This is a genomic window from Acidisphaera sp. S103 (genome assembly GCF_009765975.1).
Classification (GTDB): Bacteria; Pseudomonadota; Alphaproteobacteria; order Acetobacterales; family Acetobacteraceae; genus Rhodopila.
The window spans coordinates 66924-122232 of record NZ_LMUJ01000051.1; the positions used below are offsets into that span (position 1 = coordinate 66924).

At 63.2% G+C, this 55309-nt stretch carries 58 protein-coding genes, 1 tRNA gene and 1 pseudogene (1 of these 60 running past the window's edge); 33 read left to right on the forward strand and 27 right to left on the reverse strand.

The genetic code is table 11. The features are described 5' to 3' along the window. Nucleotides 1-1070: transglycosylase domain-containing protein (locus GSQ89_RS14770; protein WP_254073213.1), on the reverse strand; the 1070-nt coding region annotated here is incomplete at its 3' end. 102 nt (nt 1071-1172) lie between these two features. On the opposite strand from GSQ89_RS14770, the gene GSQ89_RS14775 reads away from it, so the two are divergent. Together GSQ89_RS14775 and GSQ89_RS14780 are read left to right on the forward strand one after the other, a co-directional pair. After that, nucleotides 1173-2075: an NAD(P)-dependent oxidoreductase gene (locus GSQ89_RS14775; protein ID WP_158926426.1), complete on the forward strand. Its 903-nt coding sequence runs from the start codon at nt 1173-1175 to the stop codon at nt 2073-2075. A 262-nt stretch (nt 2076-2337) separates the two neighbouring features. Beyond that, a complete protein-coding gene (locus GSQ89_RS14780; protein WP_158926428.1) occupies nt 2338-2496 on the forward strand; it encodes a hypothetical protein in 159 nt (52 codons plus the stop codon). A gap of 144 nt (nt 2497-2640) precedes the next feature. On the opposite strand, the gene GSQ89_RS14785 is transcribed toward GSQ89_RS14780, so the two are convergent. Genes GSQ89_RS14785 through GSQ89_RS39210 form a run of 3 tightly spaced genes read right to left on the reverse strand, consistent with a single transcriptional unit; the run spans nt 2641 to nt 3299 of the window. Beyond that, nucleotides 2641-2976, reverse strand: a complete 336-nt coding sequence (locus tag GSQ89_RS14785) for a DNA-binding transcriptional regulator (protein ID WP_254073214.1) — start codon at nt 2974-2976, stop codon at nt 2641-2643. Then, the gene (locus GSQ89_RS39205) at nt 2969-3097 is read right to left on the reverse strand and encodes a hypothetical protein (protein ID WP_254073215.1); all 129 of its coding nucleotides are present in this window, start codon (nt 3095-3097) and stop codon (nt 2969-2971) included. Before GSQ89_RS39205 ends, GSQ89_RS14785 begins: the two co-directional genes overlap by 8 nt. Nucleotide 3098: 1 nt before the next feature. Further along, nucleotides 3099-3299, reverse strand: coding sequence for a type II toxin-antitoxin system RelE/ParE family toxin (locus tag GSQ89_RS39210; protein WP_254073216.1), 201 nt, complete (start codon nt 3297-3299; stop codon nt 3099-3101). A 188-nt stretch (nt 3300-3487) separates the two neighbouring features. Here GSQ89_RS39210 and GSQ89_RS14795 point away from each other — a divergent pair, with 188 nt between their 5' ends. Continuing rightward, a complete protein-coding gene (locus GSQ89_RS14795) occupies nt 3488-4150 on the forward strand; it encodes a hypothetical protein (RefSeq protein WP_158926430.1) in 663 nt (220 codons plus the stop codon). Between the two features lie 66 nt (nt 4151-4216). Then, nucleotides 4217-4299: transfer RNA gene (locus GSQ89_RS14800), tRNA-Leu, on the forward strand. 1 nt (nt 4300) lies between these two features. Here the strand turns inward: GSQ89_RS14800 and GSQ89_RS14805 are convergent. Both GSQ89_RS14805 and GSQ89_RS14810 read right to left on the reverse strand, forming a co-directional pair. Beyond that, the gene (locus tag GSQ89_RS14805; RefSeq protein WP_158926432.1) at nt 4301-5191 is read right to left on the reverse strand and encodes a CoA ester lyase; all 891 of its coding nucleotides are present in this window, start codon (nt 5189-5191) and stop codon (nt 4301-4303) included. A gap of 2 nt (nt 5192-5193) precedes the next feature. Beyond that, nucleotides 5194-6414 (reverse strand): CaiB/BaiF CoA-transferase family protein, encoded by a 1221-nt coding sequence (locus GSQ89_RS14810; protein ID WP_158926434.1) that lies wholly within the window; start codon nt 6412-6414, stop codon nt 5194-5196. A 114-nt stretch (nt 6415-6528) separates the two neighbouring features. Between GSQ89_RS14810 and GSQ89_RS14815 the strand changes: the two genes are divergently transcribed. Further along, nucleotides 6529-7191 (forward strand): DUF2459 domain-containing protein, encoded by a 663-nt coding sequence (locus GSQ89_RS14815; RefSeq protein ID WP_158926436.1) that lies wholly within the window; start codon nt 6529-6531, stop codon nt 7189-7191. A gap of 354 nt (nt 7192-7545) precedes the next feature. On the opposite strand, the gene GSQ89_RS14820 is transcribed toward GSQ89_RS14815, so the two are convergent. Beyond that, the gene (locus GSQ89_RS14820; RefSeq protein WP_158926438.1) at nt 7546-8346 is read right to left on the reverse strand and encodes an SDR family NAD(P)-dependent oxidoreductase; all 801 of its coding nucleotides are present in this window, start codon (nt 8344-8346) and stop codon (nt 7546-7548) included. A gap of 424 nt (nt 8347-8770) precedes the next feature. Further along, nucleotides 8771-8941: a hypothetical protein gene (locus tag GSQ89_RS38490; RefSeq protein WP_216856176.1), complete on the reverse strand. Its 171-nt coding sequence runs from the start codon at nt 8939-8941 to the stop codon at nt 8771-8773. 494 nt (nt 8942-9435) lie between these two features. Between GSQ89_RS38490 and hslV the strand changes: the two genes are divergently transcribed. From hslV to GSQ89_RS14885, 13 genes are all read left to right on the forward strand, one after another. Next, nucleotides 9436-10002, forward strand: a complete 567-nt coding sequence (hslV, locus tag GSQ89_RS14825) for an ATP-dependent protease subunit HslV (RefSeq protein WP_158926440.1) — start codon at nt 9436-9438, stop codon at nt 10000-10002. Continuing rightward, nucleotides 10003-11325 (forward strand): ATP-dependent protease ATPase subunit HslU, encoded by a 1323-nt coding sequence (hslU, locus tag GSQ89_RS14830; RefSeq protein ID WP_158926442.1) that lies wholly within the window; start codon nt 10003-10005, stop codon nt 11323-11325. It abuts the gene before it with no gap. A gap of 53 nt (nt 11326-11378) precedes the next feature. Then, on the forward strand, nt 11379-11603 hold the full coding sequence (locus GSQ89_RS14835) for an AbrB/MazE/SpoVT family DNA-binding domain-containing protein (protein ID WP_158926444.1): 225 nt from the start codon (nt 11379-11381) through the stop codon (nt 11601-11603). Then, entirely contained in the window at nt 11600-11983 is a 384-nt protein-coding gene (locus GSQ89_RS14840) for a type II toxin-antitoxin system death-on-curing family toxin (protein WP_158926446.1), read from the forward strand. The genes GSQ89_RS14835 and GSQ89_RS14840 overlap by 4 nt, the downstream gene beginning before the upstream one ends. Nucleotides 11984-12200: 217 nt before the next feature. Beyond that, nucleotides 12201-13244 carry an OmpA family protein gene (locus tag GSQ89_RS14845; RefSeq protein WP_158926448.1) on the forward strand — a complete coding sequence of 348 codons (1044 nt, stop codon included), beginning with the start codon at nt 12201-12203 and terminating at the stop codon, nt 13242-13244. Between the two features lie 469 nt (nt 13245-13713). After that, nucleotides 13714-14160, forward strand: a complete 447-nt coding sequence (locus tag GSQ89_RS14850; protein ID WP_158926450.1) for a SufE family protein — start codon at nt 13714-13716, stop codon at nt 14158-14160. Nucleotides 14161-14167: 7 nt separating this feature from the next. Beyond that, entirely contained in the window at nt 14168-15331 is a 1164-nt protein-coding gene (locus GSQ89_RS14855) for an MFS transporter (protein WP_158926451.1), read from the forward strand. Between the two features lie 94 nt (nt 15332-15425). Further along, the gene (locus tag GSQ89_RS14860; RefSeq protein ID WP_158926453.1) at nt 15426-16577 is read left to right on the forward strand and encodes a mandelate racemase/muconate lactonizing enzyme family protein; all 1152 of its coding nucleotides are present in this window, start codon (nt 15426-15428) and stop codon (nt 16575-16577) included. A gap of 89 nt (nt 16578-16666) precedes the next feature. Then, the gene (locus GSQ89_RS14865) at nt 16667-18037 is read left to right on the forward strand and encodes an alkaline phosphatase family protein (RefSeq protein ID WP_158926455.1); all 1371 of its coding nucleotides are present in this window, start codon (nt 16667-16669) and stop codon (nt 18035-18037) included. 59 nt (nt 18038-18096) lie between these two features. Then, nucleotides 18097-18489 carry a cupin domain-containing protein gene (locus tag GSQ89_RS14870; protein ID WP_158926457.1) on the forward strand — a complete coding sequence of 131 codons (393 nt, stop codon included), beginning with the start codon at nt 18097-18099 and terminating at the stop codon, nt 18487-18489. Nucleotides 18490-18740: 251 nt separating this feature from the next. Beyond that, complete coding sequence (locus GSQ89_RS40115) at nt 18741-18932, forward strand: SH3-like domain-containing protein (protein ID WP_371734256.1); 192 nt, start codon at nt 18741-18743, stop codon at nt 18930-18932. Nucleotides 18933-19601: 669 nt separating this feature from the next. After that, a complete protein-coding gene (locus GSQ89_RS14880) occupies nt 19602-20369 on the forward strand; it encodes a hypothetical protein (RefSeq protein ID WP_158926461.1) in 768 nt (255 codons plus the stop codon). Between the two features lie 166 nt (nt 20370-20535). Beyond that, on the forward strand, nt 20536-20904 hold the full coding sequence (locus GSQ89_RS14885) for a hypothetical protein (protein WP_158926463.1): 369 nt from the start codon (nt 20536-20538) through the stop codon (nt 20902-20904). 52 nt (nt 20905-20956) lie between these two features. Here GSQ89_RS14885 and GSQ89_RS14890 read toward each other — a convergent pair whose 3' ends face one another. Continuing rightward, nucleotides 20957-21829, reverse strand: a complete 873-nt coding sequence (locus tag GSQ89_RS14890) for an NmrA family NAD(P)-binding protein (RefSeq protein ID WP_158926465.1) — start codon at nt 21827-21829, stop codon at nt 20957-20959. A 45-nt stretch (nt 21830-21874) separates the two neighbouring features. Further along, nucleotides 21875-22258: a DoxX family protein gene (locus GSQ89_RS14895; RefSeq protein WP_216856177.1), complete on the reverse strand. Its 384-nt coding sequence runs from the start codon at nt 22256-22258 to the stop codon at nt 21875-21877. A 157-nt stretch (nt 22259-22415) separates the two neighbouring features. Here GSQ89_RS14895 and GSQ89_RS14900 point away from each other — a divergent pair, with 157 nt between their 5' ends. Then, nucleotides 22416-23321: a LysR substrate-binding domain-containing protein gene (locus tag GSQ89_RS14900; RefSeq protein WP_158926469.1), complete on the forward strand. Its 906-nt coding sequence runs from the start codon at nt 22416-22418 to the stop codon at nt 23319-23321. A gap of 225 nt (nt 23322-23546) precedes the next feature. After that, the gene (locus GSQ89_RS14905) at nt 23547-23798 is read left to right on the forward strand and encodes a type II toxin-antitoxin system VapB family antitoxin (RefSeq protein WP_158926471.1); all 252 of its coding nucleotides are present in this window, start codon (nt 23547-23549) and stop codon (nt 23796-23798) included. A gap of 64 nt (nt 23799-23862) precedes the next feature. Here the strand turns inward: GSQ89_RS14905 and GSQ89_RS14910 are convergent, their stop codons facing one another. Both GSQ89_RS14910 and GSQ89_RS14915 read right to left on the reverse strand, forming a co-directional pair. Continuing rightward, on the reverse strand, nt 23863-24297 hold the full coding sequence (locus tag GSQ89_RS14910; protein WP_158926473.1) for a putative toxin-antitoxin system toxin component, PIN family: 435 nt from the start codon (nt 24295-24297) through the stop codon (nt 23863-23865). Further along, a complete protein-coding gene (locus GSQ89_RS14915; RefSeq protein ID WP_158926475.1) occupies nt 24263-24511 on the reverse strand; it encodes a hypothetical protein in 249 nt (82 codons plus the stop codon). The genes GSQ89_RS14910 and GSQ89_RS14915 overlap by 35 nt, the downstream gene beginning before the upstream one ends. A gap of 212 nt (nt 24512-24723) precedes the next feature. Here GSQ89_RS14915 and GSQ89_RS14920 point away from each other — a divergent pair, with 212 nt between their 5' ends. Beyond that, the gene (locus tag GSQ89_RS14920; RefSeq protein WP_158926477.1) at nt 24724-25605 is read left to right on the forward strand and encodes a TauD/TfdA family dioxygenase; all 882 of its coding nucleotides are present in this window, start codon (nt 24724-24726) and stop codon (nt 25603-25605) included. A 4-nt stretch (nt 25606-25609) separates the two neighbouring features. After that, nucleotides 25610-26341 (forward strand): SDR family NAD(P)-dependent oxidoreductase, encoded by a 732-nt coding sequence (locus GSQ89_RS14925; RefSeq protein WP_158926479.1) that lies wholly within the window; start codon nt 25610-25612, stop codon nt 26339-26341. Nucleotides 26342-26344: 3 nt separating this feature from the next. On the opposite strand, the gene GSQ89_RS14930 is transcribed toward GSQ89_RS14925, so the two are convergent. From GSQ89_RS14930 to GSQ89_RS14940, 3 genes are all read right to left on the reverse strand, one after another. Continuing rightward, nucleotides 26345-26662, reverse strand: a complete 318-nt coding sequence (locus GSQ89_RS14930; RefSeq protein ID WP_254073217.1) for a HigA family addiction module antitoxin — start codon at nt 26660-26662, stop codon at nt 26345-26347. Nucleotides 26663-26665: 3 nt separating this feature from the next. Next, the gene (locus tag GSQ89_RS14935) at nt 26666-27448 is read right to left on the reverse strand and encodes an enoyl-CoA hydratase/isomerase family protein (protein WP_158926481.1); all 783 of its coding nucleotides are present in this window, start codon (nt 27446-27448) and stop codon (nt 26666-26668) included. A 101-nt stretch (nt 27449-27549) separates the two neighbouring features. Beyond that, the gene (locus GSQ89_RS14940; RefSeq protein ID WP_158926483.1) at nt 27550-27981 is read right to left on the reverse strand and encodes a hypothetical protein; all 432 of its coding nucleotides are present in this window, start codon (nt 27979-27981) and stop codon (nt 27550-27552) included. 136 nt (nt 27982-28117) lie between these two features. On the opposite strand from GSQ89_RS14940, the gene GSQ89_RS14945 reads away from it, so the two are divergent. Continuing rightward, entirely contained in the window at nt 28118-28837 is a 720-nt protein-coding gene (locus GSQ89_RS14945; protein WP_158926485.1) for a response regulator, read from the forward strand. Nucleotides 28838-28978: 141 nt separating this feature from the next. Continuing rightward, nucleotides 28979-30319 (forward strand): ATP-binding protein, encoded by a 1341-nt coding sequence (locus GSQ89_RS14950; protein ID WP_158926487.1) that lies wholly within the window; start codon nt 28979-28981, stop codon nt 30317-30319. 16 nt (nt 30320-30335) lie between these two features. Here GSQ89_RS14950 and GSQ89_RS14955 read toward each other — a convergent pair whose 3' ends face one another. From GSQ89_RS14955 to GSQ89_RS14965, 3 genes are all read right to left on the reverse strand, one after another. After that, nucleotides 30336-32405, reverse strand: coding sequence for a sulfatase-like hydrolase/transferase (locus GSQ89_RS14955; RefSeq protein ID WP_158926489.1), 2070 nt, complete (start codon nt 32403-32405; stop codon nt 30336-30338). 86 nt (nt 32406-32491) lie between these two features. Beyond that, on the reverse strand, nt 32492-32992 hold the full coding sequence (locus GSQ89_RS14960) for a hypothetical protein (RefSeq protein WP_158926491.1): 501 nt from the start codon (nt 32990-32992) through the stop codon (nt 32492-32494). An 88-nt stretch (nt 32993-33080) separates the two neighbouring features. Next, complete coding sequence (locus tag GSQ89_RS14965) at nt 33081-33563, reverse strand: hypothetical protein (protein ID WP_158926493.1); 483 nt, start codon at nt 33561-33563, stop codon at nt 33081-33083. 144 nt (nt 33564-33707) lie between these two features. Between GSQ89_RS14965 and GSQ89_RS14970 the strand changes: the two are divergent. Together GSQ89_RS14970 and GSQ89_RS14975 are read left to right on the forward strand one after the other, a co-directional pair. Next, nucleotides 33708-34052 (forward strand): annotated as a pseudogene (locus GSQ89_RS14970) (type II toxin-antitoxin system RelE/ParE family toxin). Further along, complete coding sequence (locus GSQ89_RS14975; protein ID WP_158926495.1) at nt 34049-34399, forward strand: helix-turn-helix domain-containing protein; 351 nt, start codon at nt 34049-34051, stop codon at nt 34397-34399. The pseudogene GSQ89_RS14970 and the gene GSQ89_RS14975 overlap by 4 nt, the downstream one beginning before the upstream one ends. A gap of 94 nt (nt 34400-34493) precedes the next feature. Here the strand turns inward: GSQ89_RS14975 and GSQ89_RS14980 are convergent, their stop codons facing one another. Then, on the reverse strand, nt 34494-35723 hold the full coding sequence (locus GSQ89_RS14980; RefSeq protein ID WP_158926497.1) for a hypothetical protein: 1230 nt from the start codon (nt 35721-35723) through the stop codon (nt 34494-34496). Nucleotides 35724-35982: 259 nt separating this feature from the next. Then, the gene (locus GSQ89_RS14985) at nt 35983-37365 is read right to left on the reverse strand and encodes an MFS transporter (RefSeq protein ID WP_158926499.1); all 1383 of its coding nucleotides are present in this window, start codon (nt 37363-37365) and stop codon (nt 35983-35985) included. Nucleotides 37366-37576: 211 nt separating this feature from the next. On the opposite strand from GSQ89_RS14985, the gene GSQ89_RS14990 reads away from it, so the two are divergent. Continuing rightward, entirely contained in the window at nt 37577-38485 is a 909-nt protein-coding gene (locus GSQ89_RS14990) for a TIM44-like domain-containing protein (protein WP_158926501.1), read from the forward strand. A gap of 4 nt (nt 38486-38489) precedes the next feature. Here GSQ89_RS14990 and GSQ89_RS14995 read toward each other — a convergent pair whose 3' ends face one another. The 3 genes from GSQ89_RS14995 to GSQ89_RS15005 form a co-directional block, all read right to left on the reverse strand. Next, nucleotides 38490-39305, reverse strand: a complete 816-nt coding sequence (locus GSQ89_RS14995; RefSeq protein WP_158926503.1) for a hypothetical protein — start codon at nt 39303-39305, stop codon at nt 38490-38492. A 99-nt stretch (nt 39306-39404) separates the two neighbouring features. Next, complete coding sequence (locus tag GSQ89_RS15000; protein ID WP_158926505.1) at nt 39405-40706, reverse strand: CHAT domain-containing protein; 1302 nt, start codon at nt 40704-40706, stop codon at nt 39405-39407. Next, nucleotides 40703-42436, reverse strand: coding sequence for a hypothetical protein (locus GSQ89_RS15005; RefSeq protein WP_158926507.1), 1734 nt, complete (start codon nt 42434-42436; stop codon nt 40703-40705). The genes GSQ89_RS15000 and GSQ89_RS15005 overlap by 4 nt, the downstream gene beginning before the upstream one ends. Before the next feature lie 156 nt (nt 42437-42592). Between GSQ89_RS15005 and GSQ89_RS15010 the strand changes: the two genes are divergently transcribed. Genes GSQ89_RS15010 through GSQ89_RS15020 form a run of 3 tightly spaced genes read left to right on the forward strand, consistent with a single transcriptional unit; the run spans nt 42593 to nt 45726 of the window. After that, nucleotides 42593-44392 carry an O-acetylhomoserine aminocarboxypropyltransferase gene (locus GSQ89_RS15010; RefSeq protein ID WP_158926509.1) on the forward strand — a complete coding sequence of 600 codons (1800 nt, stop codon included), beginning with the start codon at nt 42593-42595 and terminating at the stop codon, nt 44390-44392. A gap of 57 nt (nt 44393-44449) precedes the next feature. Beyond that, complete coding sequence (locus GSQ89_RS15015) at nt 44450-45292, forward strand: amidohydrolase (RefSeq protein ID WP_158926525.1); 843 nt, start codon at nt 44450-44452, stop codon at nt 45290-45292. After that, nucleotides 45292-45726, forward strand: coding sequence for an RbsD/FucU family protein (locus tag GSQ89_RS15020; protein WP_158926527.1), 435 nt, complete (start codon nt 45292-45294; stop codon nt 45724-45726). Before GSQ89_RS15015 ends, GSQ89_RS15020 begins: the two co-directional genes overlap by 1 nt. 70 nt (nt 45727-45796) lie before the next feature. On the opposite strand, the gene GSQ89_RS15025 is transcribed toward GSQ89_RS15020, so the two are convergent. From GSQ89_RS15025 to GSQ89_RS15035, 3 genes are all read right to left on the reverse strand, one after another. Beyond that, a complete protein-coding gene (locus GSQ89_RS15025; RefSeq protein WP_216856178.1) occupies nt 45797-47146 on the reverse strand; it encodes an MFS transporter in 1350 nt (449 codons plus the stop codon). Then, the gene (locus GSQ89_RS15030; protein ID WP_158926529.1) at nt 47143-48288 is read right to left on the reverse strand and encodes an FAD-dependent monooxygenase; all 1146 of its coding nucleotides are present in this window, start codon (nt 48286-48288) and stop codon (nt 47143-47145) included. The genes GSQ89_RS15025 and GSQ89_RS15030 overlap by 4 nt, the downstream gene beginning before the upstream one ends. Before the next feature lie 174 nt (nt 48289-48462). Continuing rightward, nucleotides 48463-49074, reverse strand: a complete 612-nt coding sequence (locus GSQ89_RS15035) for a helix-turn-helix domain-containing protein (protein WP_158926531.1) — start codon at nt 49072-49074, stop codon at nt 48463-48465. Nucleotides 49075-49386: 312 nt separating this feature from the next. On the opposite strand from GSQ89_RS15035, the gene GSQ89_RS15040 reads away from it, so the two are divergent. After that, nucleotides 49387-50217: an aldolase gene (locus tag GSQ89_RS15040; RefSeq protein WP_158926533.1), complete on the forward strand. Its 831-nt coding sequence runs from the start codon at nt 49387-49389 to the stop codon at nt 50215-50217. A 409-nt stretch (nt 50218-50626) separates the two neighbouring features. Here the strand turns inward: GSQ89_RS15040 and rfaE1 are convergent, their stop codons facing one another. Beyond that, nucleotides 50627-52138, reverse strand: a complete 1512-nt coding sequence (gene rfaE1, locus GSQ89_RS15045) for a D-glycero-beta-D-manno-heptose-7-phosphate kinase (protein ID WP_158926535.1) — start codon at nt 52136-52138, stop codon at nt 50627-50629. 201 nt (nt 52139-52339) lie between these two features. Between rfaE1 and GSQ89_RS15050 the strand changes: the two genes are divergently transcribed. Together GSQ89_RS15050 and GSQ89_RS15055 are read left to right on the forward strand one after the other, a co-directional pair. Continuing rightward, the gene (locus tag GSQ89_RS15050) at nt 52340-52735 is read left to right on the forward strand and encodes a hypothetical protein (RefSeq protein ID WP_158926537.1); all 396 of its coding nucleotides are present in this window, start codon (nt 52340-52342) and stop codon (nt 52733-52735) included. Between the two features lie 92 nt (nt 52736-52827). Then, nucleotides 52828-55309: the 5' portion of a glycosyltransferase family 9 protein gene (locus tag GSQ89_RS15055; RefSeq protein ID WP_158926539.1), read on the forward strand. 2207 nt of this gene lie beyond the right edge of the window; only the first 2482 of its 4689 coding nucleotides appear in the window; its start codon is at nt 52828-52830; its stop codon lies beyond the right edge, outside the window.

Consider the following 55309-nt stretch of genomic DNA (forward strand, 5'->3'; position numbering starts at 1 on the left):
CCCGTGGCGGCATCCAGGACGATCACCGCCCCCTCGCCAACATGGTCCGCCACCCCGGGACCGCTCAGCAGCGCCGCCAACCGGTTCTCCGCGACGGCCTGGTCGCGATCGTCCAGCGTCGTCCGCACCACCGCATCGACACCGGGCGCCACGGCCGCCTGAGACTGTTCAGCCACCCAGTCGGCGAACCAACCGAACCCAACCGGGGTGGGCGGAAACACAATCTGAGTCGCGGCTGTCGCAGCCTGAGCCGCCGTGATCGCCCCCGACTCGATCATCGTGGCCAGCACCTCCTTCGCCCGAGCCACCGCCGCGCTGGGATTGGTGCGCGGGTTGAAGCGGGACGGCGCCCGTGGCAACCCGGCCAATACCGCCGCCTGCGCCAGCGTCACCCGCCGAGCCGACACCCCGAAATACGTCTTCGCCGCCGCATCCATCCCCCAGGTGCCGGCGCCGAGGTAGACCCGGTTCAGATAGATCTCGAGGATCTCCTGCTTGGTGAAATGCCGTTCCAGCCACAGCGTCAGCAGCAGTTCCTGCACTTTCCGCTTGGTCGTGCGTGCGTTGGTCAGGAACAGCGTCTTCGCCACCTGCTGAGTCAGCGTCGACCCGCCCTGCACGACCCGCCCGGCGGTCAGATCGACCCATGCCGCGCGCAGCAGCCCCTGCGGGTCGATGCCGGGATGGCTCCAGAATCGCCGGTCCTCCACCGCGACGATCGCCTCCGGCAGGAACGGCGAAAACTCTTTCAGTTGCAGCGGTTCGCCCACCAGATCGCCGTACGTGGCGATGACATGCCCCGACCGGTCCTGCAGTGTCAGGCTGGGGCGCCGAACCGCATCCAGCGCCGACTCCGGCCGAGGCAGGTCGCGCGCATACCACAGCACCGTCACCACCAGGGCCAGCGTCCCCCAGACCGCAACGATGAAGCCCCAGCGCAACAGCCAGAAGAACACACGCCGCTTCCGCGACCGCGCCGGTGGAGACGGCGGCGGCACGGCCGGCTTGGTCCGGCTGGCCATCCCTTCGGGCGGATAGAACCGGGGAACAACGGGGGCAGGGCGCGGCATAACGGTCCCGTCTAACAGAGTCATCCGCGCCGGCGGAAACCTTCTTGCCCCGCGCCGCATCGTTGCGCACAGTCGCGGCGGTTTCGGATTAGGAGAGTCGCGATGAAGGGTCTGTTTCTGGATGCCGTGGACGATCTGGCCTCGGTGTTCCACCGCGTCGCTCGTCCCACCGATCCCCCGATGGACGTGCTGGAACGCGGCGAGATCAGCCCCGACGAACTGCCCGGCCTGACTGCCGGCTACGACTTCATCTTCGACGACCACTCCCAGTTGCCGACCGAGGCGATGCGTGCCTGCCCCAGCCTGAAGCACATCATCTTCCTGGGCACCGGCGCCCGCAGCTACATGAACCCCGAGGAACTCGCCGCCATCGGCAAGACCGTCCACATCATCAAGGGCTACGGCGACACCGCCGTCGCCGAACACAGCATCGCCCTGATGTGGGCCGCCGCCCGCGGCTTGGCGCGCATGGACAACGGTATGCGCGCCGGCAACTGGATCCGAACCGAGGGCATGGAACTCACCAACAAAACCCTAGGTCTGCTCGGTTTTGGCGGCATCGCCGCTGAGGTCGCCCGCATCGCCGCCGGCTCCGGCATGCGCGTGCTGGCCTGGAACCGCACCCCGAAAACCGCCCCAGGCGTGACGTTCGTGGACCTGGACACCCTGCTGGCCGAAAGTCAGGTGCTGTCCATACACTTGCTGCTGAACGACGAAACCCGAGGCTTCCTCAGCGCCGAACGCCTGGGCCAGCTACGTCCCGGCGCAATCCTGGTGAACACCGCCCGAGGCGCCATCGTGGACGAAGCCGCCATGATCGCCGCCCTGGAATCCGGCCACCTGCGCCACGCCGCCCTGGACGTATTCCCCATCGAACCGCTGCCCGCCGGACACAAGCTGACGACATTGCCGAACGTGACCCTATCCGCCCACAGCGCCTTCCGCACGCCGGAGGCCAGCGACAAACTGATCCGCATGGCGCTGGATATTGCGTGCGGGTTGTAGGGTGGGCACTCCGTCGGTCTGACGAAAGAGCTTCGTTCCTGTACCGTCATGGCCGGGCGTGTCCCGGCCATCCACGCACGAACGGTGCAACACACTCGGCATCCAGCGGGGCGTTTCATCAAGCCAGTGGCATAACGAAATCATTGGATGCAACGTGATGGATGATAATCGGTATAGGGTATCAGATGCGGAATTGGCCGATTCTGAGGAAGATTTCGCCAACTATCTTTGGGGGATCTATTGCCACGTTATGGGAGGCTAGTTGGATGAGGAACGGTTCGTCAAACAGCAGTTGGCAATTGACTTCATTGTAGAATTAGACGAAAGTAATCGAGACACCCGCAAGGAAATTATCTCCGATATTCTGGCGATGTACGCGAGCGAAGATTTTGATATCGGAGAAGACGATGAGATAGGCTAAGAAAGGTATGGGTTCCGTCGTATTGCATAGCCTTCGCTGAACTTTGTTTCGGGGGGGGGGTGATATATATTTTGCCTAGCAGAATGAACTGAAGTAGAAAAGGATACCAAGCAACCAGTTTCTGCACACCTCCGAACCGTGCGTTCAAGCAATCGCCCGAAGCCCATTCTTTCGCACGACCGCCAGCAAACGCAGCGCGGGTCCCCCCGGGCGCTTGGTGCCACGTTCCCAATCCGACACCAAATTCTTCGAAACGTTCAGATAACGTGCGAACACCGGCTGAGAAACATGCTCCTGTTCCCGTATCGCCCTGATCTCCTCCGGCGCGAGCGGCGGCGCCGGCGACAAGCACGAATCATCAAACGAACGCATGGTCTGTTTGTCGATCAGACCCGCATCGTAAGCGCCCTCCATCATCTCGTGAACAGAGGCCGCTATTTCGCTGCGATACGCACGCGTCTGTTTCGCTTTCTCAACCACAATCCACCTCCACAAACAGGCCGGCTGTCAGCCATTCATCGATCTCGGCATCTGACAGTGTCAAAACCACCCTTGCCGCCTTCTTCAAATCGGCCAAGTCCGCACTGCGGACATTACCCATGTCACTCTTGACAAACCCGAAGGCAAAAAACAGCCCTCGTCCCGGCACGGAAGAAAATCAGTGTCCGGTAGCCACCTGACTTGCCCGCTCCGGGCCGGGCAACCCGCTGCTTGATAACGCCGTCCCCGAGATCGGCATCCACCAACCCCTTGCTGGCACGCGACACCGCTTCGCAAAGCGCCGCGTCGGTGATCCTTTCCATTCGGGGCAAACCGCTCGAACCAGCTATTTTTGAAGACCCGCACAGCGCGAGAGCCCAAATTTGGCTCCGATATGTGTCATGCTATGTATGATGATTGAAGCCCGCCATGACAACTGCCAGCCAAATTTCCCTTGCATTCCCGTCCGCTTTATCATAGGAACATAACACGAACAACCAAGGCCGACCCGATGTCCACTGCTGCCCCGACTGCGTCCGAACACCCCAAAAGCAAGCTGGACCCCAGGGTCGGCCTGATGTTCGCCATCGCCGACCAGCTCATCCCGTTCTTCTTCAAGGGCACCGGGGACTACGACATGGCCCGAGCCATGGCCAGAAGCGCGATCGAAGCCTACGGGCCTCAAACCAGGGCGGATTTTGCCAACATCGCCCGCACCATCGCCTTCTCCATGGCCGCGCTCTCCCTGCTCGGGCAGGCCGCCGAGGAGGACATGACGATGGCCGAGAAAATGCGCGCCTACGGCCGAGCCAACGCCCTCAACCGCTCCGCCGATCAAAGCGAGCGCACCATGATGCTGCGCCGCCGCCTCCGGATCGCCAACGCCGAACCCCAGGCACCGCCGCCCGAACAGCCGCCGCCCGAACCCGACATCGAAGACGCGGAAATCCAGGCCGCGGTGGCCCAAGCCGTCGCGCAGGCCATCAACCTCGGCAAAATCGAATCGACCCACGCGGCAACGTCCCCGGCACCCGAGGCAACCAGCCCGCCCATCATCCGCTACGACGCCCCAAAGCCCGACACCGCTCGGCCCCCGTCACACAAGGACCAACTGCTCCACCACACCGCGATTCACCGGCTGGCCGAACAGACGGCGCGCGCCCATCCCGCTTGACCGCGGTAAAACACCCCGGCCACCCTCTGGCCTCGCCGGGCGAGCCCCGGTAAAAGACTCGGACATGCCCGCCTGGCGGAATGGTAGACGCAGCGGACTTAAAATCCGCAGTTCGAAAGGACGTGCCGGTTCAAGTCCGGCGGTGGGCAGTCATCCTTTCACCCGGCCGCGCAGCGCCGTCGCCCGCCGCACCACCGATCGCGCCCGTTCCACCACGGGAACGTCGATCATCGCTCCCTCGAACTGCACCGCCCCCAACCCCTTCGCATACGCATCGTCATACGCCGCGATCATCTTCTCCGCCTTCGCCACCTCGGCCGGATCGGGTGAGAATTCCTCATTCAGCACCTGCACCTGCAACGGATGCACGGCGCTGGCACACATGAAGCCCAGCCGCCGAGACCGCCGCACGATCACCCGGAACGCCTCTTGATCGCGGAAATCAGCGATCGACCCGATGAACCCCATCGGCATGATCCCCGCCGCCCTGGCGGCGAAAATCGTGTGTTGCTTGGGATAGAACAGCCCTTCCGGATCCGACTGCATGCCCACATCGGCGGCAAAATCCTCCGACCCCAGGCTCAGCCCGACAATACGAGGATGGCACTTGGCGATCTCGTTGATCCGAAAGAACCCGACCGCGTTCTCCACCAGCGCAATGAACTTGACACCGCCGGCCGGCAGCCCCCGCTCAGCCTCCAACTCGGCAACGATCTCCGCGCACGCCAGCACGTGTTCCGGACTGTCCACCTTGGTCAGCATCAGCGCCGTCACACCCGGAATGACCGCCGCCTCCAGATCACGCACCAGCAGCCGCCACGGCCGGTTCACCCGCACCACCACATCGGCCCCGTTGCGGTTCACCTGAGGAATCGCCCCGGCAATCAGCGTCCGCGCATGCTCCTTCTGCGACGGCGCAACCGCATCCTCCAGATCCAGGATGATCGCATCCGCCCCGCGATCGGCGCCGGTGCGGACGAACTTCTCCGCCGTCACCGGAACAAACATCAAAGACCGCCACACCGGCAGATCGTCACGCATCGTCAACCCTCCTTGATCACGCCGTCGGCGGCCAGCGCGGCCAACCGATCGGCATCGTATCCAATCGACTCCAGCACGGACCGCGTGTGCTGCCCAAGCGAAGGCGCCGCCGTCCGCAACCGCCCCGGCGTCTCCGACAATCGGGGAATGATGTTGTGCATCAACACCGATCCCGCCTCGTCGTCCGGAGCCTCCACCAGCACCCCTCTTGCATGGACATGCGGATCGTCCATCAACTGATCGATCTCATAGATCGGCGTCGCCGTCACCTCCGCCGCCTCGAACACCGCCATCGCGTCGGCCTGAGTCCGTTCGGCGATCCAATCCGCCACAACCCCGTCGCATTCGTCGATATTCCGCACCCGATCCGTATTCGTCCGGAACCGCGGATCATCGATCATGTCCGCCCGCCCGATCGCCCGAAACAGCCGCTCCGCCATCGCCTGAATGGACGCCGAGATCGCAATGAACCGCCCGTCGCTCGTGCCATAGACATTACGAGGCGACGTCGTCAGCGACCGACTACCCGTCCGCTTAGGCTTCTCGCCGGAAACCCGGTACATCGCCGCCTCCGGCCCCAACACCGAGATCATCGGTTCCAGCAACGGCAAATCAATGATCTGCCCACGCCCGCCACGCTCCACCACCCGCAGCGCCACCATCACCGCATAGGCGCCATACAACCCCGAAACCATATCGGCCAACGCCAACGGAGGCAGCACCGGCGGCCGGTCGCCAAACCCGTTCTTCGCGGCAAATCCCGACATCGCCTCCACCAGCGTGCCGAACCCCGGCCGGTCGCGGTACGGACCGTCCTGCCCGAACCCGGTGATACGCACGATGATCAGCCCCGGGTTGCGCGCATGCAGCACGTCCGGCCCCAGGCCCATCTGCTCCAGCGTGCCGGGCCGGTAATTCTCCACCAGCACATGGCTGGTCGCCAGCAAATCCAGCAGCGCATCCCGCCCGGCCTGCGGCCGCAGGTTGATCGCCAGGCTCTTCTTGTTCCGAGCGTAAACCTTCCAATGCAGCGACAGCCCCTTGACCCGCCAGGCGCGCAGCGGATCACCGACCTTGGGGTCCTCGATCTTGATGACCTCGGCGCCCTGATCGGCAAGCTGCAAGCTGACCATGTTGCCGGCGACAAGGCGGGACAGGTCGACCACGCGGATGCCGTCCAGCGGCGCGGGGGCGGTCGGGTCGAATTCAATGCGAGGGATCATGATACCTTTGGGACAACGCTCCTGAAGGCGCTATTGTCCTGTCAGACGCGGTCGCCGCGCAAGGGCCGGCTCGATCCCCGCCTTCAGCCACCAAGCGGAGACGATCCCTCCATCATGCCACGCCGCCCTTTCGCCGCCGTCTGCCTCGCCTTTCTGCTTGCCGCCTGTTCGACGCCAACGCCGATCGAGCCGCCCAACGCCGCTATCGTCCCCAACGCCGCTATCGTTTACGTCATCGACCGTGGCTGGCACACCGACATCGCGCTCCCGGTCGAGGAAATCGCCGGTCCCCTGGCGACGCTGGAGACAGAATTCCCCGGCGTGCGCGTCCTCACCTTCGGCTTCGGCGAGCGGCAGTTCCTGGTGAACCATGAAAAGAACCTGGGCAGCATGCTGAACGCCCTGCTGCCCAGCAAAAGCGCGCTGCTGATGACCGCGCTGAAGGCGTCGCCGCAAGCCGCGTTCGGGCCGTCGAATGTCGTTACGCTGCATGTTTCCCAAGCCGGCCTGAACCGGATCGAGGCCAGCATCTGGCAGGAATTCGAACGTTCCGTCGCCGGCGAACCGGTCCTGCTGGCCAACGGTCCCTATCCCGGCAGCGTGTTCTACGCCGCGACGGATACCTATGACGGTTTCAACACGTGCAATACATGGACGGCGGACACGTTGCGAACCGGCGGGTTGCCGATGCCGGAAGCGGGTGTGCTGTTCTCCGGCCAGGTGATGGGCCCGGCGCGCTGGATCGAGGCGCACCAAGCCGCATCACCCCGGGATTAGAGCGCGATCGCCTGAGGTTGACTTCAACCTCAAGCATGCAAGCCAAAGCATAATCGCTTCAGGTTGAGGCCATCGTGCTTTAGCGGGCCGGCGTCACGACCGTGGTGTTGCCCGCCGGCGGCGGCGGATCGCTGCTGCTGAACGACAGGCACCCGGCCAGCACGAGGGGCAGCAAGAGAACCAATAGGGCGAGACGCATAAGAGACTCCCTTCCGTTGAGCACACAACGACATAGGGCCATTCCGGGATTTTTTCCGTTCAATAATTCTTGTGTAGCAACAGTGTGAGGTCATCCGGCAGCGCCAACCACACCGCGCCGCCACCGAACGATCCGGACTACCAACAATCTGTCCTCTACCCCGGTTCGATCGGCATCCTGGCGATGCTGAGCCACGCGACCGGCGCGCCCGCGCCCTCGGCCGCCTGCGCCGCCGGCAGCGAAACGTCCCAATCCGCCGCGATGAACCGCCGGCCGCTCACATCGGCGGCATCGTCCGACACCAGCCACAGCAGCGGCGGCAGCATGATCTCGGGCCGTAACATCTTCGACCGGTCTCCCGCGTCGCCCACCAGCGGCGTGTCGGTCACCCCACCCGGCACCAGCACATTGGCGGTGACGGCGGTACCCTTCAGGTCGGCCGCCAGCACGGCCATGGAGGACTCCGCCGCCGCCTTGCTGGACCCGTACAGCAGGTAGCCCTCCCGCACCATCGTCCCCAGGCTGGTGGTGACGGTGATGATACGCCCGCTGTTGGCCTTCAGCATATGCGGCAGCACCGCCCGAGACATCATGATCGGTCCAGTGGCATTCACCGTCAGGAACCGGTTCCACTGTTCGGGGGTCACTTCCCAGAACCGGATCGGCTTCCGGCGCTGGTCGTCGCGGATCGCTGCCTGGCCGATGCCGGCGTTGTTCACCAGCACGTCGATCCGGCCGAACGCGCCCAGCGTTGCGGCCACGATGGCATCGAAGGAGGCCGGGTCGGCGAGGTCGGCGGCGACCGGCTTGATCGGGGCCGGCAGGGTGCCCAGCGCCGCGGCATTGCGGTCCACGGCGGCGACGTCGAAGCCGGCTTCGGACAGGCACAGCGCCATGGCGCGCCCCATGCCGCTCGCGGCGCCGGTGACGATGGCGGTTTTGCGTTGTGTTGGCATTGTCGGTTCCTCCTGCCCGCGAGTGTGCGGCGAACGGGAAGGGATGCCAAATTGAAGCTGCGCGGGACCACCTGGGCGACGCCCAAAATCAATCGCTCATGCGGGCGGGCAACGAAACGGATAGATCGTTTCCTGGAAGCATCAACTGATCAGTTCAAGCCGATCCAACCACCAAAAATTATAACGAAAATGAACGCAAATAAGAAGGAATGCACGCAAATCAAAGCGCCCGAATGACGATTCAGAATGGATCGATCCCTATCACCAAATCGCGGTTTGCAAGATTGCTCCGACGGGATTCAGCGCTCATTCGCGTTCATCTGCGTTTAGAATCCTATGCCCTCCACCCCCAGATTGCTGCCATTGTCAGCACGGGCAGGCCAGCCCACGACCCAGGCAAACACCCCCGCGATGGAAGCGATCATCACCCGTGGGTGCGCCGCGTCGTGCGATATATCTCGCCGAGTCCCAACGTAAGGTCGATGCTGTTCAGCATCAGATCGCCATCCGCGATGACCGTCGGCGTCGCAGGCCAGTTCCCGTCGCTGTCGCGGCACAGCAACTCCGCACGAATCTCCGTGCCGCTGAGAATCACGATTTCCCGCAGGTTCGACGATCAGCACGGGGTTGCTGACATCGTATTCCTCGATCTCATAGCGCGTGCAGGTCACCGCCAGATCGGGGATGCGGAAATTCTCATTGGCCCGCACGCGGGGAACGATGCCAGGTGTCGTGATCACCGAACACGGGTTGCCGGGGACGTTCAGGTGTCCGGCGATCGATACCCAAGCTGGCTCTGGATCGCACCATGGGTAAGGCTGGGGAGCGACATGGCGGATGGCTCGCCGTCGACAAGCTGCCTGCGCCCGCCGCCAGGTGCGTTCCAGGCGAGGAACTCGGCCATGGTCATCACGGCGGGCAGTTTCAGCGTAGCACTCCATGGCGGTAGCGTGGGCCGGCCACGCCCGTGGCCAAATCAAATTCGACCGCAACCGTGGATCGGACGTGGTCACCGTTCCCCGGCAACTCGAAGCCGGCATTCACGGCGGCCCTTGCCCAAACGGGCCAGGATCGCCAATTAGGCCCGTTATGCAGAACACCTCCTCCGCCGCGGCCGACCCGATCGGGTGGCACGGCACCACCATCCTGTGCGTAAGGCGGGATGGACACGTCACCATGGCCGGGGACGGCCAGGTCTCCATGGGTCAGACCATCGTCAAGGGCAACGCCCGCAAAGTCCGGCGCATCGGCGCGGGCGGCACCGTCATCGCCGGGTTCGCCGGCGCCACGGCCGACGCGTTCACCCTGCTGGAACGGCTGGAAAGCAAGCTGGAGCGGTATCCGAACCAGCTCGAACGCGCCTGCGTGGAACTCGCCAAGGACTGGCGGACCGACCGTTATCTGCGTCGGCTGGAGGCACTGATGGCGGTCGCCGACAAGGACCGCAGCTTCACCCTGACCGGCAACGGCGACGTGCTGGAACCGGAAGACGGCGTCATCGGCATCGGCTCCGGCGGCAACTACGCGTTGGCCGCGGCGCGCGCGCTGATGGCGGTGCCCGATCTGACGGCCGAGGAAATCGCTCGCCGGTCGATGAAGATCGCGGCGGACATTTGCGTCTATACCAACGGCAACATCATCATCGAGTCGATCTAAATGGACGTCCCCACATACTCGCCGAGAGAGATCGTCTCGGAACTCGACCGCTTCATCGTGGGGCAGGACGACGCCAAGCGCGCCGTCGCCATCGCGTTGCGCAACCGCTGGCGCCGCCAGCAACTGCCGGAGGGCATCCGCGAGGAGGTCGTGCCGAAGAACATCCTGATGATCGGCCCGACAGGCTGCGGCAAGACGGAAATCGCCCGCCGCCTGGCGAAGCTGGCGCAGGCGCCGTTCCTGAAGGTCGAGGCGACGAAGTTCACCGAGGTCGGCTATGTCGGCCGCGACGTGGAAAGCATCGTGCGCGATCTGGTCGATGCCAGCCTGAACATGCTGCGCGAGGCCAGCCGCAAGGACGTCCAGGTCAAGGCGGAAACCGCCGCCGAGGAACGCCTGATCTCCGCCCTGGTGGGCGAGGAAGCCGCCGCCGACACACGCTCCAAATTCCGCCGCATGCTGCGCAACGGTGAGTTCGAGCAGAAGGAAATCGAGGTTTCCGTCTCCGATCCCGGCAGTTCGCCGATCGGCCAGTTCGACATGCCCGGCATGCCGCCCGGCCAGGTGATCAACCTGTCCGAGATGATGAAGGGGCTGATGGGCAACCGCCCGCAGCAGAAGCGCCGCATGACGGTGGAAGCCGCTCGGCGCATCCTGGAAGCCGAGGAAGCCGACAACCTGCTGGACAATGAGCAGTTGACCAAGGACGCCGTCGCCCACGCCGAGAACAACGGCATCGTCTTCCTGGACGAGATCGACAAGATCTGCGCCCGCACCACGGAAGGCGGTTTCCGCGGCGGCGACGTCAGCCGGGAAGGGGTTCAGCGCGACCTGCTGCCGCTGATCGAGGGCACCACCGTCAACACCAAATACGGCCTGGTGAAGACAGACCACGTGCTGTTCATCGCCTCCGGTGCGTTCCACCTGGCCAAGCCGTCCGACCTGCTGCCGGAGCTGCAAGGCCGGCTGCCGATCCGGGTCGAATTGCTGCCGCTGTCCCGCGACGATCTGCGACGCATCCTGACAGAGCCGGAGCATTCATTGCTGAAGCAGTATTCGGCGCTGCTGGGGACCGAGAACGTGACGCTGGACTTCCGCGACGATGCGGTCGACGCGCTGGCGGACCTCGCCTCCGACATCAACGATCGGGTGGAAAACATCGGTGCCCGCCGCCTGCACACGGTCCTGGAACGGCTGCTGGAGGATATCAGCTTCAGCGCCACCGACCACGGCGGCGAAACGTTCGTGGTGGATGCCGCGTATGTGGCCGAGAAAGTGGCTCCCCTGGCGCAGAAGGGCGATCTGAGTCGGTTTATCCTGTAGCGGGTCCGTCTAACATCCGTTATAACGTCCGGGTAAGCGAGGAGGGCGGAGTCATGCACGCGCTGAAACTGACCCAGATCGGCAACTCGGTCGGCGTGATCCTGCCTCGTGAATTGCTGGCGAAGCTGGGCGTGACCAAGGGCGACACGCTCTACGCCGTCGATCAGCCGGATGGCGTACGCCTGACCGTCGCCGACCCTGATTTCGCCGCCCAAATGGAGGTCGCGCGCCAGGTGATGAAGGAACGCCGCGCCGTCCTGCGCGAACTGGCGAAGTGACCGTCTGGCTATCCTCGCAGCTTGTTCTCGCCATCCACGACGAACAATTGGCGGAACACGGAGGCTCCACCGGCCTCCGTGGCGCCGGGCTGCTGGACAATGCGCTTGCCCGTCCGCTGAACCGCGTGGGGTATGGCGAACCGGATGTTTCGGAACTGGCGGCGGTCTTTGCGCTGGGGATCGCTCGAAACCACCCATTTGTCGACGGTAACAAACGGACGGCATTCGTGGCGCTGGAATTGTTCCTGCGGCTGAACGGATGTCTGTTCACTGTGGGCGATGCGGAGGCAGTGGTGATGACGCTCGCCATGGCGGCAGGCGAGTTGCCGCACGACGAATTCACGGCCTGGGTGCGGATGCACACCGAACCCGAGGGGTGAGTGACGCCGGATAGCGATCGCTTCGGCATGGTCCATGATCCGCCGCCACTCGTGGCGGTCGTGCAACAGTCCTCTATGAAAGTGGCGCTGCCCCAATTGCGTTTGCTTCGGCATTGATCTACGATTCAATAGGATTACGATACAGTGTCGAAGTGAGCATTGATCCCGGCGTTTCCTGGCCGCGGCAATGGTTTGTCAGCGCGAAGAGAGAACGATCATGAAACGTCGAACCGCATTTTTGGCTGCGGTCGCGGCAGCCCTTCCGCTGGCGGCCCAGGCGCAGCCTATCACCGGGTTGTATGTCGGCGCTGGCGGCGGCGTGAACATCATGCAGAACGAGACGGACAAGTCCGTCAACGGTGTTACTTCCGCCCCTGGCAAGAGCCTTCAGATGGACGTCGGCGCCACCGGCGTCGGCAGCCTTGGCTGGGGCTTCGGCAACGGGTTGCGCGCTGAACTCGAGTTCGACTACCGCTACAACAGCCTTGATCAATCGATCAACCCAGGATTTCGTAACGGAACGCTCCACGGATCGGAACAGAAATTTGGCCCGATGGCCAATGTGCTGTATGATTTCAATGGCCTGTCCCCGGCGTTCGTGCCGTATATCGGGGCTGGAGCCGGGTATCAGTGGGCCGACGTAAGCGCAACCAACTTTCACACGGCAACCGGTACCGCAGGTGAGTTTGCCTATCAGGCGATCGTTGGTGCCGCGATACCGATTTCTGCCGTTCCCGGCCTGTCAGTTACCGGTGAGTATCGCCTCATGGGCCTCGCTGGTGACCGTACCTACGACGGCAACGGCGTCACTGCCGTTCGTACCGACGACTTCAACCACAGTGTTCTGATCGGGTTGCGCTACGCCTTCGGTGCGGCGCCTGCACCGGCACCCATGGCGCCTGGGTCGGTGGCGATCCCGGCGCCTGCGCCGGCTCGCAGTTACCTGGTGTTCTTCGATTGGGACAAGGCGACGCTGACGGGGCGCGCGCAGCAGATCGTCAAGGAGGCGGCCGATAACGCGACGAAGGTCCAGTACACCCGGATCGATGTGAACGGTTACACGGATACCTCCGGCACGCCGCAGTACAACCAAGGTCTGTCGATCCGCCGCGGGCAGGCGGTTGCCGCCGAACTGGTCCGGGATGGGGTGCCGAAGAACGCGATCGCCATCCAGGGGTTTGGCGAGACCCATCTGCTGGTGGCCACCGGCCCCGGTGTGCGCGAGCCGCAGAACCGGCGGGTGGAGATCATCATTCACTGATCGGGACATCATTGCACCGAACAGGAAGTCGGGACGCCCTACGGAACAGCCGTTGCGTGGGACTGTTATATCCAGCTTCATCGCGGTGGATCGAAAGGCAATCAAGAACGACGCGGAGTTGCGCGAAGTTTGCGCGGAGCAACGCGGAGTAGGGTCGAATAGGCGTTCGGATGCGACGCCACTAATGAATTTTCCATGCGGCCAGCAAGGGGCGAAGCAAGGGGCCGTGTGGCACGAGATGAATTTCTACTCCGAGGGACTCCGCGCGAACACCGCGTCATGCTTGATTGCTTTACTGTTGACGGCACTTACGGATCGCGATGGTCTGTGACGACGAAACAGCGCGATGCCAACAGGCGGGGCCACAAGACCCTGTTGATGTACCGGCCGCCCGCTGCTGACCTGCCCCATCATGGCTTAGCGCAATCGCGGCCTTGACGCCTGATCCCCGCACCAGCACATCCCGATCATGACCGAACCATTCGTCCAGCCCGAAGAACCCACCGCCGCCGCCGCGATCGAGGCGATCGGCGAAGACCTCAGCCTGTTCGACGACTGGGAGGACCGGTTCGCCTACATCATCGATTTCGGCCGAAAACTGCCGCCATTCCCGGACGACTGGACAAACGACGCGCACCGTGTCCCCGGCTGCCAGAGCCGCGTCTGGATGGAGGCCGTCCTCCGAGACGGCACCCTATATTTTGCCGGTCAATCCGATGCCGCCATCGTGTCGGGCCTGGTGGCGCTGCTGCTGCGCGTCTATTCCGGCCGCTCGCCCGAGGAAATCCTGGCCACCGACCCCGTCTTCCTGAAGGACCTCGGCCTGCTGGAGGCGCTGTCCACCAACCGAGGCAACGGCATCGCCGCGATGGCACGCAAGGTCCGAGACGTCGCCGCGATGCAGCGGGCTGGCTGACATCCCCATGACGGCGGCCACGCGTGTCGCCGCGTTCCTGGGTGCCTATTTCGCCGCCAATGCGATCAACGCCTTCATGCCGTTGTGGTTCGCCGACCGGGGCGTCTCCGCCGCCGCGATCGGACAGATCCTGGGGGCGGCGGCGTTCTTAAGGGTCCTGGCCGGCCCGCAATGGGGCACGGTCGCGGACCGGATCGGCCGGCGGCGGCCGGTGTTGCTGTTCGCCACGTTCACGGCCGCCGGCTTCGGCCTGTCCTACGTCGCCGCCTCCGGCTTCTTGCCGCTGCTGCTGATCGCCGCGGCGCAGGGCATCGCGTCCAGTGCGATCAACCCGCTGGCCGACTCCCTGGCGCTGGCCCTGGCTCGGGAGGGCCGCCTGGAATACGGCCCGGTGCGCGCCGTTGGATCGGCAACCTTCATGGTGGCCACCGCCGTCGCAGGCTGGTTGCTGAACCGGGTGGGATCATGGCTGGTGCCATGGCTGCTGGCGGTGGGTTATGGCACCGCCGGCGTGCTCAGCACATTCCTGCCGGAGGCCGCGACCCCGCCGGCGGCCCCCAAGGCGTTCGCCGGATTGATGCTGTTCCGCAACCCGGCATTCCGGCTGGCGGTGGGCTGCACGGCGCTGATCCAGGGCGCGCACGCCGCCTATTACGGGTTCGCCGCGCTGTTCTGGCGGTCTCAGGGCTACAGCGACACCGAGATCGGCCTGCTGATCGCCGAGGGCATCGTCGCCGAAATCCTGTTGTTCGCGCGCGGCCGCCGCCTGGTCGAGCGTCTGGGCCCCGCCGGCCTGACAGCGTGTGCGGCGGCGGCTTCCATCCTGCGCTGGACGCTGACCGCCGTCGCGCCGCCTTGGCCGGTACTGGTGGCGCTGCAACTGGTGCATGCCGCGACCTTCGCCATGCAGCATCTGTCGGCGATGATGATGCTGAGCCGGTTCGTGCCGGCCGAACGCGCCGCGACCGCGCAGGCGCTGCACACCGCGCTGGGCTATGGCGCGCCAACCGGCCTTATGATGCTCTTGTCAGGTTGGCTGTATGCCCGGCACGGTGGCCTGGTCTTTCTCGCGATGGCGGCCGTCGGCGGGTCCGCCCTGCTTCTCGTAGCCCCGCTGGCGCGGATCACCGCCCGGTCGCCGGACCGGTCGCAACGGAAAGAAGCCTCGTGATCGCGGGTTCAGATACCTCGTATCAAAAATCATCGTTATCGGCGTTTTGTCTGGGCTGTTATGACCCGGATCGCATCTTCATGGAGGCAAGCCGTTGTCCATACGCTTGGCGCGCATCGAAACGTTCCTCTATCGCGCAGAGGTCAGCGAACCGGTAAAAACCTCCTTCGGCTCCATCCCACGCCGGTCGGCGTTGTTGCTGCGGGTGGAGGATACCGATGGCGCCCACGGCTGGGGCGAGATCTGGTGCAATTTCCCACCCTATTCCGCCGACAACAAAGTGCGCCTGATGGAAACCGTCGTGGCGCCGGCAGCTCTGGGGAAAGACTTCCATGATCCGGCCGACGCCTGGCAGACCATGACCGCCCGCACCCGCCGATGGGCGATCCAGGGTGGCGAGCAGGGTCCGATCGGGGCCTGCATCGCCGGCCTGGACCTGGCGCTCTGGGACATGACCGCGCGCCGAGCCGGCGTTTCGCTCAGCCGCCTGCTGGGCGCCTCGCCCGACCGGACCAGCGTGCCGGTCTACGCCAGCGGCCTCAATCCGGACACCGCCCTCGAAGCCGTCACCCGTGCTCGCGAGGCCGGCTTCACCGCATTCAAGGTGAAGGTTGCCTTTGGCCTGGAGCAGGACCTTGCCGTCCTGGAGCGACTGAACCGCGCGCTCCATCCGGGCGAACGGGTCATGGTGGACGCCAACCAGGGCTGGGACATGCCGGATGCCCGCCGAGCGGTGCCTCGGATTGCGGCGTTTGGTCTGGGCTGGATCGAGGAACCGATCCCCGCCGACAGCCCACCGGAAGAGTGGGCGGAACTGGCCATGCTGTCCGCCGCACCGCTCGCCGGTGGCGAAAACGTCGCCGGTTTCAAGGATTTCTCGGCGCTGATCGCGGCTGGCAGCCACCGTGTGGTGCAGCCGGACATGCTGAAATGGGGCGGTGTGACCGGCGCCTTCGCGGTCGCCCGCCAGGCCGTGGCGAGAGGCCTGACATACTGCCCGCACTGGCTTGGCAGCGGCGTCGGGCTGCTGGCCGCGGCGCATGTCCTGGCCGCGGTCGGCGGGCCGGGCCTGCTGGAGCACGACATCATGGAAAACCCTTTGCGCGAAGCCCTGGCGCAGCCATTCCCCCGCGTTCGCGACGGCGTTTTTCCGCTGCCCGAGGGACCCGGGCTGGGTGTGGAACCCAGTGCCAATCAGGCGACCGCCTGGCTGCTGGACCACCAGGAGCTGTCGTCGAAGCCGTAACGGCACGAATTTGGTGGCTTTCGAGCCGTCGAAGTGATGAGCATGCGGGCTGGCAGCCACTGACCACTCTTCCGGGGAGTAAGCGACCGATGGCGATCCCGATCACCCGTGTTGTCGTTCTGATGATGGAGAATCATTCGTTCGACCGGGTCTTGGGCTGGATGAAGCAGCATGACCCCGGCATCGAGGGCGTCGATCCGGACCGCCCGGGCATCAATCCCGATTACCCGGTCACCACCGACACCGTCTTCCAGGAACAGACCCGATCGCGCAACATCGCCAACGATCCCGGACATGACCTGCACAACGTCCTGCGGCAAATCGCCAACGGCAACCAAGGCTTCGTGTCCGACTTCGCGCAAACCTACCCCCAGGCCGGACCCGATGAGCGTAAGGAGATCATGGGCTGGTATCCGTACGGCTATCTGCCTGCGCTGCATTTCCTGGCCTACAATTTCGTCGTCTGCGATCACTGGTATTCGTCGCTGCCCGGTCCGACCTGGCCCAACCGCTTCTTTGTCCACAGCGGCACATCGCTGGGTCACGTCGATATGCCCGAAGGGGTCTTCAATCCCGCGATCCATGTGTACGACCAAGAAACGCTCTACGACGAGCTTGATGCCGCTGGTACCGACTGGCGCATCTATCACGGCGATTTCCCGCAATCGCTGCTGATGGTGCATCAGCTCGACAAGCTGGATCATTACCGGACGTTCGACCATTGGGCCGCCGACGTCCAGGCCGGTGACCTGCCGGCCTACGTGTTCATCGAACCGGCGTATTTCGGCACCGAGGAGAACGACCAGCATCCACCCCAGGACATCATGCGCGGCGATCTGCTGGTGGCGGCGGTCTTCAACGCACTGCAGGCGAACCAGGCGGTATTCGAGCAAACGCTTCTGGTCGTTCTTTACGACGAACATGGTGGCTTCTATGACCATGTAACGCCACCCGCGACAATTCCGCCCGACGGGAACACCAAGACTTACGCCTTCAACCAGTTGGGTGTGCGGGTGCCGGCGATCCTGGTCTCGCCATGGCTCGCCCCGGGCTTCATTTCGACAGCGTTCGATCATACCAGCGTGCTGCGTCTGGCCAGTCAGCTTTGGCCGGCTGTGCAGCCGTTGGGTGCGCGAACGGCACAAGCCAATTCGCCGCTGGATTCGCTGACCTGGCTGGATGCGCCCCGGCGGGCCATTCCGCCGGCCCCCACCAACCAGGATCCGATGGCGGTCATGGACCTGCCCAGCCTGACGGGGCAGAAACAGGCGCTGTTCAGTTTCAGCCAGTATCTGGAGAGCCAGATCAACGATCCCGCCGTGCGGGCGGCGCTGATGGCGCGTGCGCATGAGGCGATGGGCGGTGCCATCGCGCAGGGTAATTTGGCCACCGCCCGGCTGAACGCGTACATGGCGGAAAAGCAGGCTGCGCCCGCCGCGGCGGCTGCTCCGGCGCCGTAGACTGTTGCCGCCCGGCGCGCGGGCGTTCAGGCTTCCGGAAACACAACCGGAGAATCGCCATGGATGTCTTCAACCTGCACCACGAAGCCCGCTGGGACCCGATAAAGCACGTCGAAAACGTGCTCGGTCGGATGGGTGAGGGCGACGTGACGGTCGCCTGCTGGGAAGCCGGGCAGATCAGCCCGCATCACCTGCATCCCAATTGCACCGAAATATACTTCTGCCTGGAAGGTGGCGGCATCATGCGCACGCCCGACCAGACCGTGGATATCGTCCCGGGCGCCTTTGTCGTGCATCCCCGCGGCGAGTTGCATGAATACGAAAATGGACCCGGCCGCACCCTGCTGTTCCGCGTGCGTTACGGCGCCGATATGTCGACTCTGATCAAGGAATGGCGCGGCAACGCCGCCTGGAAGCCGACGCCGGCGGATATCGCGCATTTCGGCCTGTGATCGACGGTCCTGTTACCGTGTCCTGCCCTGGTAGAGCGTCGAGTGCAAGGCGCTCTGGCCAGGCAGGTTTTTGTCGCGATGTGGTTTGATTCGTCACTGGATACAGCCTGCCAGTCAGGCTTTGAAAGGGCGATCACTGAGGCAGGATACAGTCCTTTGTGCATATGACGAAACGTGGGAGCCTGTGGTGCGCGCCCTGTCCGCCTGCGCCCGTCTACAACATGGACGAAATGCGCCACGTCATCGAGCTCATGGCCCCAGAACACTACATAACGGCGCCCTATCCTTTCCCCGATGCGGCCGGACACGGCATGCAGGCATCGATGGAGCCGACGTACGATGTCCGCTTCCGGTCTCGCGACCTATGGTCGGACTCCTGCGACGACGCCCTGAACCATGTCGGCGTTTTCCAAAGCTATTTGGGAAAGGTCGCGGCAGCTTGACCCACTGATTTCGAAGGCGCTTGAGCGCGGGCCAAGGCCGGCTCAGCGCTTTCATGCCGGAGTTTGCGGGTTATAGGTGGGGCCTCTTGGAGAGGGCTGACTCAACAATCGGCTGGTTGGATCTGCTTTTCCCCGTCATGGTCGGCGCAGGCCGGTCATCCACGCCTGTCCGTTGTCCACATTGCACCGCCACGGATGGTGGGTCACATTCGTCCCAAAGCGGTCCTTCTCAACATCAACTCGGCCGGTAGAGGTTGGCCGAGAGCAGTTGGCCCGGTATGAAATGAAAGGACATGGATAGCGGACATTAGGCTTAGGAACCACCTGCGCGGCAAGAAGCCGTCGAAATCAGAAGAAAAGGTTGGGCATGACCGATGCTTTTAGAGTGTCTTTCATAGCTTTTGAAGCCACAACCTATTGATAACATTGGTTAGAATTAAACTTGCAGAAGTCTTGACTTTGCGCCCCCATCCCTTTCCCCGTGCCGCCTTTGTGAGATAAGGTTGTGACCTAGATCGACTGGCTCCGTCTGCCTCAGATTTGTAATTGGGCACCGGCCTCATGCAGAGAAACCTCGTCATCCTGACCGGAGCCTCCTCCCTCACGAGGATGATGCTTAGCCCGCCTCACCTTGTGCCGAGGTCAATGCTCCCTGAGACAGTCCGCCAAATGGGGGAAGAAGCTATTCGATCAGGCTTAGCTGATTTGCGCGATAATCCAGCAGCCCTCCACCAGATGCGAATTATACATCAGGCAATCGCCCACCATCATCTGCCCGTCGCTGACAATGATCTCATAAGAGGTATTGCCGCTCATGCCTCCCGACTCGGCAATCCGATCGTATTCAAGATTAACCGCGGTGTTTTACAAACAAAGGACGACCTACTGAAGGCAATGTTCAAGGGGCTTTTTGCAATTACGGGACAAGCTAAGTTCTCAGATGACGACGTGACAGAATTAACTGACGATCAACATCGTATAATTAAAGGTTACGACAAAAGCCCGATAATCAGACCAAGCCTATATACTCCTAATTATTTTGTATCCCAAGGACTTCATGACAAGAATAACACAGAACGGCTTTGGATTGCTCGTGCCCTATTCGCTAACACCGGAGCTTGGGATATGCAGCGCTTAGACAACAAATTCGATGCTCGATTTATAGACTACGCGACGGTTGTAATTGGCTTGTACTATGCTGCGGCGGGATTTCCCCTAAATGAATGCCTTAAGATACAGAATATATACGCCGCCATATTCTCAAATTTTGGCCGGGTTCAAATGGATCGGACATACACTCATCTTGCTGAGAGGAACGTGTTCAATACCAAGCTTGGTTACGAACTTTTCAACTCGGGACGGATAGGGCCGGTCGATCAAACTCAGCCTCCAAAGGGAGATTTCCCGCCGATTACGAGCACGCTCAGGCTCGCTTAGCGTCATGAGCGGGGTTGCTTCCCAACGAATGCACTTCCATTACGGTCATACCTTCCGGGAAACCCGAAAGTCTTGATATTTGCAAATTACTCCGTCGCAGCGTTAAGGCTGGTATCCGGCTCAAATTTGTCTCATGGTAAATCTACAGTTTGGCAGGGAGGCGGATATGAAATGCCCGCGGGTCTTTACCAACGACGCTGGTGTGACGACCATCGGAGAAATCGATGTCCCGTTCGTCACAGAGCTTAGCGGCAGGCCGATCAAAGTGACGCGGATGTATTCCGCAACGGGTTGCCAGTTCGCGACTGGCAGCCCCTTCGTGCAAGACTGGCATCCAGCACCTAGACGTCAACTCCTCATTGTCCCGACAGGTGAGATGGTCATCGAAGCAGGCGACGGCCAGAAGCAGGTATTGAGCCCGGGTGGAATGGCCTTGGTCGAGGACACGGCAGGCAAGGGTCACATCACACACGTGAACAAAGAAACGGTTGCGATGTATGTCGCCGTCCCCGACGGGCTTCCACTGAACGGTTAAGGCTACCGATGAGACCAGGCGGTCTCCGTCTCACGCCTGATCCGTCCCGGACTTAGGTCTTGGCGGCGTTCTGGGCCGCCGCGAAGACGTCGTGTGCGGACGTCGTACCCGCCACGTGCTCCGTACCCTCGACTCCGAGGTCCATCCATCCCGCGTTCACGGCCTCAAACATGTCTTCGGCAGGTCCGGTATGGCCCTTCGGGATGCCGAATTGCTCGAACGCTTCCGCCCACCCTGCACGCGGGACTGCGAAGGCTTTCACGTCGAGATGCAGGACTTCACCCAATTGCGCCGCGACTTCATCCGCGCTGACCATCGAACCAACCTCGACGACGCGCGGCCCTGACCATGCTGGGCCAGTCAAAAGGGTTGCGACCTCAGCGCCGATGTCGTTCGTTGCGACCATGGTCGATTTCCGGTTTGTCGGATTGTAGAAGACCGGTAGCGTTCCACCCTGGGCGACCTGCAAGCCGTAGAGGAAGTTTTCGAAGAACCCACCTGCGCGCACAAATGCGGTTGGGGATGTCAGGTCGCGAAAACCTTGCTCCAGAAGCGACAAGGCTGTGATCATCCCGAGCCCGCTGGTCCTGTTCGCACCCATCGACGAAAGCGCAACCACTCGCGGCGGCGCCGCCTTGGTGAGCGCCTCGACATAGTTCGCAATCACGCCCTTGGCTTCTTTGTAGTCGGGTGAGGGGGCCCAGACGGCCGGCAACATGACGAACGCGCCTTCGACGCCTTTGAGCGCTTGCTCGATGGCTGCCGAGTCATTCCAATCGCCGTCTACCAGTTCCACGCCCTGGTTCGCCCAGTTAGCCGCCTTCTCGCGATTGCGGACCAGCGCGCGTACCTCCTTGCCGTGCGCCAACAGATGTCTTGCCGTTGCGCCGCCAACTTTTCCCGTGATTCCCATTACTAAAAACATGTGGTTTCTCCTGATCTTGAGGGACAGAGCACTGCCCCTGTTGGTTCAACGGATGAGCGGCAGAATGGCCCGGATACGTGGATCGCGCGCGTAGAGGCCGCCCCATGTCATCGCGCCCAGAAGCAGGGAAATGATTTCCGGCGGTGATCCCAACTCGCCAATGCGGACATGGGCGCAGATGGCGCCTCCCAAAAACCCCGTCACCAGGATCGCGCCTAGGACGGCCGTGGCCGGGATGGCGTAAAGGATGGCGCAGGCGAGTATGATCGGACCCACGACACGGGTCAGGTCCATCGCGAACCCGGTTTCCTGCAACACGCTCGCGATCTGTGCCGGCGCGAAAAGCTGAACAGTGCCGTCTGCCACCAGGACGGTAACGACAATCGCACTCATGATCCGGCCGGCCCACAGGGCGCGATGCAAGGTCATAGCTTCAGGCACCTGATATAGGTTCATGGTTTCGGACACTTGTTGTTCTCCAATGAGGTCATCCAAGTTCGAGGCTTACTGTGTCTCCTGAATATGATAAACACCGACAAAATGAACGCACTGTTCTCTCTGCGATGAACAATATCGAGGCACGAAAATGCAGAATCTCGAACCCATCCACATTTTCATAACGGTCGCGGAAATGGGGAGCTTCACCCACGCGGCCGATAGCCTGGGCATTCAGAAGGGGAGGGCCTCAACGGCGGTGCGGAAGCTGGAAGAAGATGTCGGTGTCAGGCTTCTGCACCGGACGACGCGCAGCGTGCAGTTGACCGAGGACGGGCGCGCATTTCACGCCCGAGCCCGCGATCTGCTTGCTGAAGTCGATGACCTGCACTCGATGTTCGCAAGCGATCGCGTGGCACTTCGCGGGCGTTTACGGGTCGATCTGCCGACCGAGGTGGCGCGGATGACGATCGTGCCGGCCTTGCCGGATTTCCTGGCGGCCCACCCCGAGTTGGAGTTGGAGTTGTCGAGTTCGGATCGGCAAGTCGATCTGGTTCAAGAGGGGTTTGACTGTGTCTTGCGGCTTGGTCCCATCCGGGACGAGACGCTGATTGCCCGCCCGCTGGGCCTGTTGCGCACGGTCAACGCTGCCAGTCCCGCCTATCTGGCGCGTTACGGCATCCCTCGATCGATAGAAGATCTCCGGCGTCAGGAACATCGGGGAGTTCATTTTTCGACGATGCTGGGCGCAAGACCCATTGGATGGGAATATCCGGACGGCGACGGCTACGCGACGCTTCAGTTGCCAGGTGCGCTACACGTCAACAGCGCGCAGACCTACGAAGCTGCTGCCCTCGCCGGCCTTGGCCTGATTCAGGCGCCACTTTTGGGGGTTGGCCGATACTTGGAGAGTGGAGCGCTTGTGGAGATCATGCCCGATTTTCGTCGCCGGCCACTCGCCGTGTCCCTCGTCGTAGCACATCGGAGCAATCTGTCGCGCCGAGTCCGAGCATTCATGAAATGGATCGAAGACGTGCTGACGCCTTATCTGGAATAGCGAGACGAACATCTTCGTCCGGCCTCGAAATCAAGATTCTGAATTATGTCTGTGGGCCGCGGTCGGCGGTCCCACCGCAGCACATCGGCTCAACACATACGAACCTGTCATGGTCACCAGCTGTTCGATCGTACTATAGCGACAGCCGAGACACCGTTCCAAAATCCGATGTGGCAAAATCCACAACCGACACTATTTAGACGGAACGTCTAGAAGAGGCCGCCCATGGCGCTGAGCATCAAGACAGCGGAAGCCGACGAGCTGGCGCGCAGCCTCGCCCGACTGACCGGGGAAACCATAAGCGAGGCGGTCACTACTGCTTTGTGCGAACGCTTGGCTCGGGAACGCGCTCGGCGCGAAGCAGCCACCATCCTCCCGGCACGGTTGACCGCGCTGTCCAGCCAATTGCGTCCCACGTACGACACACGGCCAGTCAGCCGGCAGGAGTGGGATGCAGCGACCGGCGACAACGTGTGATCGTCGTCATCTCCTCGGCCGTGATAGCAACGATCCTGTTCTGCGAGCCAGCGGCGTCCCGCTCTTATCCGTCGATAATGGCGAGCGCATCGGCCGGGCTGAGGATGCGGATGCCGGCATAGGCACCAAGGCCCAGCAAATCGTCGTCGCCGGCCACAATCAGATCGGCCTGAGCCGCGACAGCGAGCGCCACGACAACATCATCGTCGGGGTCACGGTTGACCGGCGTTGGCAGCGGCGGCGGATCGACGATCTCGGCCAGTTGCCGCACCTGGGCCAGCATCTGTTCGGCATTGGTATCGGACCGCGCCAGGATCACCTGAAACTTCGCACGACCGATGACCTCGGCCAGTTCGGCAAGCAGTGCCGGTGAACTGACCAGGGTTAGCGCGCCAGTTCGGATCCGTTCGACCAGCCTGTGTGGCGTCCCGTGCCAGAGTAGCCCGGAGAGCAGCACATTGGTGTCAATGACCGCCCGCACGCCGCCGCCGTTCGGCACGTACCGCCTTCACCTCCGCATCGACTTCTTCCATCGTCAACGGCGCGATGTCGGCTTCGGCCACGCGATCGGCGATCGAGAGCAGCGCGTCCGCGACGTGCCGCCGCCTCGTCGCGTCGGTGAGCAACCGGTCGAGCACCTGCGACGTCAGCAATCCGGCATCGCGTGCGGCTTTCGCGGTTGCGTCAGGCAATTCGATCTCGATCTTTGTCATGCTCCGGCCTTGGTCAGGATGGACGGCCCAGCGGAACGGTGCATCCTGATTGCTGTCGCGTCGCTGGTGGCTGGAATATAGCGCATCTACGCGTAGACCGGAAACAACCCTCTCAATCTGACCGACGCCCCTTCGATCCCCCCGACTGGCCATCCGCCCACCCCATCGCTACCATCACGGCCAACGGAAACGGCCGCGAGAGGACACCGACTATGGACATCATACCCAGCGGACAGACCCTGGGCGCCCGCGTGCAGGCCATCGACCTCGCCATGCCGCTGACCGACGCCGACCTCCGCACGCTGCTGCGGGCGCTGGGCCAGCACGGCGTCCTGTGCTTCCCCAACCAGACCTTCGACACCCAGGCCTTCGCCGCCTTCGCCCACCGCTTCGGCGACCTGGAGGTCAACGTCGCCAACCTGTTCCACGAACCCGACCTCCCCGAGGTCATGATCCTCTCCAACCAGGTCCGCCCCGACGGCAAGCCCGTGGGTCTGAACGATGCCGGGCAGGGCTGGCACACTGACATGTCCTACAGCCGGGACATCGCGCTGGCCAACGTGCTGCACGCCCAGGCGGTGCCGATGCGCAACGGAAAATCCCTCGGCGAAACCCAGTTTCGCAACATGCACGCCGCGTATGACGAATTGCCGGACGATTTGAAACACAAGCTCGAAGGCCGCACCGCGACCCACGACTTCGAGAAATTCTGGGAGGTCATGCGCCAACGCCCCGGCTCCCGCCGCCCCGCGTTGACCGAGGAACAGAAGCGCAAGAAGCCCCCAGTCTCCCAACCGTTGGTGCGCATCCACCCCCTGACCGGCCGCAAGGTGCTCTACGCCAACCCCGGCTACACGATGTGGATCGACGGCATGGACCCGCACGAGAGCGGAATGATCCTGGACTACCTGTTCCGCCACCAGGAACGCGCCGATTTCCTCTACGCGCACCATTGGGCGGTGGGTGACGTGCTGATGTGGGACAATATCGGCACCGTCCACAACGCCGTCGCCGACTACATGCCGGACGAACATCGTTACATGCGTCGGGCGCAGGTCATGGCGACGCTGGACTACCCGGCACTGGTGGCCTGAGCCGATGCCCTCGACCTTCACCGGCAAGCGCATCGTCGTCACCGGCGGCGCCGGTGGTATCGGCCTGGAAACGGTCAAGGGATTCATGGATCACGGCGGCCACGTCATCATGGCCGATATCGATGAAGCCGCCCTGGAACGCGCCCAAGCCCAACTCGGCCGTGTCCGCCTGGGAACAATCGCGTCGGCCTTGGATACGCCAGCGGAATGTGCCCGCGTGATCGAAGCCGCCGGCGCGCCGGTCTACGCTCTGGTCCACCTGGCAGGACTATTCGAACAGGACGAACTGAACCCCGACGACCACGGCGTCTGGAACCGGGCGATCGCCGCCAACCTGACGAATGCGTACGACATGGCGGTGGCATTCTCCACCCGCTTCGACCGCCGGGAACCTGCTCGTATCGTGCTGACCAGTTCTGTGGCGTATCGACGTGGCAGCGCGACCCGGGTGTCCTACGCCGCGGCCAAAGGCGGCATCGTCGGCCTGACCCGAGCGTTGTCCCGCAAGCTGGCCCCGGACGTGCTGGTGAACGCCATCGCCCCAGGCCTGATCGAAACGAAAATGGCCGCGCCCGTCGTCGCCGAACGGGGCGAGGCCTACATGCAGGAAATTCCCCTGAAGCGCATCGGCAAACCGTCCGAGGTCGCCTCGGTGATCCGCTTCCTGTGCTCGCCCGACGCGTCCTACATCACCGGCCAGACGATCACCGTGGATGGCGGGATCACCAACGCCTGACGCTCAGGCCGCGGATGGTGTGCGAACGCGGACGCGCTGCTTGATCAGTTCGCCTTTCTCGGCGATGGCCTTGGTCAGGTCGTATTCGGTCTGCAGATTCAGCCAGAATTGCGCATCCATCCCGAAATGCTGCTCCAGCCGCAGCGCGGTGTCCGGTGTCACCGACCGAGGATCGGTGTCGGCGATGATGCCGGTGATCCGGTTGACCGGGACATCGAGATCCCGAGCCAATGCACTGGCAGTAAGGCCAAGGGGCTTCATGAACTCCTCACGGAGGACTTCGCCTGGGTGAGTGGTAATCCGGGTCATGGTGTCCAGCATGTCTTACCGTCCCCGGAACACCGGCCGTTCCTTCGCCATGAACGACCGGCAGGCATTCCGGAAATCCTCGGTCTTCGTAAAACCGCTGGTGGCCAATTCCTCCTCCCGCGTCACCGGCAGCGGTCCACGCAGGCGGCGGATCGCGGCCTTGTGGTAGCGGGCGGACAGCGGGGCGCCCTCGGCGACGCGGCGGGCGAGCGCGAGCGCCTCGGACTCCACCAGACTGTCGGGCACGACACGGGACAGCAGGCCTTTTTCATAGGCTTCGTGGCCGTTGAAGATGCGGCCCTCGATCAGCATCTCCGACGCGACGCCGGACCCGGCCAGGGTCACGATCGGGTCGATCTCGGCGTACGGATACCAGACGCCCAGGTTGCGGGCGGTGATCCCCATGCGGATGCCCTCGCCGCCGACGCGGAAGTCGCACATCGTGGCGATGCCGGCGCCGCCGCCCAGGCAGTGGCCCATGATCATAGCCACCACCGGGTGCTGGCACAGGCGGATCGACTGCATGCTTTCGTCCAGGACGTGAGCGTACTCGGCCTCACGCTCCTCGGTGCCGCGTTCCACCGCGAAGGCACCGATATCGGCGCCCGCACTGAAGGCTTTGTCGCCGGCGCCGCGCAGCACGACGCAGCGCAGGTCGTCATCGGCGGAAAGCTGGTCCATCAGCGCATGTAGGCCGCGCCACATGGACAGATCGAAGGCATTGCGCCGTTCCGGGCGGTCGAACGTGACGATCGCGATCGGGCCGTCATGGGATACGGTTAGTCTGGAATCGAACATCGCGGGTAGGTCTCCTTACCCGCGGGTATCTGTCACACGCGTTAGGAAGCGTCCATGCCCGGCGACCGAGGGGCACCCCTCGATCGCCGTCATGGCGGTGACTACCCGACCCGGTGGATCCGGCCGGTGTGGGGGTCCATGGTGAATTTCGCGATCACCGAACCCTCCTGCGTGGCCAGGTCGAAGCCGATCGGGCCGTCGGCGGTGGCGGCCACGTTGGTCACTTTCCAACTGTGGTTGCCGTTCCACAGCAGGAAGCCCTCGGCGATTTTCTGCACGTCGGCGGGGGCCAGGTTGCGGTCCTGCTGGCGGTAGACCAGCGCGAACGGGTGCGGATGATGATGGTGCATCCACGCCTGTCCGTTCGGGCCGGGATGATGGCCCCAGCCGCCCGCCCAGTGATGGCCCGGCGTCGGCGCGCCGTCCGTTTGTTGCGCCGGCGGCGGTGCCGGCTGGGCTTGTGACAGGACGGCCCCGGTGGCAATCCCGCCGACTACGAAAGCCGCCGCGGCGGCGAGAATGGTCTGGCGCATTCGGTTTCTCCCTGGAAGTGCGACGGGCGCATACATGGGCCATCAGTGTGGCGGCGATCCGCTCTGGCAGGCGACGAATTGCAAAAAAGTGCAACGGTCGTTCCGAAGCGCCATTTCGGGGCGTATGTAACTGGGCATGGACCAGACCCCGCATATCCTTGTCATCGATGACGATCGCGAAATTCGCGACCTTCTCGCCCGCTTCCTGGAGAAGCAGCGTATCCGCGTCACCGCGGTGCGCGACGGCAAGGAGGCTCGAAGGGCTTGGCTCAACGGCCATTACCAACTGGTCGTGCTGGACCTGATGCTGCCCGGCGAATCCGGCCTGGACCTGGCGCGCTGGCTGCGCACCCAGTCGGAAATCCCGATCGTGATGCTGACCGCGATGGGTGAGGAGACCGACCGGATCATCGGCCTGGAACTCGGTGCGGACGACTACGTGCCGAAACCGTTCAACCCGCGTGAGTTGCTGGCCCGTATACGCGCGGTGCTGCGGCGGTCGGGGGACCAGGGGGAGTCGAAGCATGATCCGTCGGTGCGCGGCTATCGCTTCAACAACTGGACGCTGGAACCGGCGCGCCGCCGGTTGTTGAACCCCGAGGGCGTGGAGGTCGCGTTGACCGGCGGCGAGTACGACCTGCTGCTGGCACTGGTGGAGCGGGCAAACCGAGTGCTGACCCGTGACATGCTGCTGGACCTGCTGCGCGGGCGCCAGGCCGGGCCGTTCGACCGAGCCATCGACGTCGCGGTGTCTCGGCTGCGCCGCAAGCTGGAGGATGACGGCCGCAACGCCCAGTTGATCAAGACGGTGCGCGGCGGCGGGTATGTCCTGGCGGCGACGGTGGAACGGGCCTGACCCAATACCGGCGCGTGCTCGCATGTAATGCGGGAAGCGCGTATTGCCGGTAATGTGTGCGACACCTGCACTCGCGTAATCTGCCTGAGGCGCGCACTCGCATGATGTGCCCCGAACACGCATTCGCATGATGGAGCGTGCATGAAACTTCGTCTTTGGCCGGGCAGCCTGGCTGCTCGTACCGCCTTTGTGCTGCTGGTGGGCCTGATCCTGGTCCAGGGGGCCGGCCTGACCATCCACGCGCTGGATCGGTTGGATGTGCAGCGGCTGGGCCAGGCGCGTGAACTCGCGGGGCGGGTGGTCGATCTGTATCGCACCATGGCACTGACCGATCCGCCTCGGCGGGCGGCGGTGCTGGCCGGGCTGCATCATGGGCCGGCGCTGGTGCCGGCACTGAGTGCCTCACCGCCCAATGTCGACCTGCCGGAGATGCCGACGCCGGAGCAGCGCCTGCTGCGCGTCAACATGAACCTGTTTCCGCTGGGTGGCCCCAATCTGCGCTGGCGCGAAATGGTGATCTACGGCGGTCATTTCACCCATAAGGCTGTCATCGGGATGCGGTTGCCGGACGGTGAGTGGCTGAATGTATCGGCGGAACTGCAACCGCTGCGGCCGTGGCACTCGCCTGACTTCCTCGTCGCGTTCGGCCTGATGACGGTCACCGCGGCGGGGCTGACATTGTGGTCGGTAAGGCGGCTGACGGCGCCGGTCCGTACCCTGGCGGCGGCGGCCGAGGCGCTGGGCCGCGACGTCAACGCGGCGCCGCTGCCGGAAAATGGGCCGACCGAGGTCGCCGTAGCGGCCGTCGCCTTCAACACCATGGCGGCCAGGATCCGGCGTTTCGTGGAGGACCGGACGGAACTGCTGAGCGCGATCGGCCACGACCTGCGCACCCCGATCACCCGGCTGAAGCTGCGGGCGGAGTTTGTGGAGGACGAAGAACAGCGCGGCAAGATCCTGGCCGACCTGGAGGAACTGGAGGCGATGGTGTCCGCCACCCTGGCGTTCGGGCGGGATGCGCGGACGACGGAGCCGGTGTCGCATCTCGATCTGGCGGAGTTGCTGCGGACCATCCTGGATGAGGCAGGGGATGCGTGCCCCGATTTGCTGGACAAGCTGAACTATGAGGGGCCGGCGCATGTGACGGTACAGGCCAGGTCGCTGTCACTGAAGCGCGTGTTCGTCAACCTGGTCGCCAACGCCGTCAATTACGGCGGATCCGCTCGGGTGCGGCTGGTGACCCGCGACCCGCGGATGGTGACGGTGGAGGTAGAGGACGACGGCCCGGGCATCCCGCCCAGTGAGCTGGACCGGGTGTTCGAACCGTTCCACCGCGGCGAGCCCAGCCGCAACCGGGAGACCGGAGGGGTTGGGCTGGGGCTGCCGATCGCTCGCAATATCATGCGAGCGCATGGTGGGGATGTGGTGATCGCCAACCGCCCGAGCGGAGGGGCGAAGGCGACGGTGACGCTGCCGGTTTAGGGGGGTAGGGGGCTGGCTATAGGTCCCGCCTTTCCAGTTTTGCCAGCAGCTTTGCCAGTGCGTTGGCGGCGGCCTGGACTTTCTCGGCGTGGGGCAGGTTGGCGCGGGCTTGTGGTGGGGTGATGGCGACCTCGACGAGGTTGATGGCCTCGATGGGGTCGTTGTGGAGATCATACATCTCCCATTCCTGCGGCGCGTTGCCGGCGGGGTCGAAGTAGCGCGCGAGCTTGTAGTCCTTGGTGCGGACGCAGCGGACGTGGTTGGGCTGTTTCACCGAACCGGCCGTCAGCATGACCGCTGGTTTGCCGTTCCGGCCTTCGCGCACGACCTCGACCACGGCCTGGTAGATGGCGAATTCCTCGTACGAGTGCTTCTCCTGCGCGGTGCGGGACGGGGGCAGGGGGGCGGTGATTTCATCGTCGGTGATGAACAGCACACCTTCGCGGATGTCGCCGTCGGGTTCGACGATGGGTATTTCGACGCGACTGCCGGTCAGGGCGTTCTCGATGACCTGCGACAGGTCGACGCCGGGTAGCGGCGGCACGGGGCGGCTGAGGGCGAGTTGCTGAGCGATGGTTTTCCGCTGGGTGGAGTCCATGCCAGCGAAGCCCAGGATAGTGGGCAGGATGTCGATATGGCTGGTCAGCGCATCGAGTTGCGCGGGTTCCGGCGCGACCGTGCCAGCCGGGGTGGGATGCACGGTGGCGTTCGACGGCGGCGGGAACTGCACGACGACCGGCACGTGCAGGGCTTCCTGATAGGCGGTGTACCATTTCTCCAGCATCATGCCGTGGGCGGCGGCGTATTCGCCGTGGTCGGCCAGGAACATGACGATTGTGTTGTCGGCCTGACCGGATTCCTCCAGCGCGGTCAGCACCGCGTTGATGTGGGCGTCGACGACCGCGTGCAGCCAGCCGTAGAGCTGGATGAATTGCTTGCAGTTCTGGTCGGGGTCGTCGGTCAGCTGGAACGGGATGCAGCTTTGCAGCGACAGTTTGACGGCCGCGTCGAACGTGTTGTCGCCGGGCAGTTTCGGGAACGCCGCGGTCAGGCCGTTGACGATGTTGAAGCCGCCTTTTGATGCCAGTGCCAGGCCGACCTTGTAGGCGGCCTCGTGCTGGGCGGTGGGTTTGTCGGCCAGCGTCTCGTTCTGCGTTGGCGAAGGATTGGCGCAATTCTGCGGAAAACCGAGCGGGTTGAGCTGGATCTGGGCTGTACCGGCGACGGGCGGCGGGGTGACGTCGGCCTCCTGCGGGACGGTCAGCGGGCCGAAGACCGACTGGGTTTTCGGGGTGAAGGACTTTTGGCCGACGGTGATGGTCTTCGGGTTGTCGGCCGGCAGCGCCTGGGAGATCACGCCGGGGTAGGTGGCGATATCGTGCGGGTTGGTGAACGATGCGACCGCGAACCACGGCGGGATTGTGCTGGTGTCCGGCCCCTGGGTGTTCGGGTCGGCGGCGGACATCGAGGCGTAGACGCGGTCGTAGTTCAGCGCGAGGCCCTGGCGGCGGATGAAGGCGCAGGCGCTGTCGGTGAAGCCGACGTCTCGGTACACGCCGAGGTTGTTGGCCTGGGCGCCGTGCGGTTCGGGGAATGATTCTTCCCAGTTATCAAATCCGTAGCGTTTCAGCGAGTGGTCGGGCGGGTTCGAAACATGCCATTTGCCAAAATAATGCGTGGTGTAGCCGGCGTGGCGCATCCAGGTGCCGAGGGTGGGGATGCCGTCGGCTTCCAGCCAGGGAAAATTCTCGGAATCGCCGTTCTTGAACAGACCGTCGGTCTGGGTGACTCCGGTTTTGGTGCCGTATTGGCCGGTGTAGATGGTGGCTCGGCTTGGGGTGCAGGCGCTGGCGGCGATGGTGTGGTTGCGCAGGACGACCGCTCGGTTGCGCAGTCGTAGCAGGCCGGGGAAATATTTCGCGTAGATGTTGTGTTCGTCGACGGTGCCTTGGAAGCCGAGGATCTGTTTCAGGGCGTGCTCGAAGCCGCCGTTGGGGCCGTAGGCGAAGCGGGGGAAGCGGTATTGGTCGCAGGTTATGAGGAGGATGTTCGGCCTTGGGGCCTGCTGGGTTGTGCTGTCCGACATTTTGCGTTCCCCGTGTTGGTGTTCGCCGGGGAAAATCGCGTATTCGTTATGGAAGAGCAACCCCAGGTTGCTGTGATGTTATTGTTTCAGGGTGGTTGTATCGCGGTGCTACCGAGCAGGCGGGCCTTGCGGGGAGGGGCTTTGTTGGTGGCGAGGGTTTTGGCGATGTCCGATAGCGCGCTGATGCGGGCGAGTTGGGTTTGGCGCTGGGCGGGCGGCAGGTTGGGGAGTTCGGCGGTGTATTCGGTGGCGATTTCGGTCATTGCGGCGGCCCAGGCTTGGTCTTGTGAGTGCTTTGGAGGTGGGGCGGCTTCCAGTGTGTCGGCGGCTTTTTGCGACGTTCGGTTCAGCGCGTTGGCGTTGCTTCGAAGTTTCAGTTTCATCGACAGGGAGACGTCATCCGTCAGCGACAGGCGGAGGTTGTCGATGGTGGCCAGCGCGAAGGTGACGACCCGAACGGCGGTCAGCAGTTGGTCCGGGTTGGTCGTTCTGTAAGCGGCGATGGTTTCTTGGGCGGCCTGGCGGGGGTCGGGCAGGCCGGCGGCGGCGAAGAACGGGGTCAGCAGGGCGAGGACGAGGTCCATCATGAGATGAGGTCGCCGGGACGGATGCCTCGGATCTTCGGCATTGTGGTGATGCCTTTGCGGCGATTTTCCTCGATTTCGCGTTTGTACATCAGGCCGAGGCGGCGGCCGATGTAGGCGGCCTGCTGGGGGTGGGGTTTTCGGTGGGGATCATGCCGCAGCCGGGCAGGATGCTCTCGGTGTTGGCGATGTCGAGGCCCTCGTTTTCCTTCTCGCGGCGCAGGGTTTCGACGGCGGCGCGCTGTTCCGGGGTCCAGGTGATGGGGGTGGCCGGTGGGGTGGGGGTTTGCGGCGGTGCCTGGTCGGCGCGGCAGGTTTCTTCGAGGGCGAGGATGACCTCGGTTGGGTTGGGGGCGTCGTCCCAAATGCGGCTGGCGGGGCGGCCGATGGGGATGCTGAGGGGTTTGGCCTGGCGGCGTTCGGGGGCGCGCGACATGGTGTCGAAGGTACGGGCGGCGGAGCAGACGGTGGTGATGTGGCGGGTGCTGTTGCCGTTCGGTTGGCCGAGATTCATGCCGATGCGCCAGCAAGCGGCAGCGGCATGGTAGGCGGAGAGGGCCTGGACACCGAGCATGACCTCGATTTCGTCGCGGGGGTGGGTTCGGGCATTTATGTTCGTGTTATGTTCTAAATGTTGGTAGATGGGTAAGGGGTGGAGGTGCTTCAAGGGGTGGGGCTCATTGACTTATGTTGTCAAATATGACAATATCTCGCTTAGATGAGAAACACGCGGCCGATAAGCTGGCTCAAGGGTGCCAGGAGGGATTTCGAGGGCTTCCCCCAAGGGGCACAAATCGAGATGGCGCGGGCGCTCACCATTCTGGCGGAAGGCCGGATGCCAGAGATTGCCAAGCCCCTGACCGGTCTCGGGTCCGGGGTGATGGAGTTGGCGCTGCGGCATCGCGGCGATGCGTTCCGGGTCGTCTATGCCTTGTAAATCGGCGACGACATCTGGGTCGTTCACGCTTTCCAGAAGAAATCGAAGACGGGGATCAAGACTCCGAAGCAGGACATTGACCTTATCGAGGCGCGGCTGAAGCGACTGAAGGAGATGCTGAAATGAGCGACGATACCGACATGATCCGAGGCAGTGGCAACGTCTTTCGGGACCTCGGCCATCCTGATGCCGATCGGGAGCAACTGCGGGCGCTTCTGGCGGCGCGAATCATTGGCGTGCTTGATGAACGCAAGCTGACCGTTCGCGCGGCGCAGGACATGACTGGAGTGGCGGCGGCGGATTTCTCCCGCATCCGGAGGGCCAACCTTGGGCGGTTTACGATTGATCGGCTGATGATCATCCTCGCGGGGCTTGGGCAAGAGGTTGAGGTCACGGTCGACGTTCACCCGCGCCGGGTGGTTTTGCCGGGGGTGGGTTCCGGGTTTGAGCGGTTGGTTTCGTTGGGGGAGTAGACCATGAGACTATTTGCTAAGTCGCTCGCTTGGCGGCGACTAACCGGATTCATCCTTATACTACGTATTCAGGAATGATGAAGGAGACTTGTGGTTAGGTTGGTTTTGTTTGCTCACTCATGAAATTGTTCATATCGGTGTTTAAGCATCCCAAGACGATGTTGTCGATGAACCAGCGTAGAGACGCAAACTCTGCACCTAGCAAACCGACGGTTCGCGACGAAATATAACGCTCACCCCACATATCGTCAGGATCCAGTTTGTTAAGTCTCCACCAACCATCCTGCTCAGGCTCAATAGAAACTCCCTTGGGAAAAATAATTTCGTTAAGATGTGTAATGTCAACAGCGACGTTGATGACAAATTCACCATTGTAGAACCTGTACAGTCCTTCTGAATGATGTATTAACAAAGGAAAAGGATAATATCCTAGAATTTCATTTCTAATTTTGTTAGAAGAAATGAAAACCCATCGATGATTTTCTTTTCCACCTAAAAAGTGGAATGCCTCAGGTATGCTTACTCTAGGTGATTCGCCATCTATGATGATGTAATATAATCCGCGCTCCACCTCTTCCGTAGCCCAACCCCTTCGTGGGAGATCTCTTACCAAGCGGGTTATCACCCCGTCGTAACGGCGAATTTCCTCGTTTGGAGGCACCCTCATCTGAACACCATCTTCGGTCCGGCGCGAATCTGTGCGTATATATTTCATCACATCCGCTAGAGCCTGAATTTGTCTTGCCGCTCTTTTCTTATTTCCACCTCGCCCAGACTTAATTTCCACTGGTGAGATGGGACTTCCACCATCCGGCCAGAGGTCAGGATTAAACACGGTGATGTCGCCATGACGTAGGGTATTTGTAAGATCGTTCATCACGACCGTTGCGCCCCAACGAAACGATTTCCTCAGAACCATTCGTTCCAATCTAGTTCCACGTTTGCCAGAGATAAAACCCGGGTCCCCATTGTTTACAAGCTGCTTGAGTTCGTAGCGATCACCATAAATGAACGCGACCGCATCGCCTATCGAGCGAAGGCATTTAATCAGCGTCTTTTGAGCCCGAACGTAGTCGATTCCGCGCGCATGACGGGTTCTAAGCTTATTTGAAGTATCGCGGCTGTTGTCACGTTTTGATAGCTCGAACTTTGTTCGCGCGTTGAAATCGCGTCGGCGACGAATGCGGGCTTCAGCTCGAACTATGCGTTGGAGCAACTCCTCCTGAATTTCGAGCGCCAGCAGCCGATTACCAATGCGATCTGCCTCAAGTTCATGGACTCGCTGATATAACTTTATGAGAGGCAGTCTGTAGAGATTGAGCATCTTTTAAGGCAGAAAGGGGTTACGCCACACCGACAACTTCAGAACCGTACTATTAGCATGTTACACGATCTGGCGATATCGCGCATCCGCGTGCCCGCGTCGCGGCTACACGCCGCCTCCTTGACCTGATGGGTCATGATTCCCGGGGAGCTAGTCTTAAGGCTGCAGGTCTTGGCTCGGGAGGCCGCATAGCTCCCGCTCAAGTTCGGTTACGCCTACGTTGGCATCATTTCGGCAACCGTCGCCTCGTCCTGCCGCCCTATCTTAATCCACCCCGCCCCGGCGCCTTCGTCGCCATCCGCGAAAAGCTGACGAGGCTGCCGGCGCCGGAGAAGATCGCCGCCATCGCCAGGGCCAAGGACGGGCCGTGCAGCAGGGAGATGCCGAAGCACAGCGCCACCAACGCCGCGCCGACGGCCTGGCCGACCAGGCGGGATGTGGCGACGATGCCGCTGGCGCCGCCGCTGCGTTCGGGTGGGGCGCTCGACATGATGGCTTTCAGGTTGGGCGACTGGAAGAAGCCGAACCCCGTGCCACACACAAGCATGCGCCAGACGATGCCGGGGATGTCGGGGTGGTCGGGCAGGGTCGCCACCAGGGCCAGGCCGACGCACAGGATGCCCAGGCCGATGCCGCCCAGGATCGCCGGCGGGAAACGGTCCGACAGCGGGCCAGCGATCGGTGCGGCGATGGCGGTCATTACCGGCCAGGGGGTCAGCAGCAGGCCGGTCTCCACCGCGCTGAAGCCCAGCACGGTCTGGAAATAAAACGGCAGTGCGACGAAGGCCAGGCCCTGGGCCGAGAACGAGCAGAACGCCGTCAGCGACGACAGCGCGAACATCGGCCTTCGGTATAGGTCCACCGGCAGCATCGGGGCGGGCAGACCGAGCTGGCGGTAGACCAGGGTGAGGCCGGCGGCGAGGGCGATGGTCAGGGTTGTTACCGTGATCAGCAGGTTGGCGTTGTGGGCGGCCTCGCCGATGCCGAAGATCAGGAAGCCGAAGGTCGTGGCGTTCAGCGCCGCGCTGCCCAGGTCGAAGCGATGCGGTGCTCGTTTGGTGTCGGGCAGGATTCGGACGGACATGACGAAGGCGACCAGGCCGAGGGGCACGTTGATGGCGAACAGCCACTGCCAGGTGCCCAGCGACAGAATGCCGGCGGCGATGGTGGGGCCGATGGCGGTGGAGACGGCGACGGTCAGGGCGTTGTAGCCGACGCCTCGGCCGAGGGAGCGCGAGGGGTAGATGAAGCGGATCAGGGCGGTGTTGACGCTCATGACGCCGCTGGCGCCGAAGCCTTGGATGATGCGGGCGGCAGTCAGGGTGGGCAGCGACCAGCTCAGCGCGCACAGCAGGGAGGCGATGGTGAACACCACCAGGCCCCAGACATAGACGCGACGGTAGCCGATGATCTCGCCCAGGGAGGCGAAGGGCAGCAGGGAGACGACCAGCGCCAGTTGGTAGGCGTTCACCACCCAGACGGAATCGGCGGGGCTGGCGTGCAGGTCGATGGCGATCGTGGGCAGCGCGGTGTTGGCGATGGACGTGTCCAGCGACGCCATGGCGACGGCGATCACCAGGGTGATGACGGCAATGATCAGATGCGGGCCGCGCAGGCCGTCTTCCGGGATGGGCTTGGTCATCGGGTCAGCGCTTTCTCGTGGTCGCCGGAGGGGGCCGGATTTGGGGGGCTGCACTTGCCGCGTCGGGGCGGCCGCGGCAATGCCCGCTGGCGCGGCGGTGGGTTGCGTGGGGCGCTGTTGTGGGCCGTCGGGCATGCTTTGGGGGTAACCCCTGGCCTTGGCGGGGCGGGCGCACCATATTGCGGCCGTCACAACATCGAAGCGAAATCCAATGCGTCGCACTTCTGTTCTGATCGCCGGCTTCGCCGCCCTGGCGCTGGCGCTGTCCCCCGGGCTGGCCGAGGCTCGGGCTGGCGGCGGCAGTTCGTTCGGCAGCCGGGGCAGCATGACCTACTCGGCGCCGCCTTCGACGCGTACCGCGCCGTATTCGGCGGCGCCGCTGCAGCGGAGCATGACGCCGTATCAGACGTCGCCCGGTTATGGCGGCGGGTACGGGTATCAGGGCGGCGGGATGATGCGGGGCCTGATGGGTGGGCTGTTCGCGGCGGGACTGTTCGGGCTGGTGTTCGGCCACGGGTTCATGGGCGGCGGGCTGGGGCTGTTCGGGCTGCTGGGCCTGGTGTTGCAGATCGTCCTGGTGGTCGCGGTCGTGCGGTTCCTGTTTCGCATGTTCATGGGCGGGCGTTCGGCGGCGATGGCGGGTGGTCCGAACGTATATTCGGGTGGCGGCGGGATGATGGGAGCGGGACCGGGGCCTGGTCCGTCGGGACCGCCGACCATCCCGATCACGCCGGCTGATTATCAGCAGTTCGAGCAGTTGCTGATGGGCATCCAAGCGGCATGGACCGCGCATGACATGAACGGGTTGCAGGCGATGGCGACACCGGAAATGGTCAGCTACTTCGGCGAACAGTTGTCGGAGCAGGTCAGCCGCGGTGTGCGCAACCAGGTCAGCGATGTTCGGCTGGTGTCGGGGGATTTGTCCCAGGCCTGGGCCGAAGGTGGACGGGAGTATGCGACGGTGGCGATGCGGTTCTCGATGATCGACGTGACGCGGGATACGGCCGGGCGGGTGGTCGACGGCAGTCCGAATGAGCACGTGACGGAGACGGAGATCTGGACGTTTGTGCGGTCTCGCGGCGGGCACTGGATCCTGTCGGCCATTCAGCAGACGCGGTAGAGCGTCAGTCAGGTTCGGGCGTGAACCGGGGGAAGAACGTGCCGACCTGATCGCACAGCCACCCGGTTTCGGTTTTCTGTGTCTCCGCCAGTCCGGTATTGCTCATAAGCTGCAATCCGGTCCGGTCGACGCGGATGGTCTTGTAGGCCCCGTTCACGACACAGACTTGAACGGCCTGGAATGCAAAGGCCAGTGGTTTGGCGGCCTTGAATTCAAGTTCATTGTCCGTGGCGCTGGACAATTTGACGTTTGCCTTGGCGCCGACGGGCAGAGCCTCGGTTTCTGGGATTGTGGCGTGCCCGTCGATGAGGATCTTGGTTTTGGATGAAAGCGACATCGACTTTGCCTTGAGCAGGCCGGTCGTGATGTACACTTCGTCACCATCGAGCATGCGCCGCAGCAGCGGGCCGGCAAGACTGAGCTGGGCCTTTACCAGGAATTCGTCGAGGGGCTCCAGGTCCACGCGGTCCTTTACGATGCCTTTGAATTCGAACGTGAATTTGTTTGATCGATTGATCTTTTCGTTCAGTTCGGGATGAGCATGACCGAGCCACTCTGACATGAAGGCCAGTCCAAGGCCGCTATCGACGGTGGTCGAGTTCTTGCGCTTCAGGTCGGCGGCCGTGATATTGATTTCGGGTTCAGGCAATGGGACTTCGCCTGGTGTGAAGAGTTTCGCGGCATTACCCAAGCGGAACAGTTCACGACCCTGGCGTCCGTAGACATCCAGCGGCGCGATGCCGGCCTCCGCCAATGGCATCAGCGTGTAGCCAAGGCGGTGCAATTGCGTCATGAAAGGGTCGCGGCAGAAACCAAGCATGGCATGACCTCCCCAATGAATTTGTCCATGTATAGTGTGGAAGCGGTTTTCGCGGCTGAAGACAAGCCATCGATGACCAGTGGGCTGTGCTGGCCTATTTCACATTATCCTGGCCATGGGTTCAAGTCGTAAATCCGGATTGCCGTATATCAAGTATAAAATTCCGAATGGCGTCTTATTGTCGACGAGCGTCCATCGCGCCTTCAGGACGGCTTCGCCAAGCGACAGAGCGTCTTTCAGGCCTTCGTAGACGGCGAGGGCGAAGGTTGAGGCAAGTGAGGATTCAACTGGCGTGCTGGTCGCCACGACGGCTCGCGCCTTGGTTTCACGCAACAGCAACTCAACGATGGAGAGACCGCCATGCCGGTCGACACCAGCGGAGTTGCAAGCGTTCAGAAAAATGACCGGTCCGGGAAACAGGCCGTCGGGAATGGTTCGACGATATTGTATTTCATCCGACATCAATGAAGAGAGGTGCGAGACGGCGATGTTGAGCGGTGTGGGTTCTCCACGGATGCCGAGAACTTCCAGCCCATCGTCCTGACTGGTATAGTGACAGGAGAAATGCTGGATCTGATCAGCCCACGACCGTTTTCCTCGATGTTCGGCGAATGACGCGCGAGGCTCCAACAGGCAAACACCGAGCATTTCGGTCGCGAGTTTTTCTTGGACGTCATCTTCGGGCCAAGGATTTTCGACCTCGTAGGTTTCTGTCTCCTCGCGCAGCCAATTGACTTCGCTGATGAGTGGCGACGTGTCATCGTCAGGGTGGAACTCCGGATTCCGGATGATTTTGACCGGGATTTTTCCGCCTGCCACTCGCTCCAGTTTGGTACGGGGATCAAATTGCGCGCCTATGCGACGCGCGACAACGGCGCTGAACGCCGGGAATGGCAACAAAGCCTGTTCGAGGTCGGGGATGCCTGGCCCGCCGATGTTAAGCACGCCACGCGGATCCATGATCGGCAGGATTTCCACCGGAAGTCCCAGAAGGTCCATCTCACCCCGCTTGAAGACCACGAGGTCGATGCGCCCCGGATTGGCACGTCCGGTGGGGTGCAGCGGAAAGGCCTCACGCATGATCGCGTCCAGTTTTGGCCGGTCGTCATCCTCGATCAGGATGGCCTTCAGGAATTCCTGACCGATTGCTCGCAGGCCAGCGATCGCATTGTCGCGCTTCGTCCGTGCCGCCGCATCGTCCCTGGCCTGAAGGCCAGCGATCGAGGTGTGAAACCGTTGCAGCTTTTTCGGCAGTGCCTCGCGAAGCTTGACAAGCTTGTTTTCTGAATCGGGCGACAATGGAAAGCTGGCGCTGCTGCCGGTGCGGATGGCTTGAAACAGCAGCCGCCGCCTGCCTTTTTTGCTAGCTACGGTGATCGTGAGATCGGTACGATCCGTCATGGCTGTTCGAGTAGGACAACATTCAGAACCTGGAACTGCACCACGCGACCGCTTTGGCTGATCGTCAGACGGAAAGCACGTTCGGGCTCCGCAGTTTTGTCTTCTTGTATCGTGTAGTTCAGCTGTTCCGTCCTGGTGATGGTGCCGGTGCTGGTCGTGACCCGCAGGCGCCGCCGGGCTGGTTCGAAACCGTCGGCGCCTATTTCGATATCAAATACGGCGTCGCCCTCGTTGACACCGCCCTCAACCAAAACCGGCGCGGACGCCGCATCCTCGGACTTGTCGGGATGGAATCGCAGGTCGAGGATGAACTCCGTGGCATCCGGGCGAAGGTTCGCGGTGTCGTTCACCATCAATGATGTCAGATCAGCGGCGTCGAGCAGGGCTGCCTGCATGTAGCCACGATAGTTGACCAGCGGCGGCGGTGTCAGCGCCCGCCGCACGCCCTCCTCGACGACGGCCGCACTGCTGCCACCGAGGATACGGTCCACCGAATTGATCGCGGTTTTCAGCGATCGCGCGGCCCAATATCCACCAAAGAGCGACAGGAGTATGAGGGCGAAAGGATTGAACGAGGTCAGGGTCGCCGTGTTCGTCAGTATACTGCCAGGCAATATGTATGCGACCCCTGTCCCGACGGCTCCACCCGCCAGGTAGCGGATCCATGGAAGCGGAATCCGGCGCGGTTCGGCCTGTGTGGTCTGCTCTCCGAACGCCCCGAGGATGTCCATCGTGACATGGGCCCAGGCGCCCAGGGCACCGGCCAAGATCGTCATCACCGGCACGATCCCGGCGAAGGAGGCACCCTCGAGCGGTGTTGGCAGGCTGTCCAGCAGGAACGATCTTGGTGCCGCGACCAGACAGCCAAACAAGAACATCAACGTTATGATGGTGCCGGTGGCGAAGTGTGTGGTGACGTTGATGGGCTGGAGCAGATCCAAGCCGGTCCGCCGATTGGCATCCTGAAGGTCTTTGGGCAGGAATATCCATGCCGTCAGATCGTCAAGCCGGGAGAACACCCCTGGTGCGAGATAGCCCACGATAAATCCCGTCGCCATCGTGCTCCAATCGACGTCCAGCGCGAGCAACGCGACGGCAGTCCCACCGATGGCTCCCAGAAGCAGGTTAAGGACGATGCTGAGGGCTGTCCGGTCGTCGAGCATGCTGTGGGCCAGGGCGGCCGAAAATACGCGCGTGCCGGAGGCGGTTCCACCGAGCAGGCCGCACAATGCCGGGAGAGAAAATTGCGCGGCGTCAAATAGATTTATCCCCCAAAATGAGATGTCTCGGAGAGGCTGCGCCGCCCCATTATGAACCCGCAAAAAGTAACTTCCGAGGACGATCACGATCACAAGAATGGCCGAGAGCCACCAGAGTAGTCGCGACAACGTCTTCAATCGCCGAACAGTGGGGGCGATGTCGGGAGGGGCGATCGGGGAGCCCGTATCGACCTTTTCCTTGACAACGGCCTGGCTGACGCGGATTTGGGTTGCCGTGACGGGCGCTGCGAGGCGGGCCAGCGCGTTCCTGGCGTCGGTCAGTCTTTCGATCGCCAGATAATTGCGTATGAGCCGGTCGTTTGCCATCGACAGGCTTTTGGGCGGAGCTGGAACGTCGACCGCGTTTTCGATCAGGTAACCGTAATATGCAAAAATATCGCGCTTGGCGGCTTCGACGATCGCCAGCAGTTTTGCGTCCTGGTTCGTTGTATCGATATCCGACGCTGGCATAAGCTGTGACCACTTCGGTTTCGATTACATTGTGCGAAGTCCGGAAGATTTGGACAAGAGAGAAATCCCGATTGAGGGGGGGCTACCGGCCCCAGTTGTCCTGGCTTTCCGAAATCCACTAAATGCTGCCACCCAGCGTTAGGAAGGCCGCCACGTATGACCGTTCTCAATCCGATTGCCTATTCCGACGCGAAGCTGCGCCGTATCCTGTCCACCGTGCGGACGATCGCCATGGTGGGGGCGTCGTCGAACTGGAACCGGCCCAGCTATTTCGTGATGAAATATCTGCAGGGGAAGGGGTATCGGGTCATCCCGGTGAATCCGGGGACCGCGGGACAGGATCTGTTGGGGGAGCGTGTTTACGCCAACCTGCGCGAGATCCCCGACAAGATCGACATGGTGGATGTGTTTCGGGCCTCGGATGCCGTCGGGCCGATCATGGACGATGCCATCGCCATCGGGGCGAAGGTCGTCTGGATGCAATTAGGCGTCCGGAATGACGAAGCGGCGGCGAAGGGCGAGGCGGCGGGGATCGAAGTGATCATGAACCGCTGCCCGAAGATCGAATTCGGGCGGCTGGGCGGTGAGTTGTCGTGGAGCGGGGTGAATTCGGGGATCATCCGGAACAAGGCGGCTCAGGCGCCTACGGATCGGGTGGGAAAGCCTCGGGCGTTGCCGGCGACGAATGTTTCGTATGGGTTTGAGACACGCGCGGTGCATGCGGGGGCGGCGCCGGACCCCACCACGGGCGCTCGGTCCACGCCGATTTACCAGACCACGGCTTATGTTTTCGACGATGTCGATCATGCGGCGTCTTTGTTCAACCTGCATAATTTCGGGTATATTTATTCTCGGCTGACCAATCCTACGGTGTCGGTGCTGGAGGAGCGGGTGGCCAGCCTGGAGGGCGGACGTGCCGCGGTGGCGGCGGCGTCGGGGCATGCGGCGCAGTTTTTGGTTTTTGCGACGATGCTGGAGCCGGGGGACGAGTTCCTGGCTTCGAGGAACCTGTATGGCGGGTCGCTGACGCAGTTCGGGCTGTCGTTCAAGAAGCTGGGGTGGACGTGCCATTTCGTCGATCCGGCCGATCCGGAGAATTTTCGAAATGCACTGACGCCTCGGTGCAAAGCGATTTTCGTGGAGAGTTTGGCCAATCCGGGCGGGGTGATCGTTGATCTGGCGGCGATTGCGGAGGTGGCGCACTCGGTGGGGATACCGCTGATCGTGGATAACACGCTGGCGACGCCGTATCTGTGCCGGCCGTTCGAATGGGGGGCGGATATCGTGACGCACTCCACGACGAAGTTCCTGGCGGGGCATGGCAATTCGATGGGCGGGATCGTTGTTGAGTCGGGGAAGTTTGATTGGGGGCAGGGCGGGAAATTCCCGTCGATGACGGAGCCGGAGCCGGCTTATCACGGGCTGCGGTTTTATGAGAATTTTGGGGATTTCGCGTTTACCACGAAGGCTCGGGCGGTGGCGTTGCGGGATTATGGGCCGACGATGGCGCCGATGAATGCGTTCCTGACGATAACGGGCGTTGAGACGCTGCACGTGCGGATGGAACGGCATTGTGCCAATGCGCAGGCGGTGGCCGAGTATTTGGCGGGCGATCCTCGGGTGGCGTGGGTGTCTTATGCGGGGCTGGAGAACAGTCCGTATCGGGCGCTGGCGGCGAAGTATATGCCGGCCGGGGCGGGGGCGGTGTTCACCTTCGGGGTCAAGGGCGGGTATGACGCGGGGATCAGGCTGGTGGAGAGCGTGGGGCTGTTCTCGCACCTGGCGAATATCGGGGATACGCGCAGTCTGATCCTGCACCCGGCGTCCACCACGCATCGGCAGTTGACGGATGAACAGCGGCTGGCGGCGGGGGCTGGGCCGGATGTGATCCGGTTGTCGGTTGGGTTGGAGACGGCGGCGGATCTGATCGCCGATTTGGATCAGGCGTTGGGGTAAGCGGGCGGCAATATCCGCGAATAGTGGGCTTTGTTTTGGGAGCGCGATAAAGCGGCGATGCAACCACCACGCACGATCGACGCCCATCACCACGTCTGGCGCCTCGACCGGGGCGACTACGCTTGGTTGACGCCCAGTCTTCGTCCGATTTACCGCGATTTCGATCTGCAGGACCTGGTCCCGCACCTGACCTGCCATGGCATCGAGGCGACGATCCTGGTGCAGGCGGCGGCGACCGAAGCGGAGACAGCATTTTTGCTGGAGATCGCCGAACGCAGCCCGACTGTCGCTGGGGTCGTGGGGTGGACCGATTTCGAAGCGCCCGATGCAGCCGGGAATGTCGTACGACTGGCGAGCAACAGGCTGTTGGTCGGCTTGCGTCCAATGGTTCAGGATATAGAGGACGACGATTGGCTGCTGCGCGACGCCCTGGTACCCGCGATCAATGCGATGATCCGTCATCAGCTTGTCTTCGACGCCCTGGTCTTGCCGCGCCATCTGCCACGGCTGTTGCACATCGCCGATCGCTATCCTGGGCTTGGTATCGTGCTCGACCATCTGGGCAAGCCGCATATCGAAGCGGGCACGCTCGATCCCTGGCGTGACGATGTGGCGCGCCTTGCGGAACGGCCCAATGTTACGTGTAAGCTGTCCGGGATGGCGAATGAGGCCGGGTCCGAATGGCAGGGGGACCATTTGCGTCCGTATGTCGATCATGTTCTGGCCTGCTTCGGGCCGGATCGTATCTTGTGGGGCAGCGACTGGCCGGTGGTGAACCTCGCCGGTGGCTATGACCGCTGGCATGACACAGCCAGAATCTTGATCCCCGAGGCCTCTTGGCCCGCTATCTTCGGTGGTACCGCAGACCGGGTGTATCTCTGCAACCGGGGACGCAAGTGATGCTGAAATCCATTGATCCTGTCTTGTCCGCCGACCTGCTGTGGGTGCTCGCGGCCATGGGCCACGGCGACGACCTTGCATTGGTGGATGCCAATCATCCGGCTGAACGCATTGCCGGTTCCACCGCCAGCGGCCGCCTAATTCGCCTTCCTGGCCTTACCATGGGGCGGGTCAGCCGAGCGGTTTTGTCGGTGCTGCCGATTGATGATTTTTTGCCGGATCCGGTGCGGCGGATGCAGGTCGTGGGGGAGCCGGACGCGTGGCCTGAGGTGCAGAAGGAAGTCCAGGCCGAACTCGGGCCGTCGCTTGTCTTGAGCGGAATCGAACGTTTCGCTTTCTATGACGCGGCGAAGTCGGCGTTTGCGGTGGTCCAGGTTGGCGATCCACGGCCTTATGGCTGCTTTCTGTTCCGGAAGGGGATCATCGCCGGGTGATCCGCGGCACCATTCGCTTTGTCTGATCTGATCTCCGGTCATTCCGCCTCTGATCATCATGCTTTAACTCTCAGCGAGCGATATGCTCCAGGGCGAGGTTGCGGGTTTCGATCATGCGGGTTGCGGCGATCAGGCCCAGGATGGCGACGGCGGCGAACAGCAGGAAGACTGATTCCACGCCGCCTTTGGCGAGCATGAAGCCGATCAGGGTCGGGCCGATGGCGGAGGCGACGCGCAGCCATGAGGTGGCGACGCCGGTGCCGATGGCGCGCATCCGGGTCGGGTAGATTTCGGGCGTGTAGAGATACACCACCGCGGCGATCGAACCGATCAGGCCGTAGCTGAGCGTGCTGAGTACGATCACGACCGAAACGGTTTGGGTGCCTCCCAGGGCCAGCATGCCCAGCAGCACGGCGCCGGCGGCGAAGGCGCCCATGGTCCAGTATTTCCGGCCGGTGCGGTCGATCGTCAGGGCGGCGACCAGCAGCAGGGCCACCTGGGCGACGTTGGTCATCGAGGCGGCGCGCAGTGCCTGGGGCAGGGCCAGGTGGTAGACCGTGGTGTAGAGCGTCGGCATCCAGTTGTTCAGGCTGTTGGCGATCAGGAAGGCGCTGGCCCACAGCGTCCAGACGATCAGGGTGCGGGCGCGATAGGCGGGGGAGAGGAGTTCGCTCCATCGGCCGGTTCGCGCGGGGGCGGTGGGGATCGGTGGGGGCGGTTCTGGCGCGGCGGATGGGGCTGGGCGGGAGGATGCCTCCATGCGGGCGATGATGGTTTCGGCGTCGGCCAGGCGGCCTTTGCCGATCAGCCAGCGGGGGGATTCCGGCAGGCGCAGCAGCAGCAGGGCGATGGCCAGGCCGGGCAGGCCGCCGATCAGGAACATGGTTTTCCAGCCCAGCAGCGGGACCAGGATCGCACCGACCTGGCCGGTGGCCATCAGGCCGATGGGGAAGATCATCTCGTAGAGCAGGAAGAAGCGGCCTCGGCCGCGGGCCTTGGACAGTTCGCTGATGTAGACGGCGGCGACCGGCATCTCGCCGCCGACGCCGATGCCTTGGATGAAGCGGGCGAGCAGCAGGGAGTCGAAATTCCAGGCGGCGGCGCAGGCGAGGCTCATGGCGGCGAAGATGGCGGTGGCGGTGGCGGCGCAGGGCACGCGGCCCCAGCGTTCGGCGGCCCAGCTGAAGACCAGGGCGCCGACGAACTGGCCGGCGTAGCTAGCGCCGATCATCACGCCGATCTGTGGGGGTGAGATGTGCCAGGCGCGCACCAGGATGGGCAGGACGAAGGCGATCGACAGGGCGTTGAACGCGTCGAAGAAGGTGGCGCTGCCCATGACGATGCGGGCTCGGATGTGCCAGGCCGATGTCGGCACCGCTTCCAGGCGGGCGATCAGGGTGGCTTCGCTGGGGGTGGTCACGCGGCTTGCGGGGCCGATGCGTCCAGGGGCACAGTCCAGGCGTCGTAGCCGTAGAGCCAGGATGGGTCGTCGTTGCCGCCGCTCATCCAGGTGTTGGCGCTGGAAATTGCCTGGATTTTCGAGGTCCTTGGCTTGCGGTGGGCTTCGAAGCGTTTGAAGGCGGCTTCCAGGCCGGTGACCTCGACGCCCTGAAGGCAGCGGGCCAGGACGGCGGCGTCCTCGATCGAGGTGGCGGCGCCTTGTGCCATGTACGGGGTCATCGGGTGGCAGGCGTCGCCGATCAGGACGACACGGCCTCGGCTCCAGGTCGGTAGGGGATCGCGTTCCAGGATCGCCCATTTGTGGCACTCGGGGCAGGCGTCCAGGACCATGCGAACTTCTTCGTGGAAGCCGGCGTAGGCGGTGCGCAGGTCTTCGACGTCGCCTTTGGCCGACCAGGATTCCGGGGTGATCCAGTCGCCCGGTTCGGGAACGCTGGTGACGAGGTAGACCTCGCCGCGGTCTTTTCTTGTGTAGTAGATGACGATGTGACAGTCCTGGCCCCACCATTTGGTGCGGGAGCCGGATATCGGCCGGGGCATCCGGTCGGAGGGGAAGACGGCGCGATAGGCGATGCGGCCGCGATGGATTGGTTTGTCGGGTCCGATGATGATGTCACGCACCAGCGAATGCACCCCGTCGGCGCCGATCACCGCGTCCGCCGTGGCGGTGGTGCCGTCGGCGAAGGACAGCGTGACCGGACCGCCGTTCTGTTCGAGGCCGGTCAGTTTCTTGTTCAGGTGGATGATGTCGTTCGGCACGACCGAGGCCAGGGCTTCGTGCAGGTCGGCTCGGTGCATGCAGAGGAACGGGGCGCCGTAGAGGTCTTCCGGCATGGGCAGTTCGCGCTTGATCTCGCCGGTGTCGCCGACGCGGTTGAGGTGGGAGTAGGGGGCATGGGCGTGTTCCCTCAGCCGGGCCTCGACGCCGATGCCGCGCAGCACTTTCATCGAGTTGGGCAGCATCTGAATGCCTGCGCCGATGCGGCCGAAGCGCTGGGCCTGTTCGTAGACCTGGACGTCGATGCCGGCCTGGCGCAGCGTGCCGGCGGCGGCCATGCCGCCCATGCCGGCGCCGACGATGGCGATTTTCGGTTGCGTCATGCGTTGGGCGGTCCCTGTGTGTTTGGCGCGTGGTTCGCGCGTTTCATTGCTGTCGGCTTGGAAGAATGTTGTAACGCGGTGGCTGGGGTTGGGCGACTCAGGCTTCTCCGCGATCGGGTGCTAGTGTCCCGAATCTGAAGTTCGCCACAGCGGGCGAACTTCTGGGGCAGGACACTAGGCATCGCTCACGACAATCAGGACTGTCGCCCGCGGCGAAGTCCGACGGATCTGATGGGTCAGGTGGCCGGGAAACTGGGCGTAGTCACGGGCGCCCAGGGTGATGACCCGGTCGGAGAATTGCAGTTCGATGCTGCCCTCGACAACGAATACGCCCTCGGTGCCGGAATGCTCCGCGCGCTTTTCGTCTTCAAACCTGTCGGAGGGGCGCAACAGGAACGTCGCCAGGCCCGTAGACGGTGTGTTGCCCGAGAGACTGGTCAGGTCAGGCGCGTGTGAGGTCCCCTTGCTGCCCTTCGCTTCGCCGCGAAAGAGGTGGATATCATCGTCGTCGACTTCCTCGCCAAAAAGCTGGCTCGTCGGCACCTTCAGTTCTGCGCTCAGTTTGAGCAGCGTCGCGATCGAGGGCGACTTCTCCCCGCTTTCGATACGAGAGAGATAGCCCTTATTGAGGCCGGTCCGTTCGGCCAGGTGTTCGAGGGTGACTCCCGTTCGCCTGCGGATCGAACGGACACGTTTGCCAATGAGTTCGGGGGACTGGCCGGTCGCGGTACTGGATTGTTTCTCTTCCACGCTGGGGGAGATACCGGAAATCGCGCCGGACGCCAATGCGGTTGCCCTGGGCGCCTTGCCCGATCGTGCCGCTGCCGCAGCCTCGTGGGTGCCGGCGGCGTTTTGCGCTGGTGGCTGAATTCAGACGGATGGTGCCGTGTGATTGAGCCACCAGGTGTTGATTTTGGCACTCGACCGCATGGGACGCTTCTGTCGGGATCGGACCACTAGCCAATTCATCTGAAGGCAACTATATACCCTGTAGGCAACATGTTGTCCGCAGGATTGAGAGGCGACGGGTTGCCTGCCCGGGTGGCGGATTTCGCTGCTTGCGGGCGCCGGCCATCACACAGTTCCCGGAGGACCGTCATGGATACCGTCGATACTTTCGAACTCAGCAAAGAGCAGCTCGTCGACCATGCCGACAAGCAGATGGACCTGTATCTGGAGGACAACGGCTACAGCACGGTGCAGAAGTTGGCGCTGACGTGCCGTATCCTGTTCGACAACGGCCACGATTCCGGCCTTGCCGGCCAGATCACGACGCGCGGCACCGATCGCGACAGGTTCTATACACAACGTCTCGGCCTGGGCTTTGACGAGGTCTGCGCCGGCAACTTCCTGCTGGTCAACGAGCATCTTGAGGTGCTGGAGGGTGAAGGCATGCCCAATCCCGCCAATCGGTTTCACTCGTGGGTGTATCGCGCGCGTCCGGACGTGAACTGCATCATCCACACGCATGCGGTCCACACGGCGGCTCTCAGTATGCTCGAGGTTCCTCTTGAGGTGTCGCACATGGACAACTGCGTTCTGTATGACGACGTTGCATTTGTCGCGAAGTGGCCGGGTGTTCCGGTGGGCAACGAAGAAGGCGAGCTGATTTCCGGTGCGCTGGGCGGTAAGAGTGCCCTGATGCTGTCGCACCACGGCCTGCTGATTGCCGCGCCGACGATTGAAGAGGCGTGCGTCAAGGCCCTGGCCTTCGAGCGTGCCGCGAAGATGCATCTGTTGGCGGCTGCCGCGGGGAAGATCCAGCCGATTGACGTTGCACTCGGCAAGGAAGCGCATGACTGGATTCTGAAGCCCAAGCGCAACGTCGCCGCGTTCAACTACTATGCACGCCGAGCGCTCCGGGATCCTCGCAACCGGGATTGCATCGAACGTCCGGCCGATCGGGCGAGTTCGGGGCAGAACGGGTGAACCAGGATCGTTCGAGCCGGAACCTCGGGTTTTCGACCTGAGCGATCCATCACGAGTACGATCCGAATAGGCATCAGGGGGCGGTTGCGCGCGCCGGTGTATTGTGCGCCGACCGATATGTTCAGCACAGTCGAGGAGATGAAGGCCGCGGCTGCGCAAGGTGGCCTTCTGTAGGCCCGCGGCACAGTCCGATGGCAGAACGTCTTGCAAGACGTGCGGGACTCTTCTGTCTGTTCGGTATCTTTATACCGGCCGCTGTTGACGTTTACATGACAAGCCGTCTCCAGGCCAGCGACGTTCGGGTCGTCTGATCCAGCACATTACTGGGGCAGATGGCCCGGACTTCGCCGGGCCAAGACGATTAACCGGGCCATGACGAAGCAAGGGTCGGCCGCAACGGCGGCTGGTTTTAGTTTTCCGCCGGCGCGGTCATACGGCGGATCGTGCCGGTGGTGCTGTGGCCTTCGCGCAGGGTGACCAGGACGACCTTGCCGCCCCAGGCTTGCACGTCTTTGGCACCGACCACCTGGTCGACGGTGTAATCGGATCCCTTGACCAGGACATCCGGCCGAAGGGCCTGAATCATCTCCAACGGCGTGTCCTCATCGAACAGGGTGACCAGGTCGACCGGGGACATCGACGCCATGACGGTGGCGCGTGCCATCTCGTTCTGCAGCGGCCGGCTGGGGCCTTTCAGGCGCTTGACCGATGCGTCCGTATTCAGAGCGACGATCAGGCGGTCGCAGGCGGCGCGGGCTTCGCTGAGCAGGCGGACGTGGCCGGGGTGGATCAGGTCGAAGCAGCCGTTGGCGAAGCCGACCTTCAGGCCGCGGCGATGCCATTCGGCGACGCGTTCGATGGCATCTTCCAGGCTGGCGACCTTGCGGTCGGTGGTCACCAGATCGTCCAGGTGCAGGACATCCAGCAGTTCCTGGCGCGAGACCGTGGCGGTGCCCTGTTTGCCGACGGAAATGCCTGCGGTTGCGTTGGCGAGCATCGCCGCGTCCAGCAGCGCGGCGCCGGCGCCCAAGGCGACGGACAATGCCGCGACCAGGGTGTCTCCGGCGCCCGAGACGTCGGCGACCTCCCGAGCGCGGGTGGGTAAGTGGAGGGCGTCCTGGTCGCGGCAGACCAGGGTCAGGCCCTTGGCGGAGCGGGTGACCAGCACGGCCTGGCCGCCGGTTGCCTCCAGCGCCACGCGGCCGGCGCGGTCGGCCTCGGCGTCGTGGTCGGCCTCGATCCTTGTGGCGACGCGGACTTCGTGTTCGTTCGGGGTCAGGATGGCGGCGCCGCGGTAGGCGGCGAAGTCCGGCCGCTTGGGGTCAGCGATCACCAGTAGGCCGGCTTTCGTCGTGCGGGCCAGGATCGCGTCCAGCACGCCGTCGCACAGCACGCCCTTGGCATAGTCCGACAATACGATGACATCGGCGTCGCCGAGGCTGGCCTCGACCGCTTCCATCACGGCGAGCAGCCCGTCCTGGTCGAGCGGCGCGGTGGTTTCCTCATCCAGGCGGAGAAGCTGGTGGGATCCGGTCATGAAGCGGGTTTTGGCGGTGGTCGGGCGGTTGGGGATGCGCACCAGGGCGGAGGCGATGCCGGGCGTCGTGCGGACAAGGCGCTCGACGTCGTCGCCGGCGGCATCGTTGCCAACCACGCCCACCAGGATGGCCTGGCCGCCCAGGGTGGCGATGTTCAGGGCGACATTCGCAGCGCCGCCCAGGGTGCAGCGGTTGTCGGCCGGGCGCAGCACGGGGATTGGCGCTTCGGGGGACAGGCGATGCACCGAACCGGTGACGTAGCGGTCCAGGATCACGTCGCCGATGACCAGGACGCGGGCGGTGTGGAACGCCCGGACGACCGCGGCGAGCTGGATGTCGGTGGGTGGGGAAGTCGGGCCGGTGCTGACCAGGCTTAGATTCATGCGGCGATCCTTGTCGGTGGGCCTTGTCGGTTGACGGCCCCGGATGGGTTCGGCGGTGAGCGGTTCCATAGCAGGACGGTTCCCATGCTGCACGTGCAAAAAGCCGCTAAACGGTGTTCCATCCCGGGCGCGAAATCGCTATTGGTTGTTTGCCTGTGCCTGCCCTCGACTGGCTGACCGCCGCCGTACCAAGGAGAGAACGTGAGATATCTCCCGCCTTTCGAATTGATCCGCCGCTCGATCGAGATATCCACCGTCCGCGGGGAACTCCGGGTCAATGTCTCCTACGAGAGTTTCGTGGAAATACTGCGAACGATGATACGGGGGGTGGAAGTCGATGAAGACTGGTATATGCGTACGTATGAGGACATCGGAAACGCTGTAAAGGCGGGTATCATACGTTCGGCGCGGCAGCATTTCGTCGACGACGGCTATTTCGAGGGGCGCCTGCCGTTTCCGATGCTGGTGGAAGAGCGCTGGTACCTGGCGGAAAATCCCGACGTGGCCGACAGTATCCGCAAGGGTGTGGTGGAGTCCGCGCAGGATCATTTCAGCAAGGACGGCTACCGTGAAGGGCGGCTTCCCTTTGGATTGTAGACTGCCCTGGTGCGCTGCCAGGGGCTTCGGGCGCCGGCGGCGATCATTTTCGACGAACCGGCTCGCAAGTCATCGATGGGATACCTGGCCGAATGACGCATAAAATACCGGCATCGCAAAAAAAGCCCACTGGGACGCGCAAGCGTGCGGTGAAGCGTCCGAATGACAATATCGTGGCAGTGGCGGCCGGTGCCGTTGTCGCGGTCGCACCCGATGATCCGCCGAATATGGTGGTCGCGGATCCTGTCATCCTGATCGAGATCGATCCGGCGGTGTCGGGCGGCTACGCGCATGGCCGCTTCGACATCGCAATCCGCGGCCGAGCCGTGAGCGAGGCCGCGATCGAGGAAATCAGGCTGCAAGTGGGCGACTGGATCACCAGTTCCGCATCGTTCGGCCAGCCGGAACGAGCCGCCATCGTCGCCATGCCGGACGGAACCCCCGGCCGCCTGCGCGGCTTCCGGTTCAACCTGCCGCGCCCAGGCGATGGCGAGGCGGAACGATGCCAGTTCAAAATCGTCGCCCGCACCGAGGACGGCTTCGAATACGCCGAGGATTTCGAGATCGATATCGATCCGACGACGGGCGAACCGATTTCGGTCGTCTCCGGCCCGGTCCGTACGATCGGTGCCCGCCCATACGCGATCATGTATATCGAGCGGGGAACGATCGACGGCGATGGCGTCCTGTCCGTCGAAGGATGGGCGATGTCGCTGGGGCCAACGCTGGCGGTGCAGATTTTCGTCGATGAGGAGCGCATCGGAAAGGCCAAGATCGGCGGCGAGCGCGAAGACGTTGGGGCGGCGTTTCCGGGGTATCCGAACGGGGAATTGTCCGGGTTCAGCCTGACGCTGCAACTGGACGAAGTGGATCGCGATGCCAGGCGCATCCGAGCCCAGATCGTTTGTCCGAACGGGTTCGGACATGAGGAAAGCATTCCGGTCGAACGGCTGCGCCGGCGCGGTGTGCCTCGCCCGCAGCGCGCCGGCGAACCGGCGCCCACGGCCAGCCCGTCGCCGACCTTTTCATTGTTCAATCAGCAACCGACCTATCAACTCAGTGCCGATTTCCAGCTCCAGGACAACGCGCTGTTCGCGTTGGTGCTGCCGGATGCGCCACCCGTGGCAGCGGCCGCTGCATCGTCTCGACGACGGGTGGCGACGGCCGCCCCGGCATTGCCCGAACCGCCGGCCGAGATCCGGATGCACTGCGACACCGCCCTGTTGACCGGTGACGGCACGCTGACGCTGGAAGGATGGGCGGTGTGCGGAATCGGGATCGTCCAGGTGCGGGTGCTGCTGAACGACGACGAGGTCGGGCTGGCGAGCATGGGGTACCCGCGTCCCGATGTGGGGGCGCTGTTCGCCGAAATCCCGATGGCGCGGCTGTCGGGCTTCCGGTTCGACCAGCGGATCGGCGAGCGGTTCGAAGGCGAGCATACTGTCCGCGTTATCGTGCGGAGCAGTCGTGACGACGAGGAAGAGGCTCGGATTCCAGTCGTCGTGACCGCGGTCGCCGTCCCCGAACAGGTTCCGGTCGCCGACATTTCGTCGTCCAACGACGACTTTGAGCTCACGCCCGACCAGGCGAAGGAATTCCGCTTCGAGATGGACAGTCCGGTGGTGGCGAATGGTGTCGCTGTCGCACTGATCACCGGGCGGCTGACGATCGACGGCTGGCTGCTGAGCCGTACGGGCATCGCCAGTTTCGAGGTGTTCCTCGACGACCAGCGGTTGGGCGATGCGCATTACGGGCTTGCCAGGCAGGATGTGGGGGCGGCGTTTCCGGAATGGCCGAATGCGTTGCGCAGCGGCTTCGCATTCCATTGTCCGCCGCGCAGCCTGCGCGACGGCGACCACACGATCGAACTGCGGATCCGCGCCAACAGCGGGCAGGATCTGACCCGGGCTTTCGGCTTTACCGTGCGCAAGTCGGACGATCAAAAGGACAGTGTCGCGATCCGCCGGCGTCTTCCGCGGGTCGAGATGGAGATGATATCCGGCTTCCTGGCCGACATGGCGTACCGTCCGGCTTTTCGGTTCGTTCTGCGGCAGGATGGGGCGGTCGAGATCGATCGTCTGCGGGTGACGCTGGATGCGCTGGTGTCGCAGGCGTATGCCGATTGGACCGTGCTGGTCCTGGCTGGGGACGACGAGATCGGCGCGGCGACGAGGACGGCCATCGACGATTGGGTGCCGCATCTGGCAAGCCGGTTCGCGGTGATCAGCCCGGCGGATGCCGATGCCTGGTCCGCATTGCTGGCGCAGGCTGACGCCGATGACGGGCCGGTGCTGTATGGACTGTTGCTGCCGGGCGATGAGCCGGGGGCGGATGCCTTGCTGGAGCTGGCGATGGCCAGTGGCCGGCATCCGGACCGTGACCTGCTGTATGGCGACGAGGTCCGCCCGAGTCCCGTCAGCAAGGACAGTGAGCCGTTTTTCAAGCCGGATTTCTCGCTGGATCTGCTGTTGTCCACGAACTATATCGGCCGGGTTTGGGTCGCTTCCGCCGCGTTGCTGGCCAGGGCCGGGGTTACGCCGGCGAGCCTGGTTTCGGGTGGCGAATACGATCTTG

Excerpts from the sequence above, each read along its gene's own strand:
- rfaE1 (WP_158926535.1), bottom strand. The coding sequence starts at position 52,138 with ATGAATCTAAGCCTGGTCAGCACCGGCCCGACTTCCCCACCCACCGAC.
- GSQ89_RS14950 (WP_158926487.1), top strand. The coding sequence starts at position 28,979 with ATGAAACTTCGTCTTTGGCCGGGCAGCCTGGCTGCTCGTACCGCCTTT.
- hslV (WP_158926440.1), top strand. The coding sequence starts at position 9,436 with ATGCAGAACACCTCCTCCGCCGCGGCCGACCCGATCGGGTGGCACGGC.
- GSQ89_RS14805 (WP_158926432.1), bottom strand. The coding sequence starts at position 5,191 with ATGCGTGACGATCTGCCGGTGTGGCGGTCTTTGATGTTTGTTCCGGTG.
- GSQ89_RS15010 (WP_158926509.1), top strand. The coding sequence starts at position 42,593 with ATGACCGTTCTCAATCCGATTGCCTATTCCGACGCGAAGCTGCGCCGT.
- GSQ89_RS14975 (WP_158926495.1), top strand. The coding sequence starts at position 34,049 with ATGAGCGACGATACCGACATGATCCGAGGCAGTGGCAACGTCTTTCGG.
- GSQ89_RS39205 (WP_254073215.1), bottom strand. The coding sequence starts at position 3,097 with ATGGGTAATGTCCGCAGTGCGGACTTGGCCGATTTGAAGAAGGCGGCA.
- GSQ89_RS14920 (WP_158926477.1), top strand. The coding sequence starts at position 24,724 with ATGGACATCATACCCAGCGGACAGACCCTGGGCGCCCGCGTGCAGGCC.
- GSQ89_RS15015 (WP_158926525.1), top strand. The coding sequence starts at position 44,450 with ATGCAACCACCACGCACGATCGACGCCCATCACCACGTCTGGCGCCTC.
- GSQ89_RS14945 (WP_158926485.1), top strand. The coding sequence starts at position 28,118 with ATGGACCAGACCCCGCATATCCTTGTCATCGATGACGATCGCGAAATT.
- GSQ89_RS14835 (WP_158926444.1), top strand. The coding sequence starts at position 11,379 with ATGCACGCGCTGAAACTGACCCAGATCGGCAACTCGGTCGGCGTGATC.
- GSQ89_RS14985 (WP_158926499.1), bottom strand. The coding sequence starts at position 37,365 with ATGACCAAGCCCATCCCGGAAGACGGCCTGCGCGGCCCGCATCTGATC.
- GSQ89_RS14775 (WP_158926426.1), top strand. The coding sequence starts at position 1,173 with ATGAAGGGTCTGTTTCTGGATGCCGTGGACGATCTGGCCTCGGTGTTC.
- hslU (WP_158926442.1), top strand. The coding sequence starts at position 10,003 with ATGGACGTCCCCACATACTCGCCGAGAGAGATCGTCTCGGAACTCGAC.
- GSQ89_RS39210 (WP_254073216.1), bottom strand. The coding sequence starts at position 3,299 with ATGGAAAGGATCACCGACGCGGCGCTTTGCGAAGCGGTGTCGCGTGCC.
- GSQ89_RS14965 (WP_158926493.1), bottom strand. The coding sequence starts at position 33,563 with ATGCTCGGTGTCCAGGCCCTCTCCGCCTACCATGCCGCTGCCGCTTGC.
- GSQ89_RS14890 (WP_158926465.1), bottom strand. The coding sequence starts at position 21,829 with ATGTTTTTAGTAATGGGAATCACGGGAAAAGTTGGCGGCGCAACGGCA.
- GSQ89_RS14990 (WP_158926501.1), top strand. The coding sequence starts at position 37,577 with ATGCGTCGCACTTCTGTTCTGATCGCCGGCTTCGCCGCCCTGGCGCTG.
- GSQ89_RS14810 (WP_158926434.1), bottom strand. The coding sequence starts at position 6,414 with ATGATCCCTCGCATTGAATTCGACCCGACCGCCCCCGCGCCGCTGGAC.
- GSQ89_RS15030 (WP_158926529.1), bottom strand. The coding sequence starts at position 48,288 with ATGACGCAACCGAAAATCGCCATCGTCGGCGCCGGCATGGGCGGCATG.
- GSQ89_RS14995 (WP_158926503.1), bottom strand. The coding sequence starts at position 39,305 with ATGCTTGGTTTCTGCCGCGACCCTTTCATGACGCAATTGCACCGCCTT.
- GSQ89_RS15040 (WP_158926533.1), top strand. The coding sequence starts at position 49,387 with ATGGATACCGTCGATACTTTCGAACTCAGCAAAGAGCAGCTCGTCGAC.
- GSQ89_RS14855 (WP_158926451.1), top strand. The coding sequence starts at position 14,168 with ATGACGGCGGCCACGCGTGTCGCCGCGTTCCTGGGTGCCTATTTCGCC.
- GSQ89_RS14845 (WP_158926448.1), top strand. The coding sequence starts at position 12,201 with ATGAAACGTCGAACCGCATTTTTGGCTGCGGTCGCGGCAGCCCTTCCG.
- GSQ89_RS40115 (WP_371734256.1), top strand. The coding sequence starts at position 18,741 with ATGGCCCCAGAACACTACATAACGGCGCCCTATCCTTTCCCCGATGCG.
- GSQ89_RS14980 (WP_158926497.1), bottom strand. The coding sequence starts at position 35,723 with ATGCTCAATCTCTACAGACTGCCTCTCATAAAGTTATATCAGCGAGTC.
- GSQ89_RS14955 (WP_158926489.1), bottom strand. The coding sequence starts at position 32,405 with ATGTCGGACAGCACAACCCAGCAGGCCCCAAGGCCGAACATCCTCCTC.
- GSQ89_RS14850 (WP_158926450.1), top strand. The coding sequence starts at position 13,714 with ATGACCGAACCATTCGTCCAGCCCGAAGAACCCACCGCCGCCGCCGCG.
- GSQ89_RS14885 (WP_158926463.1), top strand. The coding sequence starts at position 20,536 with ATGAAATGCCCGCGGGTCTTTACCAACGACGCTGGTGTGACGACCATC.
- GSQ89_RS14820 (WP_158926438.1), bottom strand. The coding sequence starts at position 8,346 with ATGCCAACACAACGCAAAACCGCCATCGTCACCGGCGCCGCGAGCGGC.
- GSQ89_RS15000 (WP_158926505.1), bottom strand. The coding sequence starts at position 40,706 with ATGACGGATCGTACCGATCTCACGATCACCGTAGCTAGCAAAAAAGGC.
- GSQ89_RS14915 (WP_158926475.1), bottom strand. The coding sequence starts at position 24,511 with ATGACAAAGATCGAGATCGAATTGCCTGACGCAACCGCGAAAGCCGCA.
- GSQ89_RS14960 (WP_158926491.1), bottom strand. The coding sequence starts at position 32,992 with ATGATGGACCTCGTCCTCGCCCTGCTGACCCCGTTCTTCGCCGCCGCC.
- GSQ89_RS15005 (WP_158926507.1), bottom strand. The coding sequence starts at position 42,436 with ATGCCAGCGTCGGATATCGATACAACGAACCAGGACGCAAAACTGCTG.
- GSQ89_RS14870 (WP_158926457.1), top strand. The coding sequence starts at position 18,097 with ATGGATGTCTTCAACCTGCACCACGAAGCCCGCTGGGACCCGATAAAG.
- GSQ89_RS14795 (WP_158926430.1), top strand. The coding sequence starts at position 3,488 with ATGTCCACTGCTGCCCCGACTGCGTCCGAACACCCCAAAAGCAAGCTG.
- GSQ89_RS14900 (WP_158926469.1), top strand. The coding sequence starts at position 22,416 with ATGCAGAATCTCGAACCCATCCACATTTTCATAACGGTCGCGGAAATG.
- GSQ89_RS14905 (WP_158926471.1), top strand. The coding sequence starts at position 23,547 with ATGGCGCTGAGCATCAAGACAGCGGAAGCCGACGAGCTGGCGCGCAGC.
- GSQ89_RS14895 (WP_216856177.1), bottom strand. The coding sequence starts at position 22,258 with ATGACCTTGCATCGCGCCCTGTGGGCCGGCCGGATCATGAGTGCGATT.
- GSQ89_RS14865 (WP_158926455.1), top strand. The coding sequence starts at position 16,667 with ATGGCGATCCCGATCACCCGTGTTGTCGTTCTGATGATGGAGAATCAT.
- GSQ89_RS15020 (WP_158926527.1), top strand. The coding sequence starts at position 45,292 with ATGCTGAAATCCATTGATCCTGTCTTGTCCGCCGACCTGCTGTGGGTG.
- GSQ89_RS14935 (WP_158926481.1), bottom strand. The coding sequence starts at position 27,448 with ATGTTCGATTCCAGACTAACCGTATCCCATGACGGCCCGATCGCGATC.
- GSQ89_RS14925 (WP_158926479.1), top strand. The coding sequence starts at position 25,610 with ATGCCCTCGACCTTCACCGGCAAGCGCATCGTCGTCACCGGCGGCGCC.
- GSQ89_RS14880 (WP_158926461.1), top strand. The coding sequence starts at position 19,602 with ATGGGGGAAGAAGCTATTCGATCAGGCTTAGCTGATTTGCGCGATAAT.
- GSQ89_RS14815 (WP_158926436.1), top strand. The coding sequence starts at position 6,529 with ATGCCACGCCGCCCTTTCGCCGCCGTCTGCCTCGCCTTTCTGCTTGCC.
- GSQ89_RS14940 (WP_158926483.1), bottom strand. The coding sequence starts at position 27,981 with ATGCGCCAGACCATTCTCGCCGCCGCGGCGGCTTTCGTAGTCGGCGGG.
- GSQ89_RS14930 (WP_254073217.1), bottom strand. The coding sequence starts at position 26,662 with ATGCTGGACACCATGACCCGGATTACCACTCACCCAGGCGAAGTCCTC.